Genomic DNA, 57671 nt, shown 5'->3' with positions numbered 1-57671 from the left:
GCCAAGGAAGCCCTGGTTTCCACGCCGTGGGAATCCAGTGCCGTGCAGGTCATGGTCGAGCGCGCCGGCGCCGATTCCTGCCGCCCTGAGGACCTGCCGGAGCAGTACGGCCTGCATGACGGCAAGTACTTCCTGTCGCCGGAACAGGCCCAGGCCATCCTCGACCTGCGCCTGCACCGCCTGACCGGCCTTGAGCACGAGAAGCTGCTGGCCGAGTACCAGGAAATCCTCGAGCAGATCGGCGAGCTGATCCGCATCCTCAGCAGCGCAGAGCGCCTGATGGAAGTGATCCGCGAAGAGCTGGAAGCCATCCGTGCCGAATACGGCGATGTGCGCCGCACCGAAATTCTCAATGCCAGCCACGACCTCAACTACGGCGACATGATCCCGGAAGAAGAGCGCGTGGTCACCATCTCCCACGGTGGTTATGCCAAGACCCAGCCATTGTCCGCTTATCAGGCCCAGCGCCGTGGCGGTAAAGGCAAGTCGGCGACCGGCGTGAAGGACGAGGACTACATCGAGCACCTGTTGGTCGCCAACAGCCATGCCACCCTGTTGCTGTTCTCCAGCAAGGGCAAGGTGTACTGGAAGAAGACCTACGAAATCCCCGAAGCGTCCCGCGCTGCCCGTGGTCGCCCGCTGGTCAACCTGCTGCCGCTGGAGGAAGGTGAGCGCATCACCGCCATGCTGCAGATCGACCTCGAAGCGCTGCAGCAGAACGCTGACCTTGACGAAGAGCTGGAAGACGCTGATGACACCGTGCTTGAGGGTGAGCTGGTAGAGGCCGAGGAAGTCGACGAGGAAGATGGCGACACCGCAGAGTGGGTGGCAGAGCCGACAGGCGCCTACATCTTCATGGCCACGGCCTCCGGTACCGTCAAGAAAACCCCGCTGGTGCAGTTCGCCCGCCCACGCTCCAACGGCCTGATCGCCCTGAAGCTGAAGGAAGGTGACACCCTGATTGCGGCGGCCATCACTGACGGCGCCAAAGAAGTCATGATGTTCTCCGACGCCGGCAAGGTCATCCGTTTCGCCGAGAGCGTAGTGCGTGAAATGGGCCGTACTGCCCGTGGTGTTCGCGGCATGAAGCTGGGCAAAGGCCAGCAGATCATTTCGATGCTGATCCCGGAATCCGGTTCGCAGATTCTCACTGCCTCCGAGCGTGGCTTCGGCAAGCGCACCCCGCTGTCCAAGTTCCCGCGTCGCGGCCGTGGTGGCCAGGGCGTGATTGCCATGGGTACCAAAGGGCGCAACGGCCTGCTGATCGGTGCTATCCAGGTGCAGGAAGGCGAGGAGATCATGCTGATTTCCGACCAGGGCACCCTGGTGCGCACCCGTGTTGGCGAAGTGTCCAGCCTGAGCCGTAACACCCAGGGTGTGACGCTTATCAAGCTGGCGGCGGATGAAACACTGGTGGGCCTGGAGCGGATCCAGGAGCCGTCCGAGGACGAACTCGATGAAGTGATCGAGGTGGACGAGGAGGGCACCGAGGCTGAAGCGCCAGACAATGAAGACGCTGCGGGTGCCGAAGAGGCCCCGCAGGAGTAAGCGAGCGTAAACCCGGACGGGGCGACCAAGGTCGCCCCGTTTGCCTGTGTAGGCGCGGGCTTGCCCGCGATGCAGGCGCCACCGATCCTGCATGGAATGTGGCCACCGAATTATGATTTTGTTCTATTTGGCAGAGCGAGAGTGGATGTGAGCAAACGAGCCTTTAACTTCTGCGCAGGCCCTGCCGCGCTTCCTGATGCTGTGTTGCAGCGCGCCCAGGCCGAGATGCTGGACTGGCGCGGCAAGGGCTTGTCGGTGATGGAAATGAGCCATCGCAGCGACGACTACGTGGCCATCGCCGAAAAGGCCGAGCAGGACCTGCGCGACCTGCTGTCCGTCCCCTCCAACTACAAGGTGCTGTTCCTGCAGGGCGGCGCCAGCCAGCAGTTCGCCGAAATTCCGCTGAACCTGCTGCCGGAAAACGGCACTGCCGACTACATCGAAACCGGTATCTGGTCGAAAAAGGCCATCGAAGAAGCGCGCCGCTTCGGCCACATCAACGTCGCCGCCAGTGCCAAGCCCTACGACTACCTGAGCATCCCTGGCCAGAACGACTGGAATCTGACCAAAAACGCCGCCTATGTGCACTATGCGTCCAACGAGACCATTGGTGGCCTGCAGTTTGACTGGGTGCCGCAGACTGGTGATGTGCCCCTGGTGGTCGACATGTCCTCCGACATTCTCTCGCGCCCCATCGACGTGTCGCAGTTCGGCCTGATCTACGCCGGCGCGCAGAAGAACATCGGCCCCAGCGGCCTGGTGGTGGTCATCGTTCGCGAAGACCTGCTGGGCCATGCCCGCAGCAGCTGCCCGACCATGCTCGACTACAAGGTCTCGGCTGACAACGGCTCGATGTACAACACCCCGGCCACTTATTCCTGGTACCTCTCGGGCCTGGTCTTCGAATGGTTGAAGGAGCAGGGTGGCGTCGACGCCATGGAGCAGCGCAACCGCGCCAAGAAAGACCGCCTGTACGGCTTCATCGACAACAGCGATTTCTACACCAACCCGATCAGCGTCAACGCCCGTTCGTGGATGAACGTGCCGTTCCGCCTGGCTGACGAGCGCCTGGACAAGGCCTTCCTCGCCGGCGCTGATGCCCGTGGCCTGCTCAACCTCAAGGGCCACCGTTCGGTGGGCGGTATGCGCGCTTCCATCTACAACGCCCTGGGCCTTGAGGCTGTGGAAGCCTTGGTTGGCTACATGGCTGAATTCGAGAAGGAGCACGGCTGATGTCCGAACAGGAACTCAAGGCGCTGCGCGTACGCATCGACAGCCTCGACGAAAAGATTCTCGAGCTGATCAGCGACCGTGCCCGTTGCGCTGAAGAAGTCGCCCGGGTCAAGACCGCCTCGCTGAAAGAAGGCGAGAAGCCGGTGTTCTACCGTCCCGAACGTGAGGCCGCAGTGCTCAAGCGCGTGATGGAGCGCAACAAGGGGCCCCTGGGCAACGAAGAGATGGCGCGTTTGTTCCGCGAAATCATGTCGTCGTGCCTGGCCCTTGAAGAGCCGCTGAAAATCGCCTATCTCGGCCCAGAGGGTACCTTCACCCAGGCCGCAGCCATGAAGCACTTCGGTCACGCGGTGATCAGCCGGCCAATGGCCGCTATCGACGAAGTGTTCCGCGAAGTGGCGGCCGGTGCCGTCAACTTTGGCGTGGTGCCGGTGGAAAACTCCACCGAAGGTGCTGTCAGCCACACGCTGGACAGCTTCCTTGAGCACGACATGGTGATTTGCGGTGAAGTCGAGCTGCGCATCCACCATCATCTGCTGGTAGGCGAAAACACCAAGACCGACAGCATCACCCGCATCTACTCCCACGCCCAGTCGCTGGCCCAGTGCCGCAAGTGGCTGGACGCCCACTACCCGAACGTGGAGCGCGTGGCCGTGTCGAGCAATGCCGAGGCGGCCAAGCGGGTCAAGGGTGAGTGGAACTCGGCGGCGATCGCCGGTGACATGGCGGCCAACCTGTATGGTTTGACCCGCCTGGCCGAAAAGATTGAAGACCGCCCGGACAACTCCACGCGCTTCCTGATGATCGGCAGCCAGGAAGTGCCGCCGACTGGCGATGACAAGACCTCGATCATTGTCTCGATGAGCAACAAGCCAGGTGCCTTGCACGAGTTGCTGGTGCCGTTCCACCAGAACGGCATCGACCTGACCCGCATCGAGACCCGCCCGTCGCGCAGTGGCAAGTGGACCTACGTGTTCTTCATCGACTTCGTTGGCCACCACCGCGACCCGCTGATCAAGGCGGTGCTCGAGCAGATCAGCCAGGAGGCGGTGGCGCTGAAGGTGCTGGGCTCTTATCCGAAGGCGGTGCTTTGATTCAAGGCCCTTGGGGCTGCTTTGCAGCCCTTTCGCGGCACAAGGCCGCTCCTGCAGGGTCCTTGTAGGAGCGGCCTTGTGCCGCGAAAGGGTCGCGAAGCGGCGCCGTAGGGTCCAGCAGGCTGTCCAGATTTCAGAACAGGGTTCGCACCAGTGGTAAAAGCAGCAAAAACCAAACCTGAGCCGATCATCAACCGCCTGGTCGTGGTCGGCCTCGGCCTGATCGGTGGTTCGTTCGCCAAGGGCCTGCGTGAAAGCGGCCTGTGCCGCGAAGTGGTCGGTGTCGACCTGGACGCGCCTTCGCGCAAGCAGGCCGTGGCCCTGGGCGTGGTCGACCGCTGCGAAGAAGACCTCGCCGCAGCCTGTGTTGGTGCCGATGTCATCCAGCTGGCCGTACCCATCCTGGCCATGGAAAAAGTCCTGGCCGTCCTGGCCCGGCTCGATCTGGGCGATGCGATCATTACCGATGTTGGCAGTGCCAAGGGTAATGTCGTCCGTGAGGCGCGTTCGGTCTTCGGGCAGCGGCTGCCACGCTTCGTCCCTGGGCACCCCATCGCCGGTTCCGAGCAAAGCGGCGTGGAGGCTTCCAATGCCGCCCTGTTCCGTAGGCACAAGGTGATTTTGACGCCGCTGGCCGAAACCGACCCGGCCGCGCTGGCCTTGGTCGACCGGCTGTGGCGTGCGCTGGATGCCGACGTGGAGCACATGTCGGTCGAGCGCCATGACGAGGTGCTGGCAGCCACCAGTCACTTGCCGCACCTGCTGGCCTTTGGTTTGGTCGATTCGCTGGCCAAGCGCAATGAAAACCTCGAGATCTTCCGGTACGCTGCGGGAGGCTTCCGCGATTTCACAAGAATCGCCGGCAGCGACCCGACCATGTGGCATGACATCTTCCTCGCCAACCGCGACGCTGTCCTGCGCACACTCGATACATATCGCAGCGATCTCGACGCCTTGCGCGACGCGATCGCTGAAGGGGACGGGCACCAGTTGCTGGGTGTATTCACCCGTGCACGGGTTGCCCGCGAGCATTTTAGTAAAATCCTGGCCCGCCGGGCCTATGTGGACGCTATGAACGCCAACGATCTGATTTTCCTGGCCCAACCGGGTGGCCGCCTGTCCGGGCGAATCCGCGTACCGGGCGACAAGTCGATTTCCCACCGCTCGATCATGCTCGGCTCGCTGGCCGAAGGCACCACCGAAGTCGAAGGCTTCCTCGAAGGTGAAGACGCACTGGCGACTCTGCAGGCATTCCGGGACATGGGTGTGGTCATCGAAGGCCCCAACCACGGTCGCGTCACCATTCATGGTGTAGGCCTGCACGGCCTGAAGCCGCCGCCCGGGCCGCTGTATGTGGGCAACTCCGGCACCTCGATGCGCCTGCTGTCGGGCCTGTTGGCCGGCCAGTCGTTCGACGTAACCATGACTGGCGACGCTTCGCTGTCCAAGCGCCCGATGAATCGCGTGGCCAACCCGCTGCGTGAAATGGGGGCTGTGGTCGAGACCGGCCCGGAAGGGCGCCCGCCGCTGACCATCCGCGGTGGCCACAAGCTCAAAGGGTTGACCTACACGCTGCCAATGGCCAGCGCCCAGGTCAAATCCTGCCTGCTGCTGGCTGGACTGTACGCTGAAGGCAAGACCACTGTCACCGAGCCTGCGCCTACCCGTGATCACACCGAGCGCATGCTGCGTGGCTTTGGCTACACAGTCGAAAGCAACGGCCCGGTAGCTTCGCTGCAGTCCGGTGGCAAGCTGACCGCTACCCGCATCGAAGTACCGGCCGACATTTCTTCGGCAGCGTTCTTCCTGGTCGCGGCCTCCATCGCCGAAGGTTCCGAGCTGGTGCTGGAACACGTTGGCATCAACCCGACCCGTACCGGTGTCATCGATATCCTGCGCCTGATGGGGGGCGACATCACCCTGGAGAACCAGCGTGAAGTCGGCGGCGAACCAGTGGCCGACCTGCGCGTACGCGGTGCCAGGCTGAAAGGTATCGACATCCCCGAAGAGCTGGTGCCGCTGGCCATCGACGAATTCCCGGTACTGTTCGTGGCTGCCGCCTGCGCCGAAGGGCGTACCGTGCTGCGTGGCGCAGAAGAGCTGCGGGTGAAAGAGTCCGACCGTATCCAGGTCATGGCTGACGGCCTGATTACCTTGGGCATCAAGTGCGAGCCGACCCCGGACGGCATCATCATCGAGGGTGGCCAGTTGGGTGGTGGTGAAGTGCATGGCCACGGTGACCACCGTATTGCCATGGCCTTCAGTGTCGCTTCGTTGCGCGCCAGCGCGCCCATCCGCATCCACGATTGTGCCAACGTCGCCACCTCGTTCCCCAACTTCCTGGCGCTGTGCGCCGAAGTGGGTATCCGCGTGGCGGAAGAGGGCAAGTCGTGAATTCGCTGGTACCGGTCATCACCATCGACGGGCCAAGCGGCTCGGGCAAGGGCACGGTCGCCGGCCTGTTGGCCCGCGAGCTGGGCTGGAAGCTGCTGGACTCCGGCGCGCTGTACCGCTTGCTGGCGTTCAACGCCAGCAATCATGGCGTCGATCTGACCAACGAAGAGCTGCTGACCCGGCTTGCCGCCCATCTGGATGTGCAGTTCATCGCAGCCCAGCCCGGTAAGCTGCAACAGATCATCCTCGAGGGTGAGGACGTCAGTAACGTCATCCGCACCGAAACCGTTGGCGCGGGCGCGTCGATGGTCGCCTCGCTGCCGGCAGTGCGTGATGCGCTGCTGGTGCGTCAGCGTGAATTTCGCGATATGCCGGGGTTGATCGCCGATGGTCGCGACATGGGTACCGTGGTGTTCCCCGACGCGCCGTTGAAGGTCTTCCTCACTGCCAGCGCAGAGGAGCGGGCACGTCGCCGCTACCTGCAGTTGAAGGGCAAGGGGGAAGATGTTAGTCTGTCGAGTCTGCTGGATGAGATTCGTGCGCGCGATGAGCGCGACACCCAACGTGCAGTGGCCCCGCTGAAGCCGGCGGCCGATGCCATTCAGTTGGACTCTACCGAGTTGTCCATCGAGCAGGTGTTGCAACGTATCAGAAGCGAGATCGCCCAGCGCGACCTCATCTGATCGCCAGGAAAGCAGGCAGGGGCACCAGTCAACGTCCTGCCGGCTTTCCTTTACTTAAAACGAACCCACATTGTCTGGAATGTGGTTATGGGCGTTTGTTTCGCCCGAATCTACAGGAATTAAAATGAGCGAAAGCTTTGCAGAACTCTTTGAAGAAAGCCTGAAAACCCTCAATCTTCAGCCGGGTGCGATCATCACCGGTATCGTTGTCGACATCGACGGCGACTGGGTTACCGTACACGCTGGCCTGAAGTCCGAGGGCGTCATCCCGCTCGAGCAGTTCTACAACGAAGCTGGCGAGCTGACCATCAAGGTCGGTGACGAAGTTCACGTTGCGCTGGACGCGGTCGAAGACGGCTTTGGCGAAACCAAACTGTCCCGTGAAAAAGCCAAGCGCGCCGAGTGCTGGATTGTTCTGGAAGCAGCTTTCGCCGCCGAAGAAGTGGTCAAGGGCGTTATCAACGGTAAGGTTAAAGGCGGCTTCACTGTCGACGTTAACGGCATCCGTGCGTTCCTGCCGGGCTCCCTGGTTGATGTCCGCCCTGTGCGCGACACCACCCACCTGGAAGGCAAAGAGCTGGAATTCAAGGTCATCAAGCTGGACCAGAAGCGCAACAACGTTGTTGTTTCGCGTCGCAGCGTGCTGGAAGCCGAGAACAGCGCCGAGCGCGAAGCCCTGCTGGAAACCCTGCAGGAAGGCCAGCAAGTCAAAGGTATCGTCAAGAACCTCACCGACTACGGCGCATTCGTGGACCTGGGCGGTATCGACGGCCTGCTGCACATCACCGACATGGCTTGGAAGCGCATCAAGCACCCTTCGGAAATCGTTAACGTTGGCGACGAAGTCGACGTACGCGTTCTGAAGTTCGACCGCGAGCGCAACCGCGTTTCGCTGGGTCTGAAGCAGATGGGCGAAGATCCGTGGGTAGCTATCACTGCCCGTTACCCAGAAGGTACTCGCGTACAAGCTCGCGTTACCAACCTGACCGACTACGGCTGCTTCGCTGAGCTGGAAGAAGGCGTTGAAGGTCTGGTACACGTTTCCGAAATGGACTGGACCAACAAGAACATCCACCCGTCGAAAGTCGTTCAGGTTGGCGACGAAGTGGAAGTCATGGTTCTGGACATCGACGAAGAGCGTCGTCGTATCTCCCTGGGCATCAAACAGTGCAAGTCCAACCCATGGGAAGACTTCTCCGGCCAGTTCAACAAGGGTGACAAGATCACCGGTACCATCAAGTCGATCACCGACTTCGGTATCTTCATCGGCCTGGACGGCGGCATCGACGGTCTGGTTCACCTGTCCGACATTTCCTGGAACGAAACCGGCGAAGAAGCCGTACGTCGTTTCAAGAAGGGCGACGAGCTGGAAACCGTCATCCTGTCGGTCGACCCAGAGCGCGAGCGCATCTCCCTGGGCATCAAGCAGCTGGAAGACGATCCGTTCTCCAACTTCGTTGCTGTCAATGACAAGGGCGCTATCGTCAAGGGCATCGTGAAAGAAGTTGACGCCAAAGGCGCCATCGTCACCCTGGCCGACGACATCGAAGCTACTCTGAAAGCTTCCGAAATCAGCCGTGACCGCGTTGAAGACGCGCGTAACGTTCTGAAGGAAGGCGAAGAGATCGAAGCCAAGATCATCAGCGTTGACCGCAAGTCCCGCGTTATCAGCCTGTCGATCAAATCGAAAGACGACGCTGAAGAGCGCGAAGCTATCCAGAGCCTGAAAAACGCTCCGGAAGCTGCTGCCGACACCACCATGGCTGCGCTGCTGCGCGAAGCAATGGCCAAGCAGAACTGAGTTCTGTTTGATCGGTAAAAAGGGCGACCCTCGGGTCGCCCTTTTTTTTAAGTTGAAAATGCGTTTGAGTGGTGAGGGTTCGCCGTGGCATTTTCAGCGCCTATAAGATCGAGCGCCACCGCAAATCCACCGCCGGACACCTACACGCCTCCCGCCCTCTAGACCATTCTTGCAAAACTTCAATCTTGAATTTTTTTATTAAGTCAAGAACCACCCTGTTCAAATCCCTCCCAGCGTGCTACAAACTGGTTAAGCAATGATCTAGCTGCTTGATAACGAAGGGAAAAATATGACGAAGTCGGAGCTGATCGAACGTATTGTCACCCATCAGGGCCTGCTCTCGCCCAAGGACGTGGAGCTGGCCATCAAGACCATGCTTGAGCAGATGTCTCAATGCCTTGCCACTGGCGATCGCATCGAAATTCGCGGTTTTGGCAGCTTCTCGCTGCACTATCGCGCCCCGCGCGTGGGCCGTAACCCCAAGACCGGTCAGTCGGTCAGCCTCGATGGCAAGTTTGTGCCGCACTTCAAGCCCGGTAAAGAGCTGCGCGACCGGGTCAACGAAGATGACGAGGCTGAAGCCTGAGCACTCAAGGAGCAATCTGATGCGTAACCTCAAGCGCGCCCTGGCGGCGGTGTTCGTGCTGCTGTTGGCGGCCGTGGTGCTGTTCTTCGTGCTGGAGAACCAGCAAGCCGTGTCGCTGGTTCTGTTCGGCTGGGCTGCGCCGGAAATGCCGGTTGCCGTACTTGTGCTGGCAGCACTGGTCATTGGCCTGGCAGTCGGGCCCTTGCTGGGCGCCTATGGCGTGCAGCGCAGCAAGCGCAAGATCAGGGAGTCTGCCCGTCAGGCGGCACTCAACAGCAACTAAGGAAATTTCCTACATCCTCTTAGGAAAGTCTCACCTATGCATGCACCTGCCCTCATGGAGTAATAGCCCACTTCATTTTCGGCCCCGGCGAGTGTGTGCAGCATGGAATATCCCAGCCTTTCCCATCACGGTGGTACCCGCGGCGTTACCGGGTCTTGCCACCAGTTGCACCTTGACCCGTCCACCAGTCTGCTGATCGATCGCGGGCTTGAGCAGGGGAGCGAGGCTGCGACGGGTGCGGAAAGCGCGGCACTCGGCTTCGGCATACTGGGCATTCAGGCCCTGGTCATCACCCATGTTCATCTTGACCACGTTGGCCGCATTCCCGCGCTGCTGGCCGCCGGCTATCGTGGCCCCATCCTGTGCAGTGAACCTTCTGCCCGGCTGCTGCCCCTTGTACTGGAAGATGCCTACAAACTAAGCATCAGCAGCGAGCCTGCGCAGGTAGCCCGGTATATCGAATTCATCCGTGACCTTATCGTGCCGCTGCCTTTTGAGCAGTGGCACGCGGTGGTCGAGGGCCCTGGTCTGGCTTGTCGTATTCGCCTGCAGCGCGCCGGGCATTTGTTGGGTTCGGCTTATGTCGAGTGCGACATGCAGCATGGTCAGGCCAATAGCCGCTATGTGTTTTCCGGCGACCTGGGTGCGTGTGGCAACCCGTTGCTGCGCCCGGTGCAGCCGCCGGAGCGTGCTGATGTGCTCGTGCTGGAAAGTACCTATGGCGACCGCCTGCATGCCCAGGCCGGCGACCGCAGGCAACGGCTGGAAGGCGCCATCGATCGCGCCCTGGCTGACAAAGGCACCATCCTCATCCCGGCGTTTAGCCTGGGCCGCACCCAGGAACTGCTGTACGAGCTGGAAGACATCCTCCATCGCAAGGCTTTATTGGGCGGCGCTGATCCCGGGCCTGATGGTGACCCGCTCGACTGGTCGCAATTGCCCATCATCCTCGACTCGCCCTTGGCTCAGCGCATCACCAGCGTGTACCGGGAACTGCACGGCTACTGGAATGCCGAGGCTAGGGCGCGACTTGCCAAGGGGCGAGACCCACTGGATTTCAGCCAGTTGATCAGCGTGGATACCCATGCCCGGCATCAGCAGGTGGTCAATTACCTCAAAAGCACCGGGCGACCGGCGATCGTGATAGCAGGCAATGGCATGTGCTCGGGTGGGCGCATCGTCAATTACCTCAAGGCTATGCTCGGGGATGCACGGCATGAGGTGATGTTTGTCGGCTATCAGGCCAAGGGTACGCCGGGGGCGGTGATACAGGCGAGTGAAGGGGCAGAAGGGTTTGTGCAGATTGGCCTGGATGGGCAGATGTACGAAATCCGGGCGAAGGTAGTCACGGTGGGTGGGTTTTCGGGGTATGCAGACCAGGCGGGCCTGGTTGATTTCGTCCAAGGGATGTATAAATCGCCAAGCACGATCGTTTTGGTGCATGGTGAGCAGCGTGCAAAAGTCGCTTTGAAGCTAGCCCTGCAGGGTAGACAAATACAGCAATCAAAGCAGGGGCATGTTGTTATTGCGTAACCGTAATCAAGAGTTGCTCATGGCGTGGGCGGGTTGGAGGCAGGTCTCGCCGGAGGGCTGTTGCTGTGGCGTTGCCCGCCCCCTCAAGCAGATCCAAACAGCAATCTCTGATATTCTGTGGGCCTATGCTTGTTACCTTGCCTAAGGATGGCGCAGGAGTGATTACATTCGGCAGGGTAGATTGGGGGTCGTTGTGGTTGTCGTAGCAGCTTCCAGAACCAAGACCAAAATGCCATTTCTACCGCAGTCTGTCACTCTGGCAACCGTTTAAGGATTCGACTATGCAATTGATCCCCGTGATCCTTTCCGGTGGCGTTGGCAGCCGTTTGTGGCCCGTTTCCCGAGAAGCACATCCCAAGCCTTTCATGACGTTACCAGATGGGCAGAATCTGATTCAAAAGACGTTTATTCGAGCGGCTGGGTTGGAGGGTGTTGCCGAGATTTTGACCGTCACCAATCGGGAGCTTCTATTCAAAACCGAGGATGAATACCGTGCAATCAATGACGTGGGTTTACCTCAAGGCTTTATCCTGGAGCCTTTCGGCCGCAATACCGCAGCTGCTGTAGCGGCCGCGGCACTACAGTTGCGCCAGATGTACGGTCCGAAGGCGCTCATGTTGGTGTTGGCTGCCGATCATTTGATTAGCAAAGAAGTGGCCTTCCGCGATGCGGTGGCTAAAGCTACGCAGCTCGCCACCAGCGGATGGCTAGTAACCTTCGGCATCCAGCCACGCTACCCTGAAACTGGCTTTGGCTACATCGAAGCGGCTGCCGATGGTGTGCTTGGCGACGGCCTTAAGGTAGAGCGATTCGTTGAAAAACCGGACTTTGAGACAGCGCAGGGCTACGTCGCGGCCGGTAATTACTATTGGAATGCCGGAATCTTCTGCTTCCAGGTTGGCTCGGTCATCGAAGAATTCCAGCAGCATGCACCGGACGTTCTGAAAGCGGTCGAGCAAACGCTTGAATCATCACGTTGCTCTACCGCCAGTGGTTATTCCTGCTTGACTCTGGACATCGAGAGTTTTGCCAATGTCCCGGACATTTCCATCGACTATGCGCTTATGGAGCGCTCGCGGAGGGTCGCTACCATTCCATGCGATATCGGCTGGAGCGATATCGGTTCCTGGAATGCGGTAAGCGAATTGACCTCGCCCGACGAATGCGGCAACCGCTTCGACGGTGATGTGATGGCTTATGGAGCGAAAAACAACTTCGTTACCACTGAGAACCGCCTCGCTGCCTTGGTAGGCGTTGAAAACCTCCTGGTAGTGGACACTCCGGACGCCTTGCTCATCGCCCACAGGGATCATGCACAGGATGTCAAATACATCGTCACGCGGCTTAAAGCCGAAGGCCATAGGGCGCACATGTTGCATCGCACGGTGCACCGCCCCTGGGGGACCTACACCACGCTGGAAGACGGTGATCGTTTCAAGATCAAGCGCATCGTAGTCAAGCCCAAAGCTTCGCTGTCACTACAGATGCACCATCATCGCAGCGAGCATTGGATAGTCGTTAGCGGGATGGCTGTCGTCGTCAATGACGAGCAAGAGTTGATGCTGAACACCAACGAGTCCACCTTCATCCGTGCTGGGCATAAGCACCGTCTGCGTAACCCGGGTGTGATTGACCTTGTTTTGATCGAGGTGCAGAGCGGTGAGTACCTTGGCGAGGACGATATAGTCCGTTTTGAAGACAACTATGGTCGGTGTGATGCCTGAGTACAGGGGGGCAGGAGCAGCTAACTCGTGAGCCGGTGGTGATTACGTCAGGACCGAGAGCATGGTTTAAAGCAACTGATTAACCAGATGAAATTGATATTTAGCAATGAAAAAGGGAGGGTTAAAAGATGGCAATTAGCTACCAATCCTCCATAGGCTTGGAAGAGGAGGGGGTCGAGGTCGCGATCCTGATGTGCACCTATAATGGTGCTTCGTTCCTGAGGGAGCAACTCGACTCGTTCGGCGCACAGACGTTCAGCAACTGGATACTTTATGTATCCGACGACGGCTCTAGTGATGCTACCGGCCAGATTCTGGCCGAGTACAAACAGCGCTGGGGAGGAGAACGGTTGCAGGTCTTTGACGGGCCGCGTCAAGGCTTCGCAAAAAACTTCATATCCTTGCTGAAGCGGCCAGCGGTGCGGGCGCGGTTCTACGCCTTCAGTGATCAAGACGACGTGTGGTTCAGTGACAAGCTGGAACGAAGTCTCGCCAAGCTGGTCGAAATGCCGCTTGAAAAGCCGGCGCTTTATTGCTCTCGAACCCGGCTCGTTGATAGCGACCGTAATGCGGCAGGGTATTCACCTCTTTTCACCAGGCGCCCATCTTTTCAGAATGCGCTGGTGCAGAGCTTGGCCGGCGCCAATACCATGATGATCAATCAGCAAGCCCGTAGCTTGCTGGTGCAGTTGCCTGAAGATGCCAGTATCGTGGCGCATGACTGGCTCGCCTATATTTTGGTAACAGGGTGTGGTGGCTTTGTGCTTTACGATACACATGCAAGTCTTGAGTACCGTCAGCACAACGACAATCTGATCGGGGCTAACAGCACCTTCAGTGCACGGCTGAACCGCTTGCGCAAAATGCTATCAGGGCGTTTTGTAAGGTGGAACGATGCCAATCTGGAAATACTGCGGGCCATGAGTCCGCTGTTGACTCAGGAAAATCGCACCATTCTGGCTCATTTCGAAAAAGGCCGGCACCTTGGCCTTGCAGCTCGTCTTTGCGCATTGCGTCGCTCAGGCGTCTACCGCCAAACATTTGTAGGTAACATCACGCTGATGATCGCTGCGTGTCTGGCGCGGATTTGAGCAAAACATTACAGGCTGGGGCGTTTGCAAGCATCAGCGTTAAGATCGTGCTAATTGCTTGTAGCACAGTCCTCGCGCCACCTGTTCTTTGGAGATAAGTAGCAAATGAAAGCAATCAAGCAAGCCATCCCGGAGGTTATCCTCTTCGAGCCTCAGGTTTTTGGCGATGAACGAGGTTTCTTCTTCGAAAGCTTCAATCAGAAGGTGTTCGATGAGGTGGTAGGTCGCCCAGTAAACTTCGTTCAGGACAACCACTCCCGTTCGGTAAAGGGGGTGCTGCGGGGGATGCATTATCAGATCCAGCAGCCCCAGGGCAAATTGGTTCGGGTTGTACAGGGTGAAGTGTTCGACGTCGCCGTCGATATGCGGAAGAGCTCAAAGACCTTCGGCAAGTGGGTGGGTGTTCACCTGAGCGCTGAGAACAAACGCCAGCTCTGGGTGCCAGAAGGCTTTGCGCATGGTTTTGTGGTGCTGTCGGAAACTGCCGAGTTCCTTTACAAAACGACCGACTTCTACGCGCCGCAGTACGACCGCAGCCTGGCTTGGAATGACCCGACCGTAGCCATTGAGTGGCCCTATGAAGGGGAGCCTGCATTGTCGGCGAAAGATCAGAAGGCTAGCGCTTTTGTCTATGCCGACGCCTACGCCTGACGCTGCCGGTCTTTGCAAGCCTAGCCATACCGCGCAGGCGGGAGCGGCTGCGCCTGCGTGGCTGCTTGGTGCACCGACAGTCCGATACATGCTCCGAGGTAATTGAATGAATCCGCATTCACAGGCCCCCGTCTCACCGTGGGCACTGGTAAGCAATCTCTGGCATTACCGCCGGTTGATTCTGCAAATGACACGCCGAGAAGTAGTCGGCCGCTACAAAGGCTCCGTAATGGGGCTCTTGTGGTCTTTCCTGACGCCATTATTCATGTTGGCTGTATACACTTTCGTTTTTTCCGTGGTGTTCAAGGCCCGCTGGACAACTTCTCCGGATGAAAGCAAGGGGGATTTTGCCGTGTTGCTGTTTGCCGGCATGATCGTGCACGGTTTGTTTGCCGAGGTATTGAACAGGGCGCCTGGGTTGATTTTGGCAAACGTCAACTACGTTAAAAAGGTGGTTTTTCCGCTCGAGATCCTACCGGTCATCTCGATGTGTACCGCACTGTTCCACACCGGTGTGAGTTTGCTGGTACTGGTGTGCGCGATTGTTTTCGTCAATGGCGAATTCCACGCGACCATGCTGCTTGTACCGTTGATAGCGCTGCCATATATCCTGTTTGTGCAAGGCCTGGCCTGGGCGTTGGCTTCGTTGGGCGTGTACCTGCGCGATGTGGGGCAAACCATCGGCATCATCACCATGATCATGTTGTTCATGTCTCCGGTATTTTTCCCGGTCAGCTCGCTGCCGGTTGAAATGCGACCTCTCATGGAAGCCAACCCGCTGACGTTCATCATTGAGCAGGTCCGAGAAGTATTGATTTGGGGCCATATGCCGGACTGGATAGGGTTGGCTAAATACTCGCTGATGGCACTGATGACTGCCTGGTTGGGTTACGTATGGTTCCAAAGAACGAGAAAGGGATTCGCTGATGTCCTCTAACCCCCAGCAACAGAATGACGCAGCGATCGTCGTTAGCGGTGTATCGAAGTGCTTTCACATTTATGGCAAACCGCAGGACCGGCTCAAACAGTCCATCATGCCTCGTCTGCGGCGAGCGCTTGGCATGCAACAGAAAGCCTACAGTCGAGAGTTTTGGGCGCTGAAAAATGTGTCGTTCACCCTCAACAAGGGTGAAACGCTCGGTATCATTGGCCGCAACGGCTCTGGCAAGTCGACCTTGTTGCAGCTGATTTGCGGAACGCTGAGCCCTACCCATGGCCATGTGCAAACATTTGGCCGGGTAGCGGCATTGCTGGAACTAGGCGCCGGTTTTAACCCGGAGTTCACTGGCCGTGAGAACGTTTACCTCAGCGCGGCATTCTATGGTTTGACCAAAGAGCAGACGGACGAGCGGTTCGACGATATCGTGAACTTCTCTGAAATCAGGGATTTCATAGATCAGCCGGTGAAGACTTACTCCAGCGGCATGTTCGTGCGGCTAGCATTCGCGACCATTGCGCATGTGGATGCCGATATCCTCATCATCGATGAGGCGCTGGCAGTTGGCGATGCTATCTTCACCCAAAAGTGCATGCGCTTCCTGCGCAAGTTCAAAGAAGAGAAAACCTTGCTGTTTGTCAGCCACGACAGCACGTCAGTAATTGCGCTGTGCGACAAGGCACTTTGGCTGGCCGATGGTGAGACCAGAGAGCTTGGTGAGGCCAAGCAAACTTCGGAACACTACTTGAACTTTATCCTTGGAGCCACGCAAGATAAGCAGCTCCAGGATCAGACGCATGCGTCTGCGACAGCCCGGAAACTTCGAGAAATCTGGGCAGGTGGTCAGCCTTACGAGCCTGCTGGCCCGCTGAGCCTTTTCCAGCCCAACTTGCAGGCTTCGGCGCAGACCGACCCGCTAGGGGCGCAGATCAATTACGTAAATGTTACCGCCGAAGATGGCAATGACATCAGGGCGCTCAAGGGCGGCGAAGTTGTAACACTGACGATTCGCGCTGTTGCTTACACTGAGTTGAGAAGCCCGGTGTTGGGGTTCTATATCAAGGATCGGCTTGGTCAGTTCTTGTTTGGCAGCAACACGCTGAGCATCAAGGACCGCGTGCCGCCAGTAGCTGCGCCTGGCCAGGAGTTCAAGGCAGAATTCACCTTCCCCATGCCATGGCTTGCCGGTGGCGACTATTCGATTCAGGTTGCCGTCGCTGACGGTACCCAGCAAGACCATACTTCGCACCACTGGATTCACGACGCTGTCATTTTCCATTCAAGCCAGGATCCGTCGGCATCGGGATTGATCGGCATACCGATGTTGGACATTCAGTTAAGTATCGATACCGAAACAGGTCTATAAATGCACCTCCCTGCACATAATTATGGTCGGCTCTTTCTCGAGACCTACCGCAACAACCTGCCTGTTGGCTCCAAGGTCGTCGTCATGGGTGCGCAGCACCTGGGTGGCTCGCCTAAGGACATTTGCCCGCAAGGCTTTGAATGCATTGGCGTCGATACAGCTGAGGGGATGGGCGTGGATATCGTCCTGGACAGCGCCTGTGCCCTGCCTTTCGAGGCCGAGAGTGTAGACGCTGTCATTTGCAGCTCGTGCCTTGGGCATGCGGACATGTTCTGGGTGCTGTTCAATGAATTCCTGCGTATTCTCAAACCGTCGGGGCTGTTGTGCATCATCGCGCCTAATGACGGTAACCTTCAGCGCCGGCCGCTGGATTGCTGGCGCTTCTACCCGGATGCAGGCAGGGCGCTAGTAAATTGGGCCCAGCGTAGCGGTTACCCCGCAGCGTTGTTGGAGTCGTTCGTCGGGCCGCAGGCGGCCGACCACCTAAACGTACACCGGCATGTGTTCGTTGGCATTTTTGCCAAGGATGCAGCCGCTGCGGCCCAGTTCGATAACCGGATGTTCAATGGCCAGCGCGAGTTTAGCAACGCACTGCTGAGCGGCTCGGCAGAGTTGCTCAACCCCCAGGAGTACGCAGCGGGCGCTCGGTTACTAGAGCAATTACGCGAGGAAAACGCCGCCTTGCAGGGTAGCCGTCTGCATTTGCAAGCGCAGTTAGCTGAAGCCCAACATGCGCAACAGCGGCTGCTCACCCAACTTGCAGATGCTGCGAGCGCTCCCCAGCGGGTGCAGGAGCAGTTGCGGGCGCAACTGGCCGAAGCCCATAGCGTCGTTGCCGAGGCTCACAATGCCTTGGCTGCTGCCAGGGTGGATCAGGAAACGTTGGCAGCGCTTCGTGATGAGGTAGTTTATGTGCGCAGCGAAACTGCCAAGGCTCGGGAAGAAAGTAACAGCCTAAGGCAGCAGTTGGCTTTGAAGAGCGAACAAGCCAAGCGTGCTGCTGATGAGTTTGCCTCCATCGTGCAGGGCATTCACCATTCTAGCAGTTGGAGGGTTACCGCCCCGATGCGCGTACTTTCGCGTGTGGTGCGTGGGCAGCGTCCGCTGGTTGCCGGTGGGCTGCGCGCTCGAGTATTGAACCAGATCAAGCCCTTGTATTGGGCTATTCCGCACAAATACCGCAACCCTCTGCTGAACTGGGGCTATCGCAACCTGGCATTCGTGTTTCGTGGTAGCCCGCACTACGAGATGTGGAAAAACGGAAGCCAGCCGCACATCGAGGCGGTAGACAATACGCTTATCACGCTGGACGGTATTCTACCGGCAGAGCAGGTCGAAGGCAGTATCGCCATTCACTTGCACATGTATTATGAGGACCTAGCAAGTGAATTTGCCGGTTACCTCAGGAACATGCCCTTTGCTTATGATCTTTATGTATCGGTGAAGGATGCCGAAGGTCAGCAGGTCTGCCAGGCAGCGTTCGCGCAGTTACCCAATTGCGAGGCGCAGGCCTTTCAGATAGTAAACAATCGTGGTCGTGACATCGCCCCGATGTTCGTCACATTCGGAGAGGCACTGCGTGGCTACGATTACGTGGCTCACCTGCACAGCAAGAAGTCGTTGTATAACGCAGGTGCAACCGAGGGCTGGCGCCAGTACCTGGCGGGTAACCTGTTGGGCAGCACAGCGACCATCCGCAGGATTTTTACCCTGATGGCTGGCGACAAGGGCATCGTCTACCCGCAGAACTTCAAATCCGTACCTTCTCAGGCCAACACCTGGCTTGCCAATAAAGGGATGGGCGCCGCCTGGTGCGCGCGTTTGGGAATCGCACCCGTACCGCAGGGGTATTTCGACTTCCCGGCAGGGTCTATGTTCTGGGCGCGAGGCGACGCGATGCGGCCGCTGTTCAGCGCTGGCATCACCATCGAAGACTTCATTGAAGAAGCGGGTCAGACCGACGGTACATTCGCGCATTGCCTGGAAAGGCTGCTGGTGCTCAGTACACGTAAGCAAGGCTTGCAACCTGGCATCATCCAGGACACTGAAAACCCTACGTGGTCGTCTTGGCGTCTTGACCAGTCGGTGGGTCGCCCGTATGAGTGGATGGTGGGGCAGTTCTCCAATCCAGCGATCAAATGCATCGGTTTCGATATTTTCGACACGCTGTTGATTCGCCCACTGATCGATGCAGAGACCACCAAGCATATCGTAGCGGCCAACTTGCCTGAGCACCTATCCGAACTGTTCCGCGATTATCGGGTGCTCGCAGAAGGCCAGGCGCGCAAGCACAAAGGCAAGGACGTGGACCTGGATGACATCTACCAGGCGTTTGGGCAGCTCAGTAAGCTTTCGGAGCAGGATGTACAGACCATCCGCAAGCTCGAGGAGCACATAGAGTATAGGTCGCTGTCCGCTCGCAGCGGAGGTGTTGAGCTGTTCGAGGCAGCGAAGGCAACAGGTAAGCCGGTAGTATTGATCTCCGATATGTTCCTGCCCAAGGCGCTCATCACGCGTGCATTGAATGCAAATGGCGTGGACGGTTGGACAGAGTTTTACCTGTCGAACGAAGTGGGGCTACGCAAGGACACGGGGCAACTATACGACCATGTTTTGCAAACCTATGGCCTGCAACCTGCCGAGTTCATTATGGTGGGTGATAACGAACGTTCGGATCTGCAGATTCCCTGCGATAAAGGCTGTGTCGGCTTGCATATTTTGCGCCCCACAGAGCTGGCCAGGGGCACGCCGCGCCTGCGTAGCATTGTCGAGAGGTACGAGTTTGCTCACGACCTGAACGCCGAATTGACTCTGGGTCTGCTGTTCCAGAAGAACTTCCCTGCAGTGGTTTATCCCAACCTGAACCCTGGGTCGCTGTTCCACGCTACGCCGTACAACATTGGCTACAGCCTGGTCGGACCGATGCTGACCGGTATGGCACAGTGGCTGATCGACAATGCCCGGCGCGAAGGTGTTGAGCAGCTGCACTTCCTGGCCCGTGAAGGCCAGCTGATGAAAGCCGCTTACGACGTTTGGGCTGAGGATGTCAGCGATGCCCCGCCTTCGAAATACCTGGTTGTTTCCCGCCGCACCTGCAGTGTGCCGTTGCTTGACAACCTGAACGATGTGCTGACCCTCGGCAAAGGCGACTACTACCTGAATACGGCGAGCAACTATTTGCTTGAGCGCTTCGGTTTGACCTTGAGTGATGCGGCCTGGAGTGAGCTGCAAACCGAATTGAATGTAGGTCGGGATACCCAAGTTGAGGTTCGTAACGGCAACCTCGCCGTGTTGGCGCCGGTGCTGACCAAGCTGGCCGAGACCATCTGCAAGCAGGCAGAGCAAGAGCGTGAGGCACTGGTCGTGTATTTGAAGGGCATGGAGTTGATGGGTGACCAGCGAAACGCGGTAGTAGACGTTGGCTATGGCGCCACCATCCAGAACTACCTGTGCAAGCTTACCGGGCAAAAGCTCAGTGGCTATTACCTGGCTACGGACGAGCGTTCGATCCCTGTGGCCGAGCAACACGGCGTGATTGTGCGCGGTTGCCTGATGCACAACGTAGAGCACAGCCTGGCGGCACCGATCATGTACCTTCGTAGCTTCGAGCTTGAAAAACTGCTTAGCTCCAGTGATGGGCAGGTTGTGAAGTACACGTCGACGGATGGTGTGAACGTAGAGGCCCACTACCGTGAGCTATCAATCCAGGAGCGTGATGGTGATGCGTTCAGGAATGATCTGCGCAACGGAGTGCTTCAGTTTGCCAGGGACGCAGTGCGGGTACGTACCCAGCTGCTGGGCAGCTTTGCGCCATCGCTTGAGGTCAGCCGGGCGATTGCCGATGAGTTTTTCTCGAAGCACTCTACCGACGAGCTGAAGTTGCTGGGTGAAGTCATGCTGGATGACCATTACTGCGGACGTGGTGTGGTGTAGTAAGCCAAGGTGAAGGGCTGACCAGCAACCCTTCACCTTAGCCCGCTAGTAATGCGGTGCACGATCGGGTGCCGCATTACCTGTGGTGATTGGGCTGCCGACCGAGAACGCCCATCAGCAGGCAGATGATAAAGAACATCACCCGGTCACGTGTACGCCTGCGGCAAATGGCAGCGCTGAACGCTAGCTTGATCCACGATTTCACCTTGTGGTTAGTGCCCGCCAGCTCGAAGAATGGGCTGTCTATCTGCAAAAGCCGTGCAGTCAGCAGCACCTGCTCGAACCACCAGCCGTTGGTAATCTTCCGCCAGCGCGCCATTGCTGACGCCATCCCATTGTTAACCCCAACCTGGTTGCGCTCGTGCTGCCGGTAGTCCAGCCCTGGGCGCGGGTCAATGACCCAGCCATAGCCACGACTGCGTGCGAAGGCGTAGCAAAACCAATCGTGCAGGTCGATATGCTGTGCTTCGTCCCAGCAACTAAGCAGCTGTGCTTTGAAGGCCAATGCCAGCTTACGGCTAAGCACATAGGTGCAACCGGGGCCAGCGGCTTCAAATAAATGGTCCCAGCGCACTTGGGGTTGAGCTTTATTGACCCGCAACCGGCGCCCATTTGCCCAAAATGCCACGACGTTGCTCGAATACCCCTCAGCCTCGCTGCTGCGCAGGGTGGCAACGGCATGTTCGAGCTTGTCCGCATACCACATATCGTCCTGATCGGCGAATGCCACAAAGTCATACGCTGACAGGTCGACGTCCTTGATCAGGCGAAAAAAATTGCGTGAGGCGCCGCCGAAGAGGCCGGAGGAGGGCAGAAGCACGACATTGGCATGGGCCTGGGCGAACTCCGCGCACCAAAGTTCGGTGCCGTCGCTGGAGGGGTCAACGCTGATAAAGATGTCAACGTTGACCGCAACCTGGGCAAGGACAGAGGCCAGTTGCGCCGCTATCCATTCGCGACCATTATAGGCAGCCAGCAGCACGGCAATTTTGGCGGCGGTGTCAACGGTGTTGATCCCTGTGGCCATACTCAGTGGCGACCTGGCTCCAGGAGGCCCAGCAGGTATTTGCCGTAGCCGGTCTTCTTGAGTTTTTCTGCCTGCTCGGCTACTTGCTCTTTGGTGATCCACCCGTTGCTGTAGGCAATTTCTTCCAGGCACGCCACTTTCCAGCCTTGGCGTTCTTCGATGGTTTGGATGAAGTGGCTGGCTTCCATTAGCGACTGGTGAGTCCCGGTGTCCAGCCAGGCGAAACCACGGCCGAGAATTTCGACACTGAGGTTTTTCTGGTTGAGGTAGGCACTGTTCACATCGGTAATTTCCAGCTCACCGCGCTCGGAGGGCTTGATGCCCTTGGCAATCTCGACGACGTTGTTGTCGTAGAAGTAAAGGCCGGTGACGGCATAACTGGACTTGGGCTCGGCAGGTTTTTCTTCGATGCTGAGCGCTCGCCCGTTGGCATCGAACTCAACCACACCGAAGCGCTCAGGGTCGGCAACATGGTAACCAAACACCGTGGCGCCATCGGTTTGTTCAGCGGCGGCGCGCAGGTTATCGGAGAAGTGCTGACCGTAGAAAATGTTGTCGCCCAGGATCAAGCAGCAAGGGTCTTTGCCAATGAACTGTTCACCAATGATGAACGCCTGTGCCAAGCCGTCCGGGCTTGGTTGCTCGGCATAGCTGAGCTGCACGCCATACTGGCTACCGTCGCCCAGTAGCTTACGAAATGCTGGCAGGTCTTCGGGGGTGGAAATGATCAGGATCTCCCGCATGCCCGCCAACATTAGCACCGACAGCGGGTAGAAAATCATCGGCTTGTCGTAGATGGGCAGCATCTGCTTGGAGACGCCCAAGGTCAATGGATGCAGGCGCGTCCCGGAACCACCAGCCAGAATGATCCCTTTACGATTGGTTGTGTTCATTTATTCAAAGCTTCCATAAGCATACGGGTTACACCCAATTGCCAATCCGGCAGGTGCAGTGAAAATGCATCGCGAAGTTTTACGGTCGCCAGGCGCGAGTTCAACGGTCGACTGGCAGGCGTTGGGTATTGGGCTGTGGTGATTGGGTTGACCGCTTCCACGGCAAGGGTTTCACCGTGCTTGCGGGCAAACTCGATCACATAGCTTGCGTAAGCGTGCCAGGTTGTTTCGCCAGCGGGCGCCAAGTGATAGATGCCACCGAGTTCGGGCTTGTGCATGGCTTGCTGCAACGCAGCCACGGCGACATCCGCCAACAAGTCGGCCCCAGTCGGTACGCCCACCTGGTCAGCGATCACGCTCAGCGTTGGCCGGTCTTTGGCAAGGCGCAGCATGGTTTTGGCAAAGTTGTTGCCGCGTGCGGCATACACCCAGCTGGTGCGGAAAATGAGGTGCTTGCACCCCGACGCCGCGATCAGTTGCTCGCCTTCGAGCTTGGTTGCACCGTAGTAGTTTACCGGCGCTACCGGGTCGGTCTCTCGCCATGGCGCACTTCCGCTGCCGTCGAAGACGTAGTCGGTGGAGTAGTGCACCAGCCAGGCCTCGAGGCGCTTGGCTTCTTCGGCCATCACTTGGCTGGCCAAGGCATTGACCGTGTGGGCCAGCTCGCGCTCGGTTTCAGCTTTGTCCACAGCGGTATAGGCGGCGGCGTTGACGATGACCTGCGGTGCCACCTTGGTAATGGCCTGGCGCAGGCCGGCAAGGTTTGACAAGTCTCCGGCCAGTTCACCGTAAGCGGTTTGTGCCGGATGGCGGTCGAGGGCCACCACTTCGCCTAACACGCTCAGTGCCCGCTGCAGTTCCCAGCCAACTTGGCCGTTTTTGCCCAACAGCAGAATCTTCATGCCTGACCCGTGCGCGTGGTGTAGTTGGAGTCAATCCATTGCTGGTAGCTGCCGCTTTTCACGTGTGCCACCCACTCTGGGTTGTCCAGGTACCACTTCACGGTCTTACGGATACCCGACTCGAAGGTTTCTTCCGGCACCCAGCCCAGTTCTCGCTGGATTTTGCTGGCATCGATTGCATAGCGCAGGTCATGGCCAGGGCGGTCCTTGACGTAGGTCAGCAGGTCGACATGTGGGCGGAAGGCCGATTCTGGGCGCAGTTCATCCAGCAGTGCACAGACGGTGCGAACTACTTCGATGTTCTGTTTCTCGTTGTGGCCACCGATGTTGTAGGTTTCGCCGAGCTCACCCTCGGTCACTACCTTGTACAGCGCACGTGCGTGGTCTTCGACGTACAGCCAATCGCGAATCTGGTCGCCTTTTCCGTAGATCGGCAGTGGTTTGCCTTCCAGGGCATTGAGGATGACCAGCGGGATCAACTTCTCGGGGAAGTGGAACGGGCCGTAGTTGTTAGAACAGTTGGTGACCAGGGTTGGCAAGCCATAGGTACGGGCCCAGGCGCGTACCAAATGGTCAGAGCTGGCCTTGCTGGCGGAGTAGGGCGAGCTTGGTTGGTACGGTGTGGTCTCGGTGAAGAGATCTTCCGGGCCCTCAAGGTCGCCATACACTTCATCGGTGGAGATGTGGTGGAAGCGGAACGCTGCCTTGCGCGTGTCGTCCAGCGCCACCCAGTAGCCACGCGCTGCTTCCAGCAGGTTGTAGGTACCGATGATGTTGGTCTGGATGAATTCGGACGGGCCGCTGATGGAGCGGTCGACGTGCGATTCTGCTGCCAAGTGCATGACGGCATCAGGTTGATGCTCGCGGAATACCCGGTCGAGCTCGGAGCGATCACAGATGTCGACACGCTCGAATGCGTAGCGCTCGCTCTGGTCGACTGACTGCAGCGATTCTAGGTTGCCTGCATAGGTCAGTTTGTCGACGTTGACCACCGAGTCTTCGGTGCTGGAGATGATGTGTCGCACGACTGCCGAGCCAATGAAGCCGGCACCACCTGTTACTAATATCTTCACGAGAGTTTTCTACCTTGAGGTTCTGACAGAGCCTATGAACTCTGCATAAGTCCATGCACGTACGACTTAGCCATCATATAGACGTGAGTCAAAAGTATACCTGATCGCCCGTGGAGTACGGTAATTTGCCTGGGTTGCTGAGCCCCGCCCAGCGGCGCTCTGGGTGGAATTATCAGGAGCGTGCAGGAATATAGCGAAAGCATAGACAGCTCAAATAGGGAATGTTCTGATCTGACTGTAAGAAAGTTCTGATTGCCGCCGAGCGGTTATATGGCAAGTGCCTGGTTTATCTATACCTGAGGTTAGCACTCGGGTAATCTCGCTAGCCTCGTGTTGCCGATGCTGAGCCAGTATCATGTTCCGAAGCAGGTCTATTAACCCGTCGAGCGACTTCCCGAGAGCCTCGATGGCGATTTTTCTGGAGGATTCATGATCGCGATCGTCACCGGCATTACAGGCCAGGATGGGGCGTACTTGGCCGAGCTGCTGCTTGCCAAAGGCTACACCGTCTACGGCACCTACCGCCGCACCAGTTCGGTCAACTTCTGGCGCTTGGCCGAGCTGGGCGTCGAGCAGCACCCCAATCTGCACCTTGTGGAGTACGACCTGACCGACCTGTCCGCGAGTATTCGCTTGCTCCAGACCACCCAGGCAACAGAGGTTTACAACCTCGCGGCGCAGAGTTTTGTCGGCGTATCGTTCGACCAGCCGGTGACCACGGCTGAAATCACCGGCCTCGGTGCTGTGAACCTGCTGGAGGCCATTCGCATCGTTAATCCAAAGGCGCGCTTCTATCAGGCTTCGACTTCTGAAATGTTCGGTAAGGTGCAGCAAACCCCCCAGGTCGAAAGTACGCCGTTCTACCCCCGCAGTCCCTATGGTGTCGCCAAGCTGTATGCCCATTGGATGACCATCAATTACCGCGAGTCGTATGACATTTTTGGCGCGAGCGGCATTTTGTTCAACCACGAGTCACCATTGCGCGGCCGTGAGTTCGTCACCCGCAAAATCACCGACAGCGTAGCCAAGATCAAGTTAGGCAAGCTCGACCGGATGGAGCTGGGCAACCTTGACGCCAAGCGTGACTGGGGTTATGCCAAGGAATACGTCGAAGGGATGTGGCGCATGCTGCAGGCTGACGAGCCGGACACCTTCGTGCTGGCCACCAACCGCACCGAATCGGTACGCGATTTTGTGACCTTGGCTTGCAAGGCAGTGGATATCGATATTCTCTGGCAGGGCAAAGAGGAAAACGAAACGGGGATCGACGCTGCCACAGGCCGTACCCTGGTCGCGGTAAACGCTAAATTCTACCGCCCCACCGAAGTTGACCTGCTCCTTGGCAACCCGGAAAAGGCCAAGACTGTGCTGGGCTGGGAGCCCCGTACCTCTCTGGAAGACCTGTGCCGCATGATGGTGGAGGCCGACCTGCGCCGTAACGCCAATGGCGTGAGTTTCTGACGGCGGTTACCCAAGTGCACCTGCCCGTCAAGCCTGGCTGCGGCAGGTGCGCGTGATCTGGAGTTTCGAGATGGCCAGAATTCTTTTGACCGGGGCCAATGGCTTTGTCGGCAAGGTACTGCAGCGCCGGTTGCTGAATAGCAAGCATGAAGTCTTCGGCACGGTGGCATCAGCCCCTGCGGCAGCCGAATGCGACTACCAAGTGATGGACATTTGTGATCGGGCTCAGGTCGAGGCAGTTATCCAACGCGTCAAGCCCACACATTTGGTGCATCTGGCTGCGGTATCGAATGTTGCCGTCAGCTTCAAGGAGCCTCTGCTGACCTGGCATACCAACGTCATCGGTACTCTGAACCTGATGGAGGAACTGAAGGCGCACGCGCCGGGGTGCTTCACCCTGTTTATTAGCTCGTCCGAGGTGTACGGCGAGAGCTTCAAAAGTGGCCAGCTGCTGGATGAAAACGCGACCTGCGTACCGATGAACCCCTATGCTGCCAGCAAGCTGGCGGCTGAACATGCCGTAATGCAGTACCTGCGCCAAGGTATGCCAGGCGTGGTCGTGCGGCCGTTCAACCATATTGGCCCAGGGCAGAGCGCAGACTTTGTCACGGCCTCGTTCGCCAGGCAGATCGCGTGGATAGAGGTCGGTCTACAGCCGCCCGTGCTCAAGGTTGGCAACCTCGATGCAAGCCGTGATTTCTTGAATGTGCATGATGTGTGCGAAGCCTACGCAATGCTGCTGGACGCAGATACGGACCAGCTACAGCACCGGACGTACAACATTGCTTCTGGCGCAAGCCGGCAAATCCGCAGTGTGTTGCAGGCGCTATTGGCTGAAGCCACGGTACCGATCACCGTCCAGACCGACCCCGACCGCTTGCGCCCTTCCGACATTCCGCTGGCAGCTGGAGCCAATGTCCGGATCAAAGAAGCCGTGGGCTGGGTGCCTACTACGCCCCTGGCGCAGACGGTGCGCGATATTCTCGACTACTGGCGTGGCCAGGCGTTTTTAAAACTACCTATAACTGATTGATTGAGTGGGGCGGTGTGGGAGCGGGCTCACCCGCGAAGCAGGCAACGCTGTGTATGGCACCGGCTTTTCCGGTGTTCGCGGGCATGCCCGCTCCCACAAGTTGACGCCAAATCAATACGTTGTTCTATGAGAGCATGGCTTGGCGGCAATGGGCTGCGCAGCCGCATCACCTGCCTTCTTACTGATATTCGCCCTCAGGACTCGGACAATATTTGGCGTATTTCTGCCAGGCGGGCGCGATAGCGCAAGCCTGTATAGCGATAGCTGAAGAAGCTCTGCATATGCAGGCGCGCTTTCTGCCCCAAGGCACGCCCCATGGCAGGGTCATCCACCAGCTGCACCATATAGGCCACCGCCTGCTCACAGTATGGGTCCGCCCAGTGCTGTGCTTCGTAATGGGGGTACTCACCTTCCTTCACCGCCACCAAGCGGTAATCGACTGGCAAGCTGCAGTGCGCGGCCATGAAGTCCATGTTGCCGGAGTAGGCTGTGGCGATAACCGGTTTGCCCAGCGCCATCGCTTCGGCAATACCGAAACCGTAGCCCTCGGAGCGATGCAGTGACACAAAGCAGTCACTACAGCGCAGCAGGTTTTTCACTTCGGTACTGCTCATGGTCCGTTCGATCAAGGTGACTCGGCCATGCAATGCTTTCACTTCAGCCTGCAAGTCGGTAAAGGCCTGCGGGTTCATGTCTACCCCGTTCACCTTGATCACCAGGTGCGTGTTGGCGTACGGCCGCTTGGCCAGCATTTGCCTGAACGCCTCGAAGACGCCCTGGGGGTTTTTCCGCGCCGAGTAGGAGCGCAGGTCATAAAAGAACAGGAACACATAATCGGCTTCTGGCAGGCCGAAGTAGCGGCGGCCAAAGAAATTGTCGAGGTGGACCTCCGTGGCCAGTGGCATATGCACCACAGGCTTTTTGCACGCCGCCTGGAGACCGTCCATGACAAACTGCGAAGCGGCCCAGATTTCGTCGAAACGGTCGAGTTGTCCGGCCCATTCGTCAGGGTAGCGCGGCAGCTCCCACAACGGATAAATGATGTTGTAACCCGTCCAGGGGCGTTTCTGGTTTAAATGCGCCAGGGCATGTTCCACTTCGTTGCCGTTGATGTGGAAAATGTTGATAGCGGCGGGCTGCTCGGTCAGTGCCTGGCCAAATTCAGCGCTGTCCGCCTCAGTGGCAGGGACGATTTTATAGATATCGTGGATAGCAGGCGGTGTATACACCGCTCTCAATGAACGGAACGTGGCACGTACATGTTCGCCCATACCGATGGGCGCAAACGGGTGGCCGGCCAGGCATACGTCATTGCTGTTTTTAATGATGTGGGTCATCAGGGTCCAGCCAGTCAGTTTTTCTTCAACAGACGCGAGGCGTCTAGCGCGTTGCTTACGGCTTCGAGGTAGGTGTGGCCAAAGCGCCGGTCAGGCTCAAGGTATGCACCTTCGGCCCATTCGTTCCATGCATTGATGAACACCAGGCGTTCGTCGCCGAAGTGTTGCTGGCGGGTATCGGTAATCGACTCCTCAAGCCAGGCCTGGAAGGCGCCCGGCGTGGAGTGCTCGAAACACCCGCCCGCATGCTGGCGCCGGGCGGTGTTGTCCCACCCGGGCATCACGCCTTTGAAGCGTGTATAGGCAGGGCCGGGGCGCGAGGCGAAGCTTACCGCGATGTCCCGGTAGTCTGCTGAGTGGCCTGTGAAGTCAGGGTTGAGCATCTCGCCGCTGGGTGGCTTGGGCTGCACCAAGCCTCCTGGGGGGAACTCGACCGCTGCATCACATCCGAACTGAGACGGGTGGAAGTTTGCGGTGGCCAGCCCGAACGACTCGACCATAGCGATGTAGATTTCGCCCACACCTTGATCGCGGCAAGCGTCCCGCCAGCGTGCTGCCGTTTCGGCGAAGTCGGGGAACAGCGTCGGCCGATAGATCAGCAGTAACGGGCGGTCGCCGACTTTGATGTAGCGGCCATCCTTGAAGAACCGGATCAGGTCGTTGATCACGGCAAGATCGTCTTCGTCGCTGTGTGCCTGGGCAATCAAGACCTCCTGCTCGAGGCCGTCCCAGCGGCGTGTCCAGTTCTCGTTTGCCCAGCACAGGCAGAACGGGATGTCTGGCTTGTCGCTTTGCAGCAGTTGCTCGACCGGGCGCTCCAGCAAGCGCTTGCCGTCGAACCAGTAGTAGTAGAAGCAAAAGCCATGAATACCATAGCGCTGGGCCAGGTCTGCCTGGGCTTGCATGACTTCGAGCAGGCGCAGGTCGTAGTAACCGAGGTCGGCGGGGATGCGTGGCTGGTAATGGCCGACGAAATTGGGTTGTGCCTTGCTGACGTTTGCCCATTCGGTGAAGCCCTTGCCCCACCACACGTCATTTTCCGGGACCGGGTGGAATTGCGGCAAGTAGAAGCAGATAAGCCGCGGGTCGAAATGTTGCTCGATGGTCGAGCCCCATTTGCGGTTCAACACACTGACATTGTTGGCGATGCTGGCCATCTTGAAGTCGTCACCGGCAGCTGCGGTGGTTTTCGACAGATGATGAATGATGGTGGCATGCGGGTTGTAATAGACCTCGTAGCCTTCGGCACGAATGCTCAGGCACAGGTTGCTGTCTTCGCAATAGCAGGGCAGAAACGCTTCCGAGAAACCGCCGATGCGCTTGAGCAATCCGGTAGGGGCGAGCAGGCATGCGCCGGATACGTAATCCACCCGGCGTGTATAGTTGTAGCGCGGTTCGCCAGGGTTTTCGGCAAAACCTACCATGGTCGACAAACCATCTGGTGCCAGCGCTGCACCGGCTTCTTGCAGGTGGCCGCTGGGGTAGACGAACTTAGGCCCTACGGCGCCTACCTTGTCGAAGTCGGCGAAGGTGGCCAGCAATGCTTCGAGCCAGCCCGCCGTCACCTGCACGTCGTTGTTGAGGTACACGGTGAACGCACCGGTGACCTGGCTCATGGCCTGGTTGCAGTTGCGCAAAAAACCCAGGTTGTGCGAATTGCGCAGGTAGCGAATGTTGGCCACCCGGCCTAGCAGTGCCTGGGTTTGGTCGGTAGAGGCGTCGTCGGCGACGATGATCTCCACATCCAGGTCTGCAGGCAGGTGCTGCTGGATGGACGCCAGGCATTCGAGCGTGAGTTTGGCGTTGTTGAATACCGGAATCAGGATGGACACCAGTGGCAGCGCCCCAGGGGGCTGGAACTGCAACTGCGCGGCATGATCAGCCAACTCGTCTGGGTCGAAGTCCAGCACGGGTATGAGCGCAACCGGGTTTGCCGCGCGGTGCTCGGCCTTTGCCTGAGCGATGCGTGCGCGAACCTGAGGGTAGTCTTGCCATTCCCAACCGCCATCAGCGGCAGGCAATGCTTTTGCTGCAAGCGGCAGCAAGGGGGCAGGCACTGCATTCGTAAATTGCGCTGATGAGCCAGCGGCATTTTGCTCGGCGGGCGCGGCAAGAGTGGTGAGCAGGTCTTCATGTGCGGGGTATACTGCGGCGGCCGACTCGGCTGCCTGCGATGGCTGTTCCGTCATAGCGGGTGCGGGTTCCTGTGGAGACGCTTCTCCTACAGCATACCGCGTAATGCGGGCGAGCACGCTTACGAAGCGAGGTGCATCATCGGAAACGCTGACCGACGGGGCGTGCTGCACGGCCCATTGGGGGGCGCATTGTTCGCCATAGGTTTAGCAGCGCCCATGAAACCGAGCGCCGCGCGGGCGGCGCTCGATGTACGCCTCTCCCTAAACTCAAACCAGGCACCTGGCGCCCCCCCCCGACTACGCTCACAAACTGATACCCATTAGCCACCTGTGATCTGCTAAAGTCGCGCTAATTCCAATAAGGCTCAGCCAAGATTTTACCTAAAAGGTGCGTATGCGATTCAGGGACGACGTGAATGGACTGCGTGCGTTAGCAGTCGTTGCTGTGGTGCTGTTCCATTTCAACCCCACCATGCTTCCCGCAGGGTTTGCCGGCGTTGATGTGTTTTTCGTCATCTCGGGCTACTTGATGACCGGTGCCATTTTCCCCAAAGTGCAGGCCGGCACCTTCACGCTGATGGGTTTTTACACCAGCCGAGCCAAACGGTTGATTCCCGCCTTGGTCGCCCTTTGCGCTGCCATGTTGGCATGGGGTTACTTCAACCTGCTTCCCATCGAGTACAAGCAACTTGGGCAGCATGTGGCTGGCGCACTTTCGTTTACCTCCAACTTGATGTTCTACAGCGAGTCGGGCTATTTCGATTCAGCTTCGCATTTGAAATGGCTGCTGCACACCTGGTCACTGTCGGTCGAATGGCAGTTTTACCTCGTCTACCCTCTGATCATTATGGCCGTGCTCAGGGCGCTGGGGGCCGGCGCTGGCCGATTAGTGATAGTTGGCCTGACGATACTGTCGTTCGCCTTCGCCACTTGGGCTTCTTACTACTTGGAAAGCTTCGCCTACTACATGCTGCCATCACGGGCGTGGGAGATGTTGATTGGTGGCGTGGTCTACTTGCACCCAGTCAATCTTCGCGACAGCAAAAAAGCTCCTGTCGCGCTTGCCGGGCTGCTATTGATCGTGGGTTCGCTGTTCGCCCTCGACAGCACCACCGCGTGGCCCGGGCATTGGGCGTTGTTGCCCGTCATCGGCACCTGCCTGGTGATCGCCGCCGGTTACACTGGCTCGCGCCTGGCCAAGCACTGGCTGGTGGCTTGGATGGGTAAAACCTCCTATTCCACTTACCTGTGGCATTGGCCCATTTGCGTTTACCTGTTTAAAAGCGGCCTGGCCGAGCAGCCTCAGGCGATTATTGGCGGTGTGTTGCTATCGTTCGTGCTGGGTTTGGTGTCTTACCTGACCGTCGAAAATATCGCCGGTCAACGCGCCGCATCGCCCGGCACGTTCCTCGCCAGGCTTAGCCAAGTGCGCAGCCCAACCGCCATCGCTGCATTTTGCCTGGTGCTGGCTGCCGGGTTCACGGTTGTAAAAAGCAACGGCGCTGCCTACCGGGTGGAGGGGGAAATTCAGGCCCTATCGGCCATTACGAACGTCTACGAATACTATGACTTCAAACAGAACATCCGTTACGGCGTTTGCCACTCGGTGTCCAAAGAACTCAGTTATGCCCACTGCATCGAACCCCGCCGCAAAATGTTGTTTATCTGGGGCGACTCCTATGCGGCGGCGCTGTACCAAGGTCTACTGAGTGCCCGCGATAACGGGCACACCGAATACGGTATTTCACAAATGACCGACGGTAATGGCCCACCATTCTTTGCCATCCCTGGCAAGACCGATGAAGGCAAGCCAGTTGCACAAGCCAACAACGACCGGCTTGAAGCCGTGGCGCACTATAAGCCCGACGTGGTGGTGCTGACTTGGCTGGTGTTCGGCAGTAATGCCCCTCATGAACAGCACCAAGCGTTGGCCATGCTGCAAGAAACAGTGAGCAAGATAAAAGCCGTGTCGCCCGTGAGCAAAGTCGTTGTGATTGGCCCAGTCCCGCACTGGAATGGCAATTTAAGTTCGGTGGTGCTGGGCTATTGGGCAGAACACAATAAAGTTCCGCCGCAATACATGGCGTACGGGTTGAACCCGCAAGTAGCGGACTGGGACGGCTTCTTCAAGCAGCGCGTACCGTCTATTGGTGCGTCCTATATCTCGGCCCTGGATATACTCTGCAAAGGGGAGGGGTGTTTAAGCCGCCTTGGCAGCGACTTGATCGACCTGCCAGTGGTGGACTTTGGTCACCTCAGCAAGCATGGTTCTATCTACTTTGTGGATAAGATCAAGGCTGAAATCTTTCAGTAACCTTGTAAGCGGCGCAGGCCGAACAGAGCGGCAGGCACTGCTTAAGACTCAAGCCGTGCCTGCCGTGCCGTTCACCTCATTTCAATCGCCTGACCGCATCAGTGAAGTTCCCAGCGCCGACTCATAAGCGCTTTTCAATTGCTGACTTAGCAGCTTGAGGCTGTACTGTTTGGCACGTTTGCGGCTCGCAGCACCCAGCGTGCGGATCTTTTTCGGATTTAGGCAGAACTGGCGCAATCTTTTGGCCATGGCTTTGGTGTCGCCATGCTCAAAGGTGTACCCCGTAACGCCTTCATCAATCAGCTCTGGCAAAGCCCCCCAGCGATAGGCGAGCACCGGCCGGCTGGCAGCCATACCTTCCAGGACAGTGCGGCCAAAGGTTTCCTGGCAGTGAGACAGATTCAGCACAATGTTGGCTTGGGCAATGGCAGCCTGCGGGCTTTCGGCGTAAGGCATGATGCTCAAATTGCGTGGCAGTTTGCCGCGGGCTTCCAAGGTGCGCAAAGCAGCAACACCCGGCGTGTGCGGGCCAATCAACAACAATTGCAAGTTGGGCGTGTCGGCAGCGGTGTCACACGCTAGTTGCAACAAATCGGCGATGCCTTTCTTGGGTAAATTGCTGCTGATAAGTGCCGCTGTGATGCGTTTGTTGTCCGGCGTGTTAGGCAGGTCGAACGCCTTGAGGTCGATGATGTTCCCGACCACATGGGTAGCGCCCGGTTTGGCGATGTGCTGCGCCGTGAAGGCGGAGTTGGCCAGTACCTGGTCGGCTCGGCTCAATGCCTCGGCAACGATATGGTCAGCTGGCAAGCCGATGGCCGCACACAGGTCAGCATCATGCGCGGGGGACTCATGCACATGGAGCACGGCCGGTACTTGGGCAAGGCGTGCTGCGATCAGCGGCTCGCGCAGCATCAGGGTATTGCTGTGCACCAGGTCCACCGAGTGGGTGCGAATCAAGGCACAGAAACGCTCAACGGCTACCCGGCACGGCGCAATGTCAGTGCGCCACAGCTGGGTTGGGATGCATGCCACATGCGTAGCGCGCGCTCGCAACGCGTCGATGTAAGCCGGGTTGGCCACGCTCGGCACACTGACCAGCACGTTCAAGTCTAGCGCAGCGCACGCATCCAGCATATCCAGCAAGCTGCGCTCCGCCCCAAACAGCTGCACGTTAGCCGCATGGGCGCAAAGCAGTACGGTGGGCCTTCCTGGGCGGTGCTGCAGGTTGCCAGCGAATGTTGGGTTGCCAACATCGTAACCGGTATGACGACCCGACTGATGATAATGCAGCAGTGCAGGCATGCCACTGTCGCGGGCTTCGACACATTGCTCCAGGTACCACGCCGTATTGAAGTCTGGGCCAGGTTCGCGGCCCTCAGCATGACCGTGGGCAAGGTAATGCTGCCAGGCGTCGAGGCTGGCGCCTTGCAAGTCTGGGTTGCGCTCCAAGTACCAGGCCTCGTCGAACAAGGCCGGTATCACAGGTTCGGCGGGCTCCAGTGCGGCGGCCTCTACTGCGGGCTGCTCAGGGATGGCAACCTGCGGTACTGGCGGCGTAACAAGTGCCGGAGCCACCTCGGCAGCGAGCGGGCCGGCCAACTGAGGTGAAACTGGTGTTGCGCCGATTTCCAGCGACTTGGCCTCGCGGACCGAATCGATAACCTGGCAGCTTTGCAGCCCTTTGACTGTTGGTACTTGATCCAATGGATTAGCAAGCAGGTGCCGACCCACGACCAGTACTCGGCGGGCCACCAGTGCCTGCTCGCCCAGCACCATTTCGACTTCACCCGAGACGGCCTGGCGCAGCAGGGCCGGGTCAATCGGGCTTGGCCGCTGATAATCTGGCCAATGCAGCAGGCCGATACGCTCGCCCTGATCCTGCAAGCGCGCCAGCACCAGACGCAGAGGCTTGGCGGTGCGCGCTGCTTCGCTGAGGTCGCTGACCACCAGCCAATCGTAGCTGGCCTCGGTCTGGGCGTTACGCAGCATCGGCGTTGGCGCGGGGAACGCGCGCGTGCCGCTACCTGGAGTCAAGCGCAGCCCGCCTGCATCGTTCGCCATGCCGTGCCAGGCCTCGGCAAGAGCGCTGTATAACTGGCGCAGGCCATAGAACGTTGAGCGCAAGTGCGTGCCGGAAGCCATGGTCAGCGACTGTGGCAGGTGACGGGCAATGACCAGCGGCACCCCTGGGAGCACATACAGCAGAGCATCGGCGCCATGGCAGCGCTGCAAGCGCTGGCGCAGTTCGTGGTCGGCAGCGACGCGCACTTCATCCCAGCCGCCAAGGGCGCGTACTGCGTCGCAGCGCATCATGATGGTGGAAACGCTTGGTTCGATCAGGCTGTTCTCAATACGCCAGCACTGGAAGTGCAGTTCGGTATCGGCCCTGACCCACTCAGCGAGCGTGCCGACCAGTTTGGGGGTTTCCAGCAGTGGCGCGGCCATCAGCTCCAACCGCCGCGGATGCGACCAGTCGTCACTGTCGTGGTTTACCAGGAATGTGCCGGTTGCGTGGCTCAATGCGGTATTGCGGGCAGCGTAAGCGCCGCGGTTTACAGGTTGCTGCAGCAGGATGATACGTGCATCTTCACGGGCAAGCGCAGACACGCGCTCGACTGTGGCGTCTGTGCTGCAATCATCGACCACCAGAATTTCCAGGTTGCTCCAGCTTTGAGCCAGCAGGCTGCGCAAGGCTGTTTCGATGAACGCCTGAGCGTTGTACGCCGGCATGATCACACTGATTTTGGGTTGCGCTTCGGGCGTAATGTGCGCCGTGCAACTGGCGTGCAGGTTATCCAGGCTCAGCGCGGCGCCGGGGTTGCGCAGGGCAACAGGTGCCAGGTCAGCCGCTGCCAATGCACGGTTGAGCCAGAACAAGCGCCGGGAAGCGGCCGATTCATGCTGTGGGTCACCGGTGCCCAGCGCCATGTTTGCCGCCGCGAGGCACAAATCGGGCTGTTGGCCCCGGGCGGCGATGGCTTCCCCAATGCACGCCTGGGCAAGCGCGTGTTGGCCATTGCGCAGCAGCACTTCGGCCCGTAGTAACGTTGGGCCAAGCCCCCCGATAAAAGGCGGCAGAGGCTCAGCAAGGGCATCGACATGCAGCAGTGCGCTCGACCACTGCGCGGCACTGGCATGCCAGCGGGCCAAGGCCCACGAAGCGTACGCGTACTCTTCGCGGTCTTCTGTCCGCGCGTGCAGGGCAGTGAGCTCGGGCAATGCCAGCGCGGTGAAGCCGCCCCACAGCGCGGTGTCCAGGCGGTAGGCCTCGAGGTAGCGGGGCAGGCGCCCCTCAGCGGCACCATGCAGGTCGTAATGTTGTTGCGGGTCTGCTGCGCAGGCCGCTACATCGGGATAGGTTGTCAGGTACCACTGGGCATCGACCACACTGTTAAACGGTGCTACCGCCTTGACCTCAGACATGGGCAGCCACTCGGCTGATTACTTTACGAGCACGGTGCAGCGTGTGGTTGGACTGGTCCATGGCCGCGAGGATCTCGCGGTTGGCCAGGTAGTAGTTTTCCAGCTCTTCCTGGACCAAGTGCAGTTGCGACAGCAACAGCTCGTTTTCTTCGCTCAGCGCCTGGGCATTGGCCACGGCACCGGCTGCCTCCAGGCCGGACTGCTGCTGCGCAGCCAAGGTTTGGTCCAGCTCTTTTTTCAGTTTGGCGTACTTGTCATTTGTGGCCTGGCTTTCGAGGTGGCGCTTTTCCAGCTCCTCTTGCACTTGGTGCAGTTGGGCCAGCAGCAGTTCGCTTTCTTCCTTGTAGCGTTGTGCAGCGCTGGTGTCGGCATGCACTTGTTGAGCTTTTTGTTGCGTAGCGCGCGCCTGTGCTACTTCCAGCTGGAGGGCTGCGACCTGTTGTTCGAGTAACAGGCTGGCCTGATGGCGCTTTTCCAGCTCTTCCTGCACGTTATGCAGTTGAGCCAGCAACAGCTCGTTTTCCTCAGCCAATGGCTTGGAACCCGCGCTGGCAGCGCTTATGGCCTGGGTAGCCTGCTGTTTGTCCGCCAGCGCCTGGGCCAACTGTTGCTGCAGGCTGCTGTGCTGCTCCCTCATTAGCTGACTTTCTGCTTCACGATCGGCGAGCGCCTGCTGAGCGCGGTCTAGCTGCGACAGCACCTGTTCGCGCTCATCGTGGCGGCTTTGCTGAGCATTGCGCGCTTGCTCGGTTTCACGACGCAGGCTGGCGATGGCCCTTTCACGCTCATGCAACTGCAGTTGAGCGTTGGGCAGTTGGCGGCCGGCATGGATCAGATCCAGCAGTTCGATCAACCCTGCAGTAGTTGGCAGTGGGCGATTGGAGCGGAATTCCGGCTCACCGCTTGGCAGCCATGCTGCAGCTTCCAACGCTTCGTACAGGGTCCAGCTTTCGGGTGCCATCTGCTCGAAGACACCACCCAGTGTGGCCGCCAACGGGTCGGCAAACAGCTGTAGTGGCTGGTCGTTGTAAGCTAGGCCCAGCCGCTCGAACAGCGCCTGCGGGGTCACCCTGTCGATGTTCACCAGAATCAAGCGTTGACGCAGCGTGCGCCGCAGTTGCAGCACAGCACGTTGCTCGGCCTGCCACTGGTGCAGGGCTGCCGATACATCGACGGTGGCACCATCGGCCAACCAGGACCAAGGCGCACGATACAGCCACACGCGCTGGTGTGCCCCCGAAGAGCTGGTGAGGTCGACGCCTGCCATGAACTGCGCAGCGGATTTCCACTGAATCGAAAATGTATCGTCAAATGAGGCGCCTACATACGCGCGGCTGGCCTGTTCACTCAGGCCGGAGAGTAGGGTTTGCATCGATGTCTCCATAAAAACGGTAGCCATGTCATGGCCGCGCTCAGTCCTTGCTGTACAGGTCGCGGGTATAAATTTTGTCGAGTATATCGTTGATTTCATCGGTAAGCCGATTGGCCACGACGACATCGCAGCTGCGCTTGAACTCTTCAAGGTCTGTCAGGACCGGAGAGTTGAAAAAGGTTGCAACTTTGAGCACCGGCTCATAGACCACCACTTCCACTCCCTTGGCCTTCAGGCGCTTCATGATGCCCTGAATGGAGGAGGTACGGAAATTGTCCGAGCCGGCTTTCATGATCAACCGATAAATACCCACTCGTCGCGGCTTGCGCTTGAGAATGGCCTCGGCGATGAAGTCTTTGCGGGTACGGTTGGAGTCGACGATTGCCCGAATCAAGGTTTGCGGCACATCACTGTAGTTGGCCAGCAATTGCTTGGTGTCCTTGGGCAGGCAGTAGCCGCCATAGCCGAAGGAGGGGTTGTTGTAATGGTTGCCAATCCGCGGGTCGAGCCCGACCCCTTCGATGATCTGGCGGGTATCCAGGCCATGGCTTTCGGCGTAGCTGTCCAGCTCGTTGAAGTACGCTACGCGCATGGCCAGATACGTGTTGGCGAACAGCTTGATCGCCTCGGCTTCGGTAGCGCCGGTATGCAGTACCGGTACGTCTTTTTTGATCGCGCTGTGCTGCACCAGTTCGGCGAATAGCCTGGCGCCTGCGGTATCACCGCCGACCACGATGCGGGAAGGGTACAGGTTGTCGTAGAGCGCCTGGCCTTCACGCAGAAATTCAGGTGCAAAAATGATGTCGTCAAAACCGAACAACCGCCGCATGCGCTCGGTGAAGCCAACTGGCACTGTGGACTTGATCACCAACGTGGCAGCCAGATTGACCGCGCGCACGTCACGGATGACCGACTCGACGGAACGCGTATCGAAGCGGCCGCTTTCAACGTCATAGTCGGTGGGGGTGGCGATGACGACGAAGGCCGCATCGGCGTAAGCCTCTGCGCCATCGAGCGTTGCCTGCAGGTTCAGCTGCTTGTTGAGCAGATAGTCTTCAAGCAACGGGTCGACAATGGGCGAGCGGCGCTGGTTGATGGCGTCTACCTTGGCCGGGTCGCGGTCCAGCGTTAACACTTGCGTGTGTTGAGCGAGCAGGGCGGCATTGGCCAGGCCTACGTAGCCCATTCCGACGACTGTGATTTTCATGGTCTGCATACCCAGGCACCGGGCCGTGGCAGGCACTGGGGAGGGGTGATGTTCATAATGTGCTTTCCCTTGCGCGCCTAGGCGTACTCAACAGCAGATAATGTAAGCGGGCCGGCTTTGCAGCCGGCCCTGCGCAGAGCCAAAGCGATGCCTTGGTGCCTGGGCTATTTCAGGCAAGCATGCAGTATGGGTATCAACCGTTGCAGGCGTTCGCCTGTGTCAGGCTTGGTCGCCCGCATCGAGGCCCCGGCAACAGCCTTGCTGATCGCTGCATAACCCCAGGGTTTGTGGGCACGAATAAGTGCCGACTGCTGGTCGTCCGCCTGCCGGAATTCATTGTACAGGCTGGTATTGGGCGAGGGCAGTTCCTGCAGCCAGTCTTCGGGGCGGGCGAGCGCCACCATCGGGATATCGCGTTGCTTGCAGAAAACCGACAGGTGTAGGTCTGCCATGCCCGGCGTTCCGAAATGGGTAAGGTCCAGCCCGTGCAACAGACCCGAGTGAAACGCTACGGTGCCAGTGCCCAGGTTGTTCACCAACGCATCCCGTTCCAGTTCCTTTTTGAACATGTGCACCTTACGGAAGGATGTGAAGTAACCTTCTGCCTGCTCAGGTAGTAGTACCCCATGTACCCCGATGACCGCCTGGCGCTCGTAATCCTCGATGCGTCGCACCATGCTGGCGACGTAATCAGGTGGATAGACGATGTCGTCATCTGCTGTGAAGTAGTAGCAGTCTTCTGCAAGTGTGGAAAACGCCAGGAACTTGCCGTTGTCGCGCAGACCAGGGTGGTCTTTGGACAGGTAGACCTTTACTTGGGGGTGGCAATTGCGGACGAAGTCTGGGACCGAATCATAGCGGTCCAGATAGACGTGCATCGCGTCAACCTGAGGCGAGAGGCTAGCGAGTACCTGGCGCAGCAATTCGGCGCGACTTGGAATCGAGCAGATACTGACAACTACTGGTTGAGCACGAGGGGCGAATCCGCTAACCAATGACGGCGCGGCTATCATGTTGGGATGAGCCGGAAAACGGGAATTCTGGTGGAAGTCCTCAATACCAGAATTATCATGTTGGATGGCATATGCTGATTTCCGAGTATCCTCGTATGAGAAATCATTACCCGAATTCTGATGGTTGCCAGATGTCAGTACTTCAGTATGAGGCAGCTGTTGCAGCACCGTTTGGAAGTAGAGTGGCAAATCTAGCTTTGAAATATTAAAACCTTTCTCATTCGCCCAGGTGTCCAGTCTGAAGTTGAACTCGTTTTCATCACCATAGTTGCAGCTAAGGAGATTTGATTCTTCAAAGGCTTGGCGATGGAAGCCAATGGTTTTAATTCCAAGTTGTGTAATGGCACCATAAGATAGAAGAACCTTGGTAGAGGGGGCTTCTACCAGCGAATAGGTCCCGCGAACTGCTACAACGTTCGGCTGCACAAGCTCAGACATCATTATGGCAATGCGCTCAGGGTGAGAAAGATCGCGAGCGCCCTGAAAGAACAGGTATTCACCTTTTGCTAAGGAAAAAGCATATTTTGTTGAGGGGATGCTGCCCCGCCTACTATTGTTGCGATGACATCTAAGGTTGGCGACGGAGTTCATCAGACGCTTTAAAATATCCCACGTATTGTCGGGGCTCGCGTCATCAATCACTATTAACTCGAGATTGGGCCATTTTTGGCGAAGTACTGAAGTAACTGACTCTTCAATGAAGTCTGCACAGTTGTGTGCGATCATTAATATGGATACGAGCGGGTGCGATGACTGGCTCGCCCCCTGATTTTCATTTTTGAATCGGTCAATGATATGGTGTAGGTCGATTAATGACAGGTCGTCGCCACTAGTCCTCCCAGACTCTGAGGTTGCGCTTGGTGCGGTTCTTATGGTTTCTATTGTATCAGGGCTTGGTGAGCTTTTTTTTGCCAAACTGAGCTGCTTCCTTGCTCTGGCCAAGCCGAAATCATAGGTGTGTGCGAGCTCAGGTTGTTCTGCTATGGCGCGTTCATACAGGTCGACCGCAAGCTGGTAATGAGCAGAGTCAAATGCAGCTTGGGCACGACTCGCAATCGACATTGCAGAAGCCCCTGTTCGGTTGTTACGAATAGTATTTGTAAATTCGGTGGATTTCGACGCACGTGTACATCTATCAATCAGGGCTGCGGGTTGCTCAAAAGTTTTGCCGAACACGAACGAATGGATTCTCGCTACCCCTGGGCCTGACAGCCGCAGCGATACTTTTAAGAATTTGCAATTGTTTGGCAAAATAAGAGAATATGATGATCCTGCGCCGTTAATTGTATGGTTGATAAATTTTTTATTGGCATCTAAGTATTCAATTATCGTGCTGAGCTCAGAAAGATTGTGGTCGGCAATTAATCTGAATTTGTTGTTGCTCTTCAGGTTTAATGCGTCGAGGTTGAAGACTGACGCGCATTGTAGGATGCTCTGCGCATTTCGGGGCGTTTCAGCTTTGATAATTAACTGACCGTTTTCTAAGGATAGCGAGATATGCTCGGGTAGACGAGCCGAAAACCAGTCTGAAAGCGTAGTAGCTAAAATCTGAGTTGCTGACGCATCTATAGTAGGCATGCGATAATCGTCAGCGGTCAGGCGCTCCGCAATGGGGAGTATATCATTGGCAAGTGACAGGCCTAGATTTTCTAATGGTAAGTCGCCCACGAAGCTCAGTACCTGCGACTCAGGCAAAGAGAAGCTTTGTCGACAATATTGAAATTGGTCAGTTCCTAGCATCTGTTCCAAGTTTATTCGCATGTCTTGTATGTTGTCTAGACAAGACTCAAGTAATTCGTTGGATAGTTTGCTGCTTCGAATTAATGCGGCTCGAACGGCCAAGGAATCAGTCTCACGATACTGGCGGTGCGCCTTGTTCAAGACTACCTGTGTGTCACGGACTGTATAGTGCGTGACTTTTCCCAAGGCATCCGCCTGCGAGAAGCTATTTGCAAGAACAAGATCGGTTAAATAGTACTCGCCATAGGTATCTTCCGCAGAAAAAAAAGATAACCAATTAAGTTCGCCAAGTGCGATATTTACGCTGCTCAAAAAACTGGGTTTGTGAGAGAAGAAATTGATGCGTTTGTCCGACGAAGTTGATGGCTCAGCAGAGTAGTTACGTAGCAACAACAGTCGGCACGGGTTGGCTTGCCTTTGAAAGTTCTTGATTACTCTAAGCTCTGATTCTGGGCTGTCCGCAACAGCCAAAACAAGAACTTCGGGAGGATTAATAGACCAGCGCTTCCGTTGGATTCGAGCTTTTATATAATCGAGCCGATGTTCATAAGTGTGCTCGGAGAGTACTTTTCTCAACGCCATCAGGCAGCGTTTTTGGTAGATTACGTCATCATTCCAAGCTGGTCGAATCTCATCTTCTAATGATCTGGGATCATCTGAGGCGATTACCAAATCGCCAAAAAATATTCGCATCCCTTTAGATTCGTTGCTGACAACAAGCGTGTTACAGCACATCAATTCAAATACACGGCGGGCAAACATGCTTTGAGAATGTTTGACTGTGTTGATGTTTAACGCAAATCGATATCCTTTGTAGGCGTGATCGATTTTATTGAACGGCAGATAGCCTTTTATGAAATTATTATATTCAGCAGGAAATTGAGTTTCGGCTTTATGACTATGATAGTTTCTATCGAAAATATCTAAGGGGCCGAGTCGGGACACTGCCCTGACAAGATTGGCGAAATCGTGCTGTCGTTCAGGGTAGCGCTGATACCATGAGCCGGCAAAAGAAAATGCATTTGATCGTGTAAGGGTTGGAAGTGGTGTTTGGACCCTTGGTTGGGCAGCAAATGGAAGGAGAAAAACACGATCATGCCCCAAAGCTTTCATGTAGCGCGGTATACAGTCAATATCGGTCGTTGCCACATGATCGAAATGAGTGGCCAGAGAAAGGAATGTGCCGAAATGAACAGGATCTTCTTTGTTCCAGAAAATTGTAGGTATTCCGCGGGATCTGCAAAACTCAAGGCATTCCAGGATTTCAGGGCTTGGTGGTGCAAGTTTGCCATGCCAAGCACTATTCAATCCCTGCCAAGCGGACTCAACAAATAAGAGATCTGGCTGGAAGCTGACAATTTCAGATTTGAAAGTGTCCGGCAAGACATGCTTGGTTCTGGCAGAGGTCGAGGTGTAGCCAGCACTGCTGAAGGCATCGGCAATAAGGAGGATTTTGAAATTCATTGTGTTGCCTTCGGGCATTTAGCTGGCTCTTAATGCTATGGATTTAATAGTTGATTGTGCTGCTATTTGCCAAGCAAGATACTTGTTGCGAGAATTTTACCTATGGCGATATTGTGGCTTTCTTTTCGTGGTGAATCATCAATTTCGCCAATGTGATCATTCCAATACCTCAGTTCGGCTTCCAATTCCGAATGCCCATGTGTAGAGCTGAGGTGCACGAGTCTTTTTAAATTGGAGCTGTCGAGATTACCTGTGTAACCGTCGTCGGCTGTCATTTTGTGGAAGAAGCTACAAATAGCATGGCCCGACTCTTGTGGCATACCGATGACTGTGAATTCGATTAGTTCCTCATCAGAAATCGGGCCACCCAGTTCTGTCAGTCGCGAGTTTATGTAGTCCTCAGAGACATTTTTCTCTGGCTTGTCGAATTCTACAGCAGCGAGTTCTGGAGACAAAAGAATTAGTAAGTCATGGACAATATTCTTCCGTTGAGCAAGCGAGACCTCTGTATCTGGAAGCATAAAGTGCTCTGCGAGCGATTTTTGCATCAGCGGCCTGATAGCATAAAGAGAGAAAATGGTAGACCGGGCGCCATGCAAAGCGTTCCGATAGCCCAGATAGTGAATCTCGCCGCTTGAGGATTGCACATGAAGCTTCTCTTGGCCTCGACCGATTTCCAAGCTGAAGAGATCTTTGTTAATGGGGCAGTTGTCAGCTATCGCGTCAATGGATTTTAAACCATAGTTGCCTTTGTAAAGCTCGGCACCATGGCCCGTTAAAGGGATAGGAAAGTTTTTAGCAGGTACCCTTTTAGGGCAGTAGATAGAGTCGTAAATGCCGCAAGATAAAAGTACATAGGTACTTAATTGGTCTACTGGGGTTGTTTTGACTGAGATGAAGTTTTCCCTAGAATTGTAAGCGAAGGAAAATTTTTGGGATAGTATTTTAACGACTTCGAGGTCTCGCTTCAAAGTCTCGCTTGTTCCGATATGAAGATTTTTGGAAGAAATTTTCTGGATGGCACTTGCGAGCATTACTCGAGAGTCTAGCCCGCCAGAAAGAGAAAGGGATAAAGGATATAAATTTATAAGTGAGCTAACGATCGAGCGCAGATTAATGGCGGATGAGCGTGTGATGTGGTTGAAATCGAGTGGTTCATTTCTTGTAGTTTGAGTATGGGCTACTATTTTCGCATGGGGGTTGCTATCTATGATATTGATTTCAATATGGTTAAGAGGTGGAAGATACTTGATAGCAGAAAATGGGGTTTTGTCTGAAATTAGCTGGTTGGTAATTGAGTTAATCCATGCCCGAGACTTGATACTCTGCATGTCAGGGTGAGCTGATAATCCGAGAGATTTTCTCAGCTTTAGTAACACGTACAATGAGTCAGAGCAGGCAAAGCAATTTTTGCTGGCAAAAAATAATATTGGAAGCTGAGAGAAGTAGTCGTTGCAGATGGATATTTTTTCGTTATCTCTGTGAACGGAAAAATAGCAACCTTCTAAACCGGCCTGCAAATCCGTGTCAGAGTCAGGGGCTGAGTAGTGAATTTTTTTGTCTTTATAGTTGATACAATAGCCCTGGAATATGCGGCTATCACCGTAAGTGTGGTTTGAGGCTTGGTGGGATATGTAATACTCAACAACGCCGTTGTGGTTTTTTTTTGATATATCAGACGTTTCTGGGTACCCTTGCGAAAAAAAATTTTCCTCTATGTCTTGTTCGATGCCATTATTTGCAGCTATATATAGGTAATTTGCCATATTTGTCTTAACCCATCGAGGTCGCGAAATTTCTAGATTATTTTGCTTGAGTGGCCCCTAACTGCCAGGCCATTCACATAGGGGGAGCGTACCTAGGCTATTCGTTCAGCTCCTTACGAATAGCCTAGATGCGAAAGCCCTAATTGGCCAAAGCTATTTTTTTTCCTTCCGTTTCAGGCGTGGGGAGGAAATCTTCCAGATTCTTTCCATAGAGTTTGGAAATATAACGCAGGCAGTCGATCGACTCTTTATAGTCACTGGGGTTGACGCGTTCTAGTTTTTTTATGTACCAGTTGTTCATGAAGTTATCGAAGTGGGCGTTAAGGTATATTTCGAGAAAACCATTTTCTCTAAGGAATTTGACTTGGCTCTCTTCCAAGATTACCTTCTTCTTGAAATAACTTACATCAACCTGGTTCGTAATGGAGTCAGTTCGGTCTGCATAGTAAATTATGTGCGCCTGGTTGTTGAATGCGCCACATTTCGACTTTGCAATGATTTCCCAGCCAAAAAGAGTATCTTGTCCCGCAGACTTTTCGACAAAGCGAATGTTGTTCTGGTCCAGGAATTCTTTGGAAATTACAGCAGATTGAGTGGCGATTACCGGGAACCGCCCTCGCTCGAAGTAACCCTTCTTAAAGTCGGTGATAATGCTGATTTTCTTGCTGGTATGTTTGCCAATTTCCCTAACGTCTTCAGCTACTTTCACATGGAAGCCAGATACGAAATCGACTTGCTGATTAGCCAGTTCATTGGCTTCCTTATAGGATTCCATGAGCAGGTCATATCCGCCCGATGATATCTCATTGTCAGGGTCCAAGAATGTAATGAGCGGTGCCGTAGCCATCTCAATACCTTGGTTTCGTGGCCGAGAAGCGCTGCCACTCCCGCCGTCGTAATTGAACCTGACTCGTACGTTAGGATAGAGCGACTCTAGGTATTGAAGCGTGATCAACGTCTCTTTATCCGTTGATCCGTCGTCAACCAAGAGGACTTCCATTGCCGGCCACAGCAAGTTTCGCTGCAAGCTGGGGATGCATTTGGTAGTTAGGAATCTAGCGTTATTATAGACGGGGACAATGACGGAAAGCTGATAGTTTTCTTCGCTTGCATTGCGTTGCTGTATATAGCGTGTGAAGTTTAGTTCAAATGGATCAATGCTGTAGCCTTTTTCCAAGGCGAACGATTGCGTGAATTTTGATTCCGAAATTTCTTTAGGATCTAGGTACTTTGCGCTGAATAGCGACAAACCTTTTCCGCTGCAGAGGTTGGTATACTCATGTTCTTTACCAGCATGCTGAATACCAAATTTGTCAAAGTGCGAGTTTTTGGTCGTATAGTAGGAATCGGTGAACTTAAATGCATTCAACAAATCGCTGAGGTAGTGCCGTTCATAAACGTTATCCTCGTCAAACCAGCAGAAGTAGCCGATCTTATGCTGCGCCTTGATTTTAGGCCAGCTAGCAAGGGATGACTCTTCTATAAGAAGTTTATGAGGGTGTGCCTGTGCCTCGAACGAGCGAATGACAGAGTCTGTTTTTTGCGCACACAGAACAGCAATTGTGACATCGGATTTATCTGGGCTGCTGAGACCGATGTTCTTTAAGAGTGTTGAAACAATTGCGTAGCTACTTTTGTTGTTTAGTACTTCACGAATATTGGCGATATTCGACTTGTACTCTTCCCAGGTTTCATTTCTTCCGAAATCTACTGACATATCTTGCTTGTTTGGCAAGATGCGAATGCCAGGGAATTTGTTGTATACCGAACTTGCATAGTTTGATATTAAGCCATTTCCTTGAGCTTGGAGTTCATAAACTCGCATGGCGCACATGGTAGGGCTTTGCTTGATCGAATTGAAGTTCAGGTTATATCTGAAAAGCTTGTGAAGCTTCTGAAGTGTGCTGTGTTGTACGGGTGGTAAGATACTTGATTGGAAGCGGGGTGGGTAAATCAAATCTTCAGCGTTAGCGCCGAAGTTTCTGTCGGCAACAAGCAATTGCCCGCCGGAATCAATGATCGAATCGAAGACGATTTCCATGTCTTCGCAACGTTCTTTGTAGCGCTTAGGGTAAGAGCCTGCAAAGAAAGCAGCGTTTCTTATGTTGCGGCGACAGCCGATAGGGTTGTTTAGTTGCGGGTTGACGCCGTATTCGCCAAAATAAACCTGGTCATGACCGAGTTCAAGCTTATACCGTTCAATGCAGTCGGTATCGGTGGTTAGCACATAATCGAACTTCTCCGCAATTGGCAAGAAGTACTCAAAGTTCGAAGGGTCTTCGATGGTTTGGAAGACGGTCTTTATATTATTGGCTTTGGCGTGCAGGAGAATATTGTTCAATGCGCTTTTTGGCTTTTCTCTGAATTTTAAGCCACGCCATTCTTCGTTGTTAATGCCTTTCCAGCAAGTCGTGTAAATGACTATGTCGAGATCGTTTTTCAGAACATCCTGGTAGTTGTCCGGGCTCAAATAATGCACTGAGCTGAAAACATCTTTGTAGTAATTATACATATACACGTCGCCGATAACTCCGACTTTGAAGTCGTGTTTGGCGAAGTATTCACTGCCATTGCTGTCTGGGATGTCTTCCGCTTCTAGAAGTATCTGGTTGAACGCTTCAATATACTTCGGGTTTTCGAGTGAGCGCGCCAATACCTCAGATTTAAGGTCAAGCTTATAGTCACCGCTCAACACCATGCCATTTTTCGCGCCAAATGCCACGATTTTTATGCGTGCGCGTGCGGCGGCCTGCGGTGTGTAAATGGAATAGTGAATCGGCTCTGCGCCTTCATGGGCTTGCGTTTGGATGTAAAAATATGCGCCAAACGCTTTGGATTCGGCCATTCCCGAGTATGGTTTGGGGATCATACGCCCAGCTTCGTCATAGAAGCTGACGTCAGCCAGTGCACCCTTCGGGTTAGCTCCAGACTTTACCGTGCACTTAATAGTCAGGGTGTATTCAGCGTCGGCTTTGACTTCTTGATGTATCTCATGGCTCTTTGAGCTTTTGATCGTTACGTCATTTAAGGGCTTCTCATCAAGTTTAGACTTGATGGTATGCCCCAGATCCAGTTTAAACTGGGTTGAGTAAGCCTTGAGCGAAGTAGAACTTCTAAATTGCGGTTTCCCAAATCCACCTGCCGCATATTCAGCACTCAAACGCTTCGTGCAAATTTCAATGTTGGCCTTGAAGAATGCTTCGCCTATATGCGCCGCCAGGTTCTGGTAGCAGGAGCGTGCATGTGCGTAATCTCCTCGTTGAAACGAGGCGAAAGCCTGTCTTGTCTTCGATAGAGTGTTGGGCATTTTCATGACACTCATGCTATTAACCGAAAATCCCTACGGCATCAATTGCGGTGCCGTGTTGCTGGATGCTTCCGACGGAGCTGATAAATAGGCTGTGCTTAACCAGTACACACATCACGTCTGCTTTGAGAAGTGCGTCTTCCAGACTGGATAGGGTAATATTGTGGGCCGCAAGCTTTTTAGGCAGGCTTTCAATGTTCGGTTCGATGGCTAGCACAGAGCAGCCGAGCTTCGCAATGTTGGCGGTGATTTCCACCGCTGGGCTTTCTCGGAGGTCATCAATATCTGGTTTGAAGGCCAATCCGAGACAAGCGACACTGATATCTGCCAACGTGCTACCTGTTTTTTTGCTCAAAACATCGGTAATAGCGGCTTTTACTTGGTTCAAAACCCACTCAGGTTTGAAATCATTAACCTCACGGGCGGTACGAATAAGTTTCGCTTCATCCGGGCAGGTGTCAACAATAAACCACGGATCAACTGCGATACAGTGACCGCCCACACCTGCGCCCGGCTGAAGAATGCTGACGCGTGGATGGCGGTTGGCAAGTGCAATCAACTCCCATACGTCTATGTCTAATTTGCCACAGATAATAGAAAGCTCGTTGGCAAATGCGATGTTAACATCGCGATAGCTGTTCTCAGTCAATTTACACATTTCTGCGGTGCGCGCGTTGGTTATAATACACTCACCTTCAACGAAGGTTTTATAGAGCGCTACAGCCATTTTGCTAGCTTTCTGGGTCATGCCGCCAATCACACGATCATTACTTACCAGCTCGTGTACCACCTTGCCAGGGAGGACCCTTTCAGGGCAGTGGGCAACATGAACGTCGGCTTCTTCGCCGGCTTGCTGGGGGAAGCTTAGATCTGGACGAGCTTCAGCAAGCCAAACAGCCAATTGTTCTGTGGCGCCCACGGGGGAGGTAGATTCCAGAATTACCAAGTTACCTTTGCTGAGCACTGGTGCAATTGCTTTAGCAGCCGATTCAATGTAACTGAGGTCTGGTCGGTGGCCTTCCTTGAATGGGGTAGGTACAGCAATTAGGAAAGCGTCGGCTGGCTCAGGCTTAAGCGTGGCACGAAGATACCCTTCGGTCACTGCTGCATGTACGAGAATATCCAGTTCGGGCTCGACAATATGGATCTTGCCGCTATTGATCGTATTAACTGCAAACTCAGACACGTCGACCCCAATCACCTTCTTCTTGCGCGAAGCAAAGAGCGTAGCGGTAGGCAGGCCGATATAACCGAGGCCAATCATCGAGATGGTTTGGAAAGGAGAGGTCGAAGTGGGCATGATTGATTCCTAAAATGTTCATAGCATGCCTAGTTTTCTGTGCCAGGCATGCGGTCCGGGAGCTACACGAATGGTATTGTTATCTGCGATCAGGAAAAGTTTGACAGCAGGGCGTCAAGAATTCGTTTGCACGCATGGCCATCGCCGTATGGGTTATGAGCAACACTCATCTTTTGATACGACTCTTGGTCCAGTAGCAAGCGATTTAATTCGCGAACAATGTTTTTTGTATCGCTGCCTACTAATTTCACAGTCCCTGCTTCGACTGCCTCGGGGCGCTCTGTTGTATCGCGCATAACCAAAACTGGCTTGCCCAACGATGGGGCTTCTTCTTGAATACCGCCGGAATCGGTAAGAATGATGTGCGCGCGGCTCATCATGTGTACAAAGGGCAGGTAGTCCAACGGCTCGATCAAATGGACGTTGGTGATCCCGGAAAGCAGGCGATTGACAGGTTCGCGTACATTCGGGTTGAGGTGGACGGGATATACGATGTCAATCTCAGGATGTTGTTGCGCAACATCCAGCAACGCTTGGCAAATACGCTCGAAACCGCTGCCGAAACTCTCCCGCCTATGACCAGTAACGAGTACCATTTTACGAGCTGGGCTAAGGAAAGCTGCCGGTGCGGATGCTTTGGCATACAGTTCTTTATCTTCGTCCAGTCGCTTTACGACATCCAGTAGTGCATCAATTACAGTATTACCAGTTACGACTATAGAGTTTGCGGAAACGCCTTCCCTAAGCAGGTTTTGCTCAGAATTTGTAGTCGGTGCAAAATGTAGCTTTGCCAGGGCGCCGGTCAGCTTCCGGTTACCTTCTTCTGGCCAAGGTGAATAGAGATTCCCGGTGCGGAGACCGGCTTCCACATGGCCGACAGGTATTTGATGATAGTAAGCTGCCAGGCTCGTTGCAAATGTAGTTGCTGTATCGCCGTGGACCAATACCATGTCAGGCTTGAATTCGCTGAAAACCCCTTTCATGCCTTGCAAGATTGCTGTGCTGACATCAGTCAGATCCTGCCCTGGCTTCATGATGTTTAGGTCAAAGTCAGGCTGGATGTCAAATAAGTTCAGTACTTGATCAAGCATTTCTCGATGCTGGCCCGTAACGCAAACTTTTGCGTCAAAGCGTGCATCCGCCTCGAGAGCTAATGCCAGAGGGGCCATTTTGATGGCTTCGGGCCGGGTGCCGAATACAGTAAGAATTTTCATTTGGTGATGCTCGTTTGCACTTTGAGGGAGACGGAAATCAGGCAGGTATCCTTTTCCATCTTACGATAAATCGTTTGTCCGTTTAGGCCTGTTACCGCTATGTCCTCTAGCCACGCTTCGACGATCTCCTTTTCATCATCGCGAATGTAATCATCGAGCAGGATATCAATGCGCGTACCGGCCAGTTGTTCAAGCACAGCTGGCACGGCAGGGTATCGCGCATGGTTTCCGGTAGAGGCGGGAGGTCCATCGACCACCATTAGTATTTTGAGGTTGACTATATCAAGAGTTTCAGCCAACGATTTTAGTGTGGCATGGCAGCTGTAGTAGGAGTACGTAGTGCCATTAGGTGCTAGATACGGCGCGAGTGGGGACAGAACAACTTGCACAGCATCCAGCAACCCCGCCTGTAGCAGGTTCGCCTGCGTTTGCGCGTGGTACTGCTCCAGGTGTTCGAATGCCACCTGCACGGTGGCGGGCTTGCCGTGTTGCTGGCGAGCAATTCTCGCCAACGCTTTGGCAATGACTACGGTTGAAGTGCCAGAGCCAAACTCGAGGATCAAGTCATAATCATTGCCGTCGATTAATTCGACCAGGTACAGCGCAAAGTCCGGGCTGATCGGCCAACCGTGCATGCCGGGCAAATGTTCGCCATGATTCAGATAGTTCTGAACGCCCATAAATGCCTCCAGCTGCTGGGCAGCATTGAGCGTCTCGGACTTCACCGTGCGCTCCAGAGACTGGCGCACTTTGACCATTTCGGCATTCTGCTGCCTGATTTGTTCGCTCAAGGTTGCGTGCTGCTTCTGCAAATCCTCGGACAACTTCTGAACGGCGTTTTTTTCGGGGGCAGGGCGAATGGCGCTTGGGCCTGGCTTTTGCTGGGCTTCGAGGGCTGGCAGCCCAAGCTGGCCCAGTTCCTCGCGCACGCGTGCTTGTACCAGCAGGCGTACCTCCGCACCGGGCGCGGCAATTTTCACGGCGTTCTGGAAGTGCTCCAGCGCCTGTTTCGAGCGGCCAGCAATGGCCGTGGCGCGGCCCAGAGTATTGTGCACACCGGCAATCAGCACCTGGCTGATCAACTTCTTGCTGCAACCCCAGTCCTGGGCCAGGCGGGTGAACTGGCGCGCCGCGGTCATGTTGCCCAGTTGCTGGTGGGCGCCGGCAGCCAGCAGTGCCAACTTGGCGCGGTCCGGGTGATGCTGCAGGGTTTCGCGTTGCAGCTCGGCAAGGCTCTGCCAATCCCCGAATTGCCACTGGGTACGGCTGCGCTCCAGCAGGTTTTCGTCATAAGGGACTAAATGAGCATCCAGGCCTTCGTCGGCATCTTCCAGAACAACCGGCTCGGCAGCGGGCTGTTGCTTTACAGGTGGGGCCTTACGAAGGCGCAGCCAGTTGGCAATGGCTGTAAACATTGGCAAGCCCATTTTCAGAGCCCTGGCTCGCGCAGAAGCAGATCTTTGATCAATTCGAGCTGGGCTTCGCTCTTCACCAGTTCTTCTTCCAGCAAGCGCTGCCGATGCTGATGCTCGACCGCTTCGCGCTCAAGTGTGTGCACATAACCCTGATTGGCTTCGAACGTATCCTTATGCTCGGCCAGCGCCTTCTGCAACTGGTCACGCTGTTCGCTGACCTTGTCCAGGTGCGCTTTGTATTCACTGGCCGATCTGGTTTGCACCTCGCAGGTTTCGGTGAGCCTGGCGTTGTCTTTGGCCAAGGCATCGCGTTCGCTTGCAAGCTCGCTGGCCTTGGCGCTGAGCGCGTCAGCGCGTGCCTGGCGTTCGTCTGCCAGTTGGGTCTGCATCTGGCAGGCACCCGCCAGCTCGGCCCGTTGGTTCTCCAGCGCTTCGTTGAGCAGGGCCAATTCGCTGTTGCGGCTAGTCAGTGTGGCAAGCTCGGCTCGCAGGTCGTCTATCTGGCTGGCTTGCTGGTCGTAAGCTGTAGTCAACGCTGCATGCTGCTGCCGTAGCGCTTCGCAAGCGCTGGCGAGCTGGTCGCGCTCATTGCCAATTTCATGAACTTGCGCCTGCTGGGCGTTAGCCTGGCCGGCCTGTTCTTGCAGCGCCTGATGCAGCTCTCCTTGTTGGGCTTGCATTGCTTCGCACGCAGAGAAGAGCCGGGCGTTCTCGCTTGCCAGCTCATCGAGCTGGTGCCTTTGCTCGTTGGCCAGCCCGGTCAGTTCGAGCAGGGCTGCGTCGCGTTGCTGCAGTTGCTGCTCCAGCTCCTGTAGTTGCTGCTGGCTGTTTTGAGCGGCAGACGAAGACTGTGAGCGCAGCTGTGCAACTTCACTGTGCAGGCGGTGCTGTGCGAGGCGCGTAGCGTTGCGTTCGAATAGCAGCTGGCTTCGCGGGAAGATGGCGTCCGGGTTGTCGGTCACCAGCTCGAAGCCCATGTCGTCCATCCAGGCGATAATCTCGCTGTCACTGGCATCATTCTGGTACAGCGGCTCGCTGCTGCATTCGATAATCACCCAGCTAAAGGTGTGCAGTGCGGCTGCCGGGGTAGCTTGCAGTAATTGCAATGCCTGCCCCGGAGCGGTAATGAGCAATGCGTGGGGTTGCCGGCCGTCCAGGCCATGCTCTGCCACGATCGCTTCAAGGCTGCGCGCAGGAACCTGCAATGCTTCATCGCGGCGCAGATTGGGGAAGTAGGAAAACAGGTCGACCGCCTGGTTGAGGCTGCTGTAGGCCAGGTTGTTCAGCGCTTGTAACGTTGCCACAGGCTGTTCGTCGCCGGTAACGGCTACGGCAAGCAGGTGTTCGCCCTGATCATGACGCAAGCGACGGCCCAGCTCCTCGGCCAAGCGAGGATGTGCCTCGGCCAGCAGCAACTGACGGCTACCCAGTTGGCGCCAGTCGCCCAGCAGGCTGCCGGTACCGGCGCCCACGATCAAGCTGGTGTCCAGGCCGTCAGCGCTGTGTTCACGAATGTGCCGCAGCAGCTTTTTCATTTACTCAATGGCCTCGTTCAGCCGGGTTTCGACGTCGTCCAGCAGGGCTTCAAGAATGCACTGTGCCTTGCGCAGTTCATGCAGTTGCGTCATGCCAGGCAGGGTGTTGTCACTGGGCTCGCACAGCAGGTCACCCAGCAAGGCGCATGCCTGGGTGCTGTCCGGGCGCTTGAGCAGGAACGATTTGAGCAGGGCGATGGCTGCTTCGCGCTGCTGTTGGCCAAGCAGCAGGTCAACACGTTGCGGCAGGCCGTGGTCTTGCATGTACTTCAGGCGCTTGGCCAGCGCGGGGTCTTGAGGTTGCAGCGCAATTGCCATCTGCATAGCCTCTTCGGCCTGTTCGAACTGGCCCAGGGCAAACAGGCTGTTGGCCATGCCCAGGTGCGCCCAGTGCAGGCGCAGGTCGCAACCGGCTGCTACGCGGAAGGCGGCCAAGGCCTCGGTGGCATTGCCCAGCAGCATCAGGCATTCACCCAGCTTGCAGTACCCCAGCGGGTTTTCGCCGAGTGCACCGTTGATGGTGGCCCATGCACTTTGAGCCTCAGCGACTTCACCGGTTTCTTGCAGGCGTGAGGCAAGCCGATAGGCCTGGGTGAAGTTGCGCAGGTTGCCAGCAAAGCGGCTGTAGTTGGCTTGGTTCATCAGCTCGGCCAGCATGCTCAGGCCAAGCACTCGCGGAATCTGGGGGTAGCTGAGCTCGCGTCGCTCCGGGCCGAAAGCAAGGGGTTCGCCGCCAAGAATGCCGCCCGTGTCTGCAACACGAGCGGTCAAGCTATGCACCTGGCCGTCGAACAGTTCATGGGACAGTTGCAAATCGAACATATAGCAACCATCGCCTATCCCGGCAGTTTGCAAATCTTCTCGAAACTGTTGTGCAAGCCCTTGGGCAACAACTTCACCATTGGCGATGATTTCAATGGTCAACCGTTTCTGCGGGTGAGCAGGTGCAAACGCCCAGCCGAACGCGCGGTCGTCAAGAATGTAATCGAAATGGCCGTTGACTTCGGTACTTGATGCTGCCGGTGCAGAGAGGGAATTCATGGCGTTTGGTCTGCAATTGAGTACGAGTGGAGGTTCGCTGGCCGCACCTGATAATGGCAGTGCAGCCTTAGGGGCGAGCGCATGCGGCTGGGCAGCGACCGTGCGTGCGTGTCGGCGCCGTGCCCTGATGAAATGAAGCGCTTGTTTACTGTGTGGTTAATCAGGCAATAAATTTTTATTGCCATAACGCAGACCCGGGCTAAGCTTGGAACTGATTGGAATAACAAACCACCAGGCACGGCATAGCGCAGTGCGTGGATCAAAATAGCCAGCACAGTGAACAGAAGTGAAAATTTTTGGGCATTGCTATCCATGCCATACACCTATTGATTCCTATCTCCCCAAGGCCCATTGCCAGGCTGGGGGTGCCTGCGTTTAGCAAAGCTGCTTACGGGTAATGCTAATCCACCGTATGGGCCGGTCAGATAATCCAAGGCCAACGCTGGATTATAAAACGGGTCATTGTAGTGGCCGATCGTCCAGCGCTCAATGAATTTTTGCTGTTCGCGTTGAGCGCGCGCTCGCTTTTCAGGCGCCAAATCTTTGCCGCGGCTGGCGGATTCTGCGTGGATCAGTCGTGCAAATGCACTCCACACCAGATGCAACCCTAGTTGTCGAATTTTCAAGCACAGGTCGACATCGTTGAACGCCACCGGGAACGTATTTTCATCCAGCCCACCCACTGTGTCGTAGACTGTTTTGCGCATGAGCATGCACGCTGCTGTGATCGCACTCTGTCGGCGGGTTATCTGGTTGTTGCCCAAGTAGCCCGGGTCGTGCTCTGCGAGCGTGTTGCCGCTATGTGCAGCCAAGCCGTTCACGCCTACAACTACGCCGCCATGTTGGACCATGTTGTTTGGCCATAAAAGTTTTGCCCCTACTGCACCAACGCCCGGACGCATCAGTTGTGCGACCATTTCCTTTAGCCAACTGCTTTCAATGATTTCTATGTCATTGTTGATCAGGCCGATCACTTCGCCGGTGGCCGCGTCTGCGGCGCGGTTGTTGATGGTCGAGTAATTAAACGGGAAGGGGTGATCGAGCACTATCACACCTCGCGCTTTCAATGTGGCAAGGTAATCCAGGGTTTGGTGATCGGTGGATTGATTGTCGACAACGATTATTTCAAGGTTTGGGTAATCAGTACGGGTCAGCAGGCCTTCAAGGCATGCATGCAGCAATTTGTACTGGTCGCGTGTCGGAACGATCAGGCTCACTCGCGGCAATTGCTCAGGCAGTGGCCAGTGCGCTCTGAGAAGCGCCGGGTAATGCGCTACGCGGGTCACTATTGCGCCAGGCGTCAGGCTATCGCATAGCCATTCCACAGCACTCAGCCTGTGCGATGAAGGCTCTGCCTGCTCCGGGCTAGCGGGAGTGTCACTGGCTCGGTGGTAAAGAACGCGTGGCAGGTGGACCACACTGGCGCTGTTCTTTTGCGTCGCCAACGCTATCGCTGCAATCAGGTCATGCCAGCCTGTTGTTCGCGGTTTATCGCCAAGTTCCAATAATGCCAAGGCTTGTTCAATGATGTGTGCGCTGAAAATGGCACCCGGCGAAAAAATGTCTGCTCCCACAAACAAGTCTATGTCCCAGGTAGGCTTCAACCACGGCAAACTGCGTTCCCCCTGAGCGCTGTCGCGATCGCAGTCGGCATAGGCCCAGGCGCTACCGTCATCCAACAACGCACAGAGGTGTGGTAAGGCAAGTGGGGCCAGGCGATCACCAGCAGCAAGGGGCAGGATGCGGTCGCACCCCTGTGCCAGCAGTTCACGGATGGCCGGCAAAAGCTCATCGGTCGGGGCCGTGGCTAAATGGTGCACGTGCTCGACGTCTGCCCCCAGGCTGGCCAGGCTGGTTTGCTCGCGTTCCTTATCGCCTTCGCTGAGTAGCAAAAGGCCGGTTTTACCCTGCAGGGCAGGGCGCTCCAGGCCTTCAAGTCGCTGAAAGGCTTCGAACCATTTTGGATAATGCTGCCAGCCTGAGCTTTTTGCCAGGAGTTGGTCCTGCTCCTTGATGATTTCGGTAAGTAGGGCCAAGGCTGCGGTGTCATGGCTTGAGTCAAGCTGGCGCAGCAAGCCCGCAGCACCCTCCGGTCGACAGCAAACGCGAATAGGGCTACCGGCAAGTGGTTGTTCAAGGTCGTTCACGACGTCCAGTACATGCACCTTGCCGTCAGCCAGTTCCCAAGGCAGGTCAAGGGTGAAGCCATGGTCACTGGTGGCTCGATATGCCAGCGCCTGGTGGTGGGTGTTGCAGGTAGCGTGGCCGATTATCTGATCACCTTCCCGCACAGTGATTTGCACGTGGCGGTTTGGCGACTGCGGGTCCCAAGACCAGCCCGCAACGCGCAGCCCGCCCGTGTGCCACACCTGGGAGGCAAATGCAGGCGCTTGCTTGCTCGGGCTGGCGGGTAGCACGACGGTGCCATCCAGAGTGAAAGGCTGGTTGGCGATACGAGCGGTAATAACCTTTGCCTCTGCGAGCCAGCTTTCGCGCAGCTGTACGGCAAAACCGTGAAACTGGTCGCCCTGAGGAGCTTGCGGCTCATACTGATCGGCACGTGCCAGTGCTATGCCAGCGCCGTCGATAAAAATTTCTACGACCGGGCGTTGTTCCGGTTGCGCAGTATCTATCGCCCAACCCTGCAGCACATCGCCTTGCAGGCCTAGAATGGCGCCACTGAAGGTTTGGGATGCGACGGGTTGCTGGGCCGCCTGGGGCTTTTGCTGCAAGTCTTGAGTCATCAGGCTTGGCTCAGTGAAAAGGGGAGGGTGGCCAGCGAGTTTGCGCCGGCTTCGTCAGCAGCAGCGCTTGGCGGTGCGTACAGGGGGGTGGTGAG

General features: G+C 56.3%; 36 protein-coding genes and 1 pseudogene (1 of these 37 running past the window's edge). 18 read left to right on the top strand and 19 right to left on the bottom strand.

What is annotated here, in order from left to right:
• From gyrA to AC07XM_RS19815, 15 genes are all read left to right on the top strand, one after another.
• On the top strand, positions 1 to 1548 hold the 3' portion of the coding sequence (gene gyrA / locus AC07XM_RS19885; RefSeq protein WP_023047424.1) for a DNA gyrase subunit A. 1218 nt of this gene lie to the left of the window's left edge; the window shows 1548 of its 2766 coding nt (coding positions 1219–2766); the start codon falls outside the window, past its left edge; it ends in the stop codon at positions 1546 to 1548.
• A 147-nt stretch (positions 1549 to 1695) separates the two neighbouring features.
• Positions 1696 to 2781 (top strand): 3-phosphoserine/phosphohydroxythreonine transaminase, encoded by a 1086-nt coding sequence (gene serC / locus AC07XM_RS19880; protein WP_024717769.1) that lies wholly within the window; start codon positions 1696 to 1698, stop codon positions 2779 to 2781.
• Positions 2781 to 3875 (top strand): prephenate dehydratase, encoded by a 1095-nt coding sequence (gene pheA / locus AC07XM_RS19875; protein ID WP_016485356.1) that lies wholly within the window; start codon positions 2781 to 2783, stop codon positions 3873 to 3875. The genes serC and pheA overlap by 1 nt, the downstream gene beginning before the upstream one ends.
• Before the next feature lie 153 nt (positions 3876 to 4028).
• Entirely contained in the window at positions 4029 to 6269 is a 2241-nt protein-coding gene (locus AC07XM_RS19870; RefSeq protein WP_016485357.1) for a bifunctional prephenate dehydrogenase/3-phosphoshikimate 1-carboxyvinyltransferase, read from the top strand.
• Entirely contained in the window at positions 6266 to 6952 is a 687-nt protein-coding gene (gene cmk, locus AC07XM_RS19865; RefSeq protein ID WP_016485358.1) for a (d)CMP kinase, read from the top strand. Before AC07XM_RS19870 ends, cmk begins: the two co-directional genes overlap by 4 nt.
• 124 nt (positions 6953 to 7076) lie before the next feature.
• The gene (gene rpsA / locus AC07XM_RS19860; RefSeq protein WP_003252673.1) at positions 7077 to 8753 is read left to right on the top strand and encodes a 30S ribosomal protein S1; all 1677 of its coding nucleotides are present in this window, start codon (positions 7077 to 7079) and stop codon (positions 8751 to 8753) included.
• 289 nt (positions 8754 to 9042) lie between these two features.
• Positions 9043 to 9339: an integration host factor subunit beta gene (ihfB, locus tag AC07XM_RS19855; protein WP_016485359.1), complete on the top strand. Its 297-nt coding sequence runs from the start codon at positions 9043 to 9045 to the stop codon at positions 9337 to 9339.
• Positions 9340 to 9358: 19 nt separating this feature from the next.
• Positions 9359 to 9622, top strand: coding sequence for a lipopolysaccharide assembly protein LapA domain-containing protein (locus AC07XM_RS19850; protein ID WP_016485360.1), 264 nt, complete (start codon positions 9359 to 9361; stop codon positions 9620 to 9622).
• Positions 9623 to 9724: 102 nt separating this feature from the next.
• Entirely contained in the window at positions 9725 to 11155 is a 1431-nt protein-coding gene (locus AC07XM_RS19845; protein ID WP_102689524.1) for an MBL fold metallo-hydrolase RNA specificity domain-containing protein, read from the top strand.
• A gap of 281 nt (positions 11156 to 11436) precedes the next feature.
• Positions 11437 to 12879, top strand: a complete 1443-nt coding sequence (locus AC07XM_RS19840; protein ID WP_060518685.1) for a mannose-1-phosphate guanylyltransferase/mannose-6-phosphate isomerase — start codon at positions 11437 to 11439, stop codon at positions 12877 to 12879.
• Between the two features lie 128 nt (positions 12880 to 13007).
• Positions 13008 to 13970: a glycosyltransferase family 2 protein gene (locus AC07XM_RS19835; protein WP_232894935.1), complete on the top strand. Its 963-nt coding sequence runs from the start codon at positions 13008 to 13010 to the stop codon at positions 13968 to 13970.
• A gap of 105 nt (positions 13971 to 14075) precedes the next feature.
• On the top strand, positions 14076 to 14621 hold the full coding sequence (gene rfbC / locus AC07XM_RS19830) for a dTDP-4-dehydrorhamnose 3,5-epimerase (protein WP_102689510.1): 546 nt from the start codon (positions 14076 to 14078) through the stop codon (positions 14619 to 14621).
• A 106-nt stretch (positions 14622 to 14727) separates the two neighbouring features.
• A complete protein-coding gene (locus AC07XM_RS19825; RefSeq protein ID WP_060518680.1) occupies positions 14728 to 15558 on the top strand; it encodes an ABC transporter permease in 831 nt (276 codons plus the stop codon).
• A complete protein-coding gene (locus AC07XM_RS19820; protein ID WP_060518678.1) occupies positions 15548 to 16924 on the top strand; it encodes an ABC transporter ATP-binding protein in 1377 nt (458 codons plus the stop codon). The genes AC07XM_RS19825 and AC07XM_RS19820 overlap by 11 nt, the downstream gene beginning before the upstream one ends.
• Positions 16925 to 20857 carry a rhamnan synthesis F family protein gene (locus tag AC07XM_RS19815; RefSeq protein WP_102689511.1) on the top strand — a complete coding sequence of 1311 codons (3933 nt, stop codon included), beginning with the start codon at positions 16925 to 16927 and terminating at the stop codon, positions 20855 to 20857.
• 76 nt (positions 20858 to 20933) lie between these two features.
• On the opposite strand, the gene AC07XM_RS19810 is transcribed toward AC07XM_RS19815, so the two are convergent.
• The 4 genes from AC07XM_RS19810 to rfbB are packed head-to-tail and all read right to left on the bottom strand — an operon-like array spanning position 20934 to position 24752.
• Positions 20934 to 21884 (bottom strand): glycosyltransferase, encoded by a 951-nt coding sequence (locus AC07XM_RS19810; RefSeq protein ID WP_102689512.1) that lies wholly within the window; start codon positions 21882 to 21884, stop codon positions 20934 to 20936.
• 2 nt (positions 21885 to 21886) lie between these two features.
• Complete coding sequence (gene rfbA / locus AC07XM_RS19805; RefSeq protein WP_060518673.1) at positions 21887 to 22777, bottom strand: glucose-1-phosphate thymidylyltransferase RfbA; 891 nt, start codon at positions 22775 to 22777, stop codon at positions 21887 to 21889.
• A complete protein-coding gene (gene rfbD / locus AC07XM_RS19800; RefSeq protein ID WP_060518672.1) occupies positions 22774 to 23679 on the bottom strand; it encodes a dTDP-4-dehydrorhamnose reductase in 906 nt (301 codons plus the stop codon). The genes rfbA and rfbD overlap by 4 nt, the downstream gene beginning before the upstream one ends.
• Positions 23676 to 24752: a dTDP-glucose 4,6-dehydratase gene (gene rfbB, locus AC07XM_RS19795; protein WP_060518670.1), complete on the bottom strand. Its 1077-nt coding sequence runs from the start codon at positions 24750 to 24752 to the stop codon at positions 23676 to 23678. The genes rfbD and rfbB overlap by 4 nt, the downstream gene beginning before the upstream one ends.
• 429 nt (positions 24753 to 25181) lie before the next feature.
• Here rfbB and gmd point away from each other — a divergent pair, with 429 nt between their 5' ends.
• Positions 25182 to 26213, top strand: coding sequence for a GDP-mannose 4,6-dehydratase (gene gmd, locus AC07XM_RS19790; protein WP_060518668.1), 1032 nt, complete (start codon positions 25182 to 25184; stop codon positions 26211 to 26213).
• A gap of 70 nt (positions 26214 to 26283) precedes the next feature.
• A complete protein-coding gene (locus AC07XM_RS19785; protein WP_102689513.1) occupies positions 26284 to 27246 on the top strand; it encodes a GDP-mannose 4,6-dehydratase in 963 nt (320 codons plus the stop codon).
• A 194-nt stretch (positions 27247 to 27440) separates the two neighbouring features.
• Here AC07XM_RS19785 and AC07XM_RS19780 read toward each other — a convergent pair whose 3' ends face one another.
• Both AC07XM_RS19780 and AC07XM_RS19775 read right to left on the bottom strand, forming a co-directional pair.
• Complete coding sequence (locus AC07XM_RS19780; RefSeq protein ID WP_060518665.1) at positions 27441 to 28583, bottom strand: glycosyltransferase family 4 protein; 1143 nt, start codon at positions 28581 to 28583, stop codon at positions 27441 to 27443.
• A 14-nt stretch (positions 28584 to 28597) separates the two neighbouring features.
• Positions 28598 to 30604, bottom strand: a pseudogene (locus tag AC07XM_RS19775) (glycoside hydrolase family 99-like domain-containing protein); the annotation flags it as partial.
• Between the two features lie 526 nt (positions 30605 to 31130).
• Here AC07XM_RS19775 and AC07XM_RS19770 point away from each other — a divergent pair.
• The gene (locus tag AC07XM_RS19770; RefSeq protein WP_158248162.1) at positions 31131 to 33032 is read left to right on the top strand and encodes an acyltransferase family protein; all 1902 of its coding nucleotides are present in this window, start codon (positions 31131 to 31133) and stop codon (positions 33030 to 33032) included.
• An 81-nt stretch (positions 33033 to 33113) separates the two neighbouring features.
• Here the strand turns inward: AC07XM_RS19770 and AC07XM_RS19765 are convergent, their stop codons facing one another.
• The 13 genes from AC07XM_RS19765 to AC07XM_RS19705 all read right to left on the bottom strand — a co-directional run bounded on the left by AC07XM_RS19765 (position 33114) and on the right by AC07XM_RS19705 (position 57576).
• Entirely contained in the window at positions 33114 to 36458 is a 3345-nt protein-coding gene (locus AC07XM_RS19765) for a glycosyltransferase (protein ID WP_102689516.1), read from the bottom strand.
• The gene (locus AC07XM_RS19760; protein ID WP_060518659.1) at positions 36451 to 37830 is read right to left on the bottom strand and encodes a coiled-coil domain-containing protein; all 1380 of its coding nucleotides are present in this window, start codon (positions 37828 to 37830) and stop codon (positions 36451 to 36453) included. Before AC07XM_RS19760 ends, AC07XM_RS19765 begins: the two co-directional genes overlap by 8 nt.
• Positions 37831 to 37870: 40 nt before the next feature.
• Positions 37871 to 39037, bottom strand: a complete 1167-nt coding sequence (locus tag AC07XM_RS19755) for a nucleotide sugar dehydrogenase (RefSeq protein WP_060518690.1) — start codon at positions 39035 to 39037, stop codon at positions 37871 to 37873.
• Between the two features lie 164 nt (positions 39038 to 39201).
• Positions 39202 to 43272 (bottom strand): glycosyltransferase, encoded by a 4071-nt coding sequence (locus AC07XM_RS19750; protein WP_102689517.1) that lies wholly within the window; start codon positions 43270 to 43272, stop codon positions 39202 to 39204.
• Between the two features lie 44 nt (positions 43273 to 43316).
• On the bottom strand, positions 43317 to 45020 hold the full coding sequence (locus AC07XM_RS19745) for a hypothetical protein (RefSeq protein WP_146024533.1): 1704 nt from the start codon (positions 45018 to 45020) through the stop codon (positions 43317 to 43319).
• Between the two features lie 139 nt (positions 45021 to 45159).
• On the bottom strand, positions 45160 to 48333 hold the full coding sequence (locus tag AC07XM_RS19740; RefSeq protein WP_158248163.1) for a glycosyltransferase: 3174 nt from the start codon (positions 48331 to 48333) through the stop codon (positions 45160 to 45162).
• 13 nt (positions 48334 to 48346) lie between these two features.
• On the bottom strand, positions 48347 to 49627 hold the full coding sequence (gene wecC, locus AC07XM_RS19735; RefSeq protein WP_102689520.1) for a UDP-N-acetyl-D-mannosamine dehydrogenase: 1281 nt from the start codon (positions 49625 to 49627) through the stop codon (positions 48347 to 48349).
• Positions 49628 to 49716: 89 nt separating this feature from the next.
• Entirely contained in the window at positions 49717 to 50841 is a 1125-nt protein-coding gene (wecB, locus tag AC07XM_RS19730) for a non-hydrolyzing UDP-N-acetylglucosamine 2-epimerase (protein WP_102689521.1), read from the bottom strand.
• Positions 50838 to 52022: a class I SAM-dependent methyltransferase gene (locus AC07XM_RS19725; RefSeq protein ID WP_256596957.1), complete on the bottom strand. Its 1185-nt coding sequence runs from the start codon at positions 52020 to 52022 to the stop codon at positions 50838 to 50840. The genes wecB and AC07XM_RS19725 overlap by 4 nt, the downstream gene beginning before the upstream one ends.
• 248 nt (positions 52023 to 52270) lie before the next feature.
• Positions 52271 to 53791, bottom strand: a complete 1521-nt coding sequence (locus tag AC07XM_RS19720) for a coiled-coil domain-containing protein (RefSeq protein ID WP_102689523.1) — start codon at positions 53789 to 53791, stop codon at positions 52271 to 52273.
• On the bottom strand, positions 53792 to 54832 hold the full coding sequence (locus tag AC07XM_RS19715; RefSeq protein ID WP_060518642.1) for a tetratricopeptide repeat protein: 1041 nt from the start codon (positions 54830 to 54832) through the stop codon (positions 53792 to 53794).
• Positions 54829 to 55146 (bottom strand): hypothetical protein, encoded by a 318-nt coding sequence (locus AC07XM_RS19710; RefSeq protein WP_146024534.1) that lies wholly within the window; start codon positions 55144 to 55146, stop codon positions 54829 to 54831. Before AC07XM_RS19710 ends, AC07XM_RS19715 begins: the two co-directional genes overlap by 4 nt.
• 9 nt (positions 55147 to 55155) lie before the next feature.
• Positions 55156 to 57576: a glycosyltransferase family 2 protein gene (locus AC07XM_RS19705; protein WP_060518640.1), complete on the bottom strand. Its 2421-nt coding sequence runs from the start codon at positions 57574 to 57576 to the stop codon at positions 55156 to 55158.
• Positions 57577 to 57671: the final 95 nt, after the last annotated feature.

It is taken from the genome of Pseudomonas sp. GW460-LB5 (genome assembly GCF_059423245.1).
The sequence above is the reverse complement of the archived record's forward strand: the minus strand, read 5'-3'. Positions and strand labels throughout refer to the sequence as shown.

What these genes read in the sequence shown, in the direction of transcription:
- pheA (WP_016485356.1), top strand. Translation starts at nt 2,781, where the DNA reads ATGTCCGAACAGGAACTCAAGGCGCTGCGCGTACGCATCGACAGCCTC.
- rpsA (WP_003252673.1), top strand. Translation starts at nt 7,077, where the DNA reads ATGAGCGAAAGCTTTGCAGAACTCTTTGAAGAAAGCCTGAAAACCCTC.
- ihfB (WP_016485359.1), top strand. Translation starts at nt 9,043, where the DNA reads ATGACGAAGTCGGAGCTGATCGAACGTATTGTCACCCATCAGGGCCTG.
- AC07XM_RS19850 (WP_016485360.1), top strand. Translation starts at nt 9,359, where the DNA reads ATGCGTAACCTCAAGCGCGCCCTGGCGGCGGTGTTCGTGCTGCTGTTG.
- AC07XM_RS19845 (WP_102689524.1), top strand. Translation starts at nt 9,725, where the DNA reads ATGGAATATCCCAGCCTTTCCCATCACGGTGGTACCCGCGGCGTTACC.
- AC07XM_RS19840 (WP_060518685.1), top strand. Translation starts at nt 11,437, where the DNA reads ATGCAATTGATCCCCGTGATCCTTTCCGGTGGCGTTGGCAGCCGTTTG.
- AC07XM_RS19835 (WP_232894935.1), top strand. Translation starts at nt 13,008, where the DNA reads ATGGCAATTAGCTACCAATCCTCCATAGGCTTGGAAGAGGAGGGGGTC.
- rfbC (WP_102689510.1), top strand. Translation starts at nt 14,076, where the DNA reads ATGAAAGCAATCAAGCAAGCCATCCCGGAGGTTATCCTCTTCGAGCCT.
- AC07XM_RS19825 (WP_060518680.1), top strand. Translation starts at nt 14,728, where the DNA reads ATGAATCCGCATTCACAGGCCCCCGTCTCACCGTGGGCACTGGTAAGC.
- AC07XM_RS19820 (WP_060518678.1), top strand. Translation starts at nt 15,548, where the DNA reads ATGTCCTCTAACCCCCAGCAACAGAATGACGCAGCGATCGTCGTTAGC.
- AC07XM_RS19815 (WP_102689511.1), top strand. Translation starts at nt 16,925, where the DNA reads ATGCACCTCCCTGCACATAATTATGGTCGGCTCTTTCTCGAGACCTAC.
- AC07XM_RS19810 (WP_102689512.1), bottom strand. Translation starts at nt 21,884, where the DNA reads ATGGCCACAGGGATCAACACCGTTGACACCGCCGCCAAAATTGCCGTG.
- rfbA (WP_060518673.1), bottom strand. Translation starts at nt 22,777, where the DNA reads ATGAACACAACCAATCGTAAAGGGATCATTCTGGCTGGTGGTTCCGGG.
- rfbD (WP_060518672.1), bottom strand. Translation starts at nt 23,679, where the DNA reads ATGAAGATTCTGCTGTTGGGCAAAAACGGCCAAGTTGGCTGGGAACTG.
- gmd (WP_060518668.1), top strand. Translation starts at nt 25,182, where the DNA reads ATGATCGCGATCGTCACCGGCATTACAGGCCAGGATGGGGCGTACTTG.
- AC07XM_RS19785 (WP_102689513.1), top strand. Translation starts at nt 26,284, where the DNA reads ATGGCCAGAATTCTTTTGACCGGGGCCAATGGCTTTGTCGGCAAGGTA.
- AC07XM_RS19780 (WP_060518665.1), bottom strand. Translation starts at nt 28,583, where the DNA reads ATGACCCACATCATTAAAAACAGCAATGACGTATGCCTGGCCGGCCAC.
- AC07XM_RS19765 (WP_102689516.1), bottom strand. Translation starts at nt 36,458, where the DNA reads ATGTCTGAGGTCAAGGCGGTAGCACCGTTTAACAGTGTGGTCGATGCC.
- AC07XM_RS19760 (WP_060518659.1), bottom strand. Translation starts at nt 37,830, where the DNA reads ATGCAAACCCTACTCTCCGGCCTGAGTGAACAGGCCAGCCGCGCGTAT.
- AC07XM_RS19755 (WP_060518690.1), bottom strand. Translation starts at nt 39,037, where the DNA reads ATGAAAATCACAGTCGTCGGAATGGGCTACGTAGGCCTGGCCAATGCC.
- AC07XM_RS19750 (WP_102689517.1), bottom strand. Translation starts at nt 43,272, where the DNA reads ATGCCCGAAGGCAACACAATGAATTTCAAAATCCTCCTTATTGCCGAT.
- AC07XM_RS19745 (WP_146024533.1), bottom strand. Translation starts at nt 45,020, where the DNA reads ATGGCAAATTACCTATATATAGCTGCAAATAATGGCATCGAACAAGAC.
- AC07XM_RS19740 (WP_158248163.1), bottom strand. Translation starts at nt 48,333, where the DNA reads ATGAAAATGCCCAACACTCTATCGAAGACAAGACAGGCTTTCGCCTCG.
- wecC (WP_102689520.1), bottom strand. Translation starts at nt 49,627, where the DNA reads ATGCCCACTTCGACCTCTCCTTTCCAAACCATCTCGATGATTGGCCTC.
- wecB (WP_102689521.1), bottom strand. Translation starts at nt 50,841, where the DNA reads ATGAAAATTCTTACTGTATTCGGCACCCGGCCCGAAGCCATCAAAATG.
- AC07XM_RS19720 (WP_102689523.1), bottom strand. Translation starts at nt 53,791, where the DNA reads ATGAAAAAGCTGCTGCGGCACATTCGTGAACACAGCGCTGACGGCCTG.
- AC07XM_RS19715 (WP_060518642.1), bottom strand. Translation starts at nt 54,832, where the DNA reads ATGAATTCCCTCTCTGCACCGGCAGCATCAAGTACCGAAGTCAACGGC.
- AC07XM_RS19710 (WP_146024534.1), bottom strand. Translation starts at nt 55,146, where the DNA reads ATGGATAGCAATGCCCAAAAATTTTCACTTCTGTTCACTGTGCTGGCT.
- AC07XM_RS19705 (WP_060518640.1), bottom strand. Translation starts at nt 57,576, where the DNA reads ATGACTCAAGACTTGCAGCAAAAGCCCCAGGCGGCCCAGCAACCCGTC.